The sequence below is a fragment of the Hymenobacter ruber genome (genome assembly GCF_054783255.1).
In genome coordinates, this window is record NZ_BAAGQX010000003.1 from 288,358 (window position 1) to 346,028 (window position 57,671).

At 63.2% G+C, this 57,671-nt stretch carries 42 protein-coding genes and 1 tRNA gene (2 of these 43 only partly in view); 26 read left to right on the plus strand and 17 right to left on the minus strand.

Features of this window, described 5'->3' with window-relative positions; genetic code table 11:
* Positions 1-1,925, plus strand: the 3' portion of a protein-coding gene (locus ACYVM5_RS08255) for a protein O-mannosyl-transferase family (protein ID WP_460617654.1). Its footprint begins 1,087 nt before the window's first position; 1,925 of the gene's 3,012 nt are visible here — the last part of the coding sequence; the start codon falls outside the window, past its left edge; its stop codon occupies positions 1,923-1,925.
* Between the two features lie 80 nt (positions 1,926-2,005).
* Here ACYVM5_RS08255 and ACYVM5_RS08260 read toward each other — a convergent pair whose 3' ends face one another.
* Complete coding sequence (locus ACYVM5_RS08260) at positions 2,006-2,467, minus strand: nucleotidyltransferase (protein WP_460617655.1); 462 nt, start codon at positions 2,465-2,467, stop codon at positions 2,006-2,008.
* Between the two features lie 2 nt (positions 2,468-2,469).
* A complete protein-coding gene (locus tag ACYVM5_RS08265; RefSeq protein WP_460617656.1) occupies positions 2,470-2,676 on the minus strand; it encodes a hypothetical protein in 207 nt (68 codons plus the stop codon).
* 356 nt (positions 2,677-3,032) lie between these two features.
* Between ACYVM5_RS08265 and ACYVM5_RS08270 the strand changes: the two genes are divergently transcribed.
* A complete protein-coding gene (locus ACYVM5_RS08270) occupies positions 3,033-4,304 on the plus strand; it encodes a GWxTD domain-containing protein (RefSeq protein ID WP_460617657.1) in 1,272 nt (423 codons plus the stop codon).
* Positions 4,241-5,299: a TrmH family RNA methyltransferase gene (gene rlmB / locus ACYVM5_RS08275; RefSeq protein ID WP_460617658.1), complete on the plus strand. Its 1,059-nt coding sequence runs from the start codon at positions 4,241-4,243 to the stop codon at positions 5,297-5,299. The genes ACYVM5_RS08270 and rlmB overlap by 64 nt, the downstream gene beginning before the upstream one ends.
* Before the next feature lie 172 nt (positions 5,300-5,471).
* On the opposite strand, the gene ACYVM5_RS08280 is transcribed toward rlmB, so the two are convergent.
* Both ACYVM5_RS08280 and ACYVM5_RS08285 read right to left on the minus strand, forming a co-directional pair.
* Complete coding sequence (locus ACYVM5_RS08280; protein WP_460617659.1) at positions 5,472-6,554, minus strand: mannose-1-phosphate guanylyltransferase; 1,083 nt, start codon at positions 6,552-6,554, stop codon at positions 5,472-5,474.
* A 90-nt stretch (positions 6,555-6,644) separates the two neighbouring features.
* Positions 6,645-7,661, minus strand: coding sequence for a KpsF/GutQ family sugar-phosphate isomerase (locus ACYVM5_RS08285; RefSeq protein WP_460617660.1), 1,017 nt, complete (start codon positions 7,659-7,661; stop codon positions 6,645-6,647).
* A gap of 350 nt (positions 7,662-8,011) precedes the next feature.
* Between ACYVM5_RS08285 and recQ the strand changes: the two genes are divergently transcribed.
* Both recQ and ACYVM5_RS08295 read left to right on the plus strand, forming a co-directional pair.
* Positions 8,012-10,216, plus strand: coding sequence for a RecQ family ATP-dependent DNA helicase (recQ, locus tag ACYVM5_RS08290; protein WP_460617661.1), 2,205 nt, complete (start codon positions 8,012-8,014; stop codon positions 10,214-10,216).
* A 163-nt stretch (positions 10,217-10,379) separates the two neighbouring features.
* Complete coding sequence (locus tag ACYVM5_RS08295; protein ID WP_460617662.1) at positions 10,380-10,880, plus strand: EamA family transporter; 501 nt, start codon at positions 10,380-10,382, stop codon at positions 10,878-10,880.
* A gap of 6 nt (positions 10,881-10,886) precedes the next feature.
* Here the strand turns inward: ACYVM5_RS08295 and ACYVM5_RS08300 are convergent, their stop codons facing one another.
* Positions 10,887-11,309, minus strand: a complete 423-nt coding sequence (locus tag ACYVM5_RS08300) for a BrxA/BrxB family bacilliredoxin (protein WP_198069252.1) — start codon at positions 11,307-11,309, stop codon at positions 10,887-10,889.
* Between the two features lie 226 nt (positions 11,310-11,535).
* Here ACYVM5_RS08300 and ACYVM5_RS08305 point away from each other — a divergent pair, with 226 nt between their 5' ends.
* Complete coding sequence (locus ACYVM5_RS08305; RefSeq protein ID WP_460617663.1) at positions 11,536-15,522, plus strand: PKD domain-containing protein; 3,987 nt, start codon at positions 11,536-11,538, stop codon at positions 15,520-15,522.
* Between the two features lie 93 nt (positions 15,523-15,615).
* Here ACYVM5_RS08305 and ACYVM5_RS08310 read toward each other — a convergent pair whose 3' ends face one another.
* Positions 15,616-17,265: a M28 family peptidase gene (locus tag ACYVM5_RS08310; RefSeq protein WP_460617664.1), complete on the minus strand. Its 1,650-nt coding sequence runs from the start codon at positions 17,263-17,265 to the stop codon at positions 15,616-15,618.
* A 460-nt stretch (positions 17,266-17,725) separates the two neighbouring features.
* Between ACYVM5_RS08310 and ACYVM5_RS08315 the strand changes: the two genes are divergently transcribed.
* The 4 genes from ACYVM5_RS08315 (at position 17,726) to ACYVM5_RS08330 (ending at position 21,562) form a co-directional block, all read left to right on the plus strand.
* Positions 17,726-18,082, plus strand: a complete 357-nt coding sequence (locus tag ACYVM5_RS08315) for an ASCH/PUA domain-containing protein (RefSeq protein WP_460617665.1) — start codon at positions 17,726-17,728, stop codon at positions 18,080-18,082.
* A 167-nt stretch (positions 18,083-18,249) separates the two neighbouring features.
* Positions 18,250-19,353, plus strand: a complete 1,104-nt coding sequence (locus ACYVM5_RS08320; RefSeq protein ID WP_460617666.1) for an ABC transporter ATP-binding protein — start codon at positions 18,250-18,252, stop codon at positions 19,351-19,353.
* On the plus strand, positions 19,341-20,912 hold the full coding sequence (locus ACYVM5_RS08325; protein WP_460617667.1) for an ABC transporter permease/substrate-binding protein: 1,572 nt from the start codon (positions 19,341-19,343) through the stop codon (positions 20,910-20,912). The genes ACYVM5_RS08320 and ACYVM5_RS08325 overlap by 13 nt, the downstream gene beginning before the upstream one ends.
* A 140-nt stretch (positions 20,913-21,052) precedes the next feature.
* Positions 21,053-21,562 carry a GNAT family N-acetyltransferase gene (locus ACYVM5_RS08330; protein WP_460617668.1) on the plus strand — a complete coding sequence of 170 codons (510 nt, stop codon included), beginning with the start codon at positions 21,053-21,055 and terminating at the stop codon, positions 21,560-21,562.
* A 70-nt stretch (positions 21,563-21,632) separates the two neighbouring features.
* On the opposite strand, the gene ACYVM5_RS08335 is transcribed toward ACYVM5_RS08330, so the two are convergent.
* The gene (locus ACYVM5_RS08335) at positions 21,633-22,691 is read right to left on the minus strand and encodes a 2Fe-2S iron-sulfur cluster-binding protein (protein WP_460617669.1); all 1,059 of its coding nucleotides are present in this window, start codon (positions 22,689-22,691) and stop codon (positions 21,633-21,635) included.
* Between the two features lie 30 nt (positions 22,692-22,721).
* Positions 22,722-25,286: a M1 family aminopeptidase gene (locus ACYVM5_RS08340; RefSeq protein ID WP_460617670.1), complete on the minus strand. Its 2,565-nt coding sequence runs from the start codon at positions 25,284-25,286 to the stop codon at positions 22,722-22,724.
* Between the two features lie 217 nt (positions 25,287-25,503).
* Here ACYVM5_RS08340 and ACYVM5_RS08345 point away from each other — a divergent pair, with 217 nt between their 5' ends.
* The 5 genes from ACYVM5_RS08345 (at position 25,504) to ACYVM5_RS08365 (ending at position 33,707) form a co-directional block, all read left to right on the plus strand.
* A complete protein-coding gene (locus ACYVM5_RS08345) occupies positions 25,504-27,093 on the plus strand; it encodes a glycerol-3-phosphate dehydrogenase/oxidase (RefSeq protein WP_460617671.1) in 1,590 nt (529 codons plus the stop codon).
* Positions 27,094-27,300: 207 nt separating this feature from the next.
* Positions 27,301-28,827, plus strand: coding sequence for an NCS1 family nucleobase:cation symporter-1 (locus ACYVM5_RS08350; RefSeq protein WP_460617672.1), 1,527 nt, complete (start codon positions 27,301-27,303; stop codon positions 28,825-28,827).
* A 192-nt stretch (positions 28,828-29,019) separates the two neighbouring features.
* Positions 29,020-31,551 (plus strand): excinuclease ABC subunit UvrA, encoded by a 2,532-nt coding sequence (uvrA, locus tag ACYVM5_RS08355; protein WP_460617673.1) that lies wholly within the window; start codon positions 29,020-29,022, stop codon positions 31,549-31,551.
* Positions 31,552-31,698: 147 nt separating this feature from the next.
* Positions 31,699-32,511 carry an alpha/beta fold hydrolase gene (locus tag ACYVM5_RS08360; RefSeq protein WP_460617674.1) on the plus strand — a complete coding sequence of 271 codons (813 nt, stop codon included), beginning with the start codon at positions 31,699-31,701 and terminating at the stop codon, positions 32,509-32,511.
* Positions 32,508-33,707 (plus strand): PAS domain-containing sensor histidine kinase, encoded by a 1,200-nt coding sequence (locus ACYVM5_RS08365; RefSeq protein WP_460617675.1) that lies wholly within the window; start codon positions 32,508-32,510, stop codon positions 33,705-33,707. Before ACYVM5_RS08360 ends, ACYVM5_RS08365 begins: the two co-directional genes overlap by 4 nt.
* 128 nt (positions 33,708-33,835) lie before the next feature.
* Here ACYVM5_RS08365 and ACYVM5_RS08370 read toward each other — a convergent pair.
* Both ACYVM5_RS08370 and ACYVM5_RS08375 read right to left on the minus strand, forming a co-directional pair.
* Positions 33,836-33,908 (minus strand) — tRNA-Met (locus ACYVM5_RS08370).
* A 148-nt stretch (positions 33,909-34,056) separates the two neighbouring features.
* Positions 34,057-35,157 (minus strand): acyltransferase family protein, encoded by a 1,101-nt coding sequence (locus ACYVM5_RS08375; RefSeq protein ID WP_460617676.1) that lies wholly within the window; start codon positions 35,155-35,157, stop codon positions 34,057-34,059.
* Positions 35,158-35,277: 120 nt separating this feature from the next.
* Here ACYVM5_RS08375 and ACYVM5_RS08380 point away from each other — a divergent pair, with 120 nt between their 5' ends.
* The 7 genes from ACYVM5_RS08380 to ACYVM5_RS08410 all read left to right on the plus strand — a co-directional run bounded on the left by ACYVM5_RS08380 (position 35,278) and on the right by ACYVM5_RS08410 (position 45,293).
* Positions 35,278-36,534, plus strand: coding sequence for a TCR/Tet family MFS transporter (locus tag ACYVM5_RS08380; protein WP_460617677.1), 1,257 nt, complete (start codon positions 35,278-35,280; stop codon positions 36,532-36,534).
* 63 nt (positions 36,535-36,597) lie between these two features.
* A complete protein-coding gene (locus ACYVM5_RS08385; protein ID WP_460617678.1) occupies positions 36,598-37,026 on the plus strand; it encodes a hypothetical protein in 429 nt (142 codons plus the stop codon).
* A 154-nt stretch (positions 37,027-37,180) separates the two neighbouring features.
* A complete protein-coding gene (locus ACYVM5_RS08390; protein ID WP_460617679.1) occupies positions 37,181-37,561 on the plus strand; it encodes a BlaI/MecI/CopY family transcriptional regulator in 381 nt (126 codons plus the stop codon).
* A gap of 2 nt (positions 37,562-37,563) precedes the next feature.
* Positions 37,564-39,162 carry a M56 family metallopeptidase gene (locus ACYVM5_RS08395; protein WP_460617680.1) on the plus strand — a complete coding sequence of 533 codons (1,599 nt, stop codon included), beginning with the start codon at positions 37,564-37,566 and terminating at the stop codon, positions 39,160-39,162.
* Positions 39,163-39,338: 176 nt separating this feature from the next.
* Entirely contained in the window at positions 39,339-41,435 is a 2,097-nt protein-coding gene (locus ACYVM5_RS08400) for a M13 family metallopeptidase (RefSeq protein ID WP_460617681.1), read from the plus strand.
* 142 nt (positions 41,436-41,577) lie between these two features.
* The gene (locus ACYVM5_RS08405) at positions 41,578-43,341 is read left to right on the plus strand and encodes a T9SS type A sorting domain-containing protein (RefSeq protein WP_460617682.1); all 1,764 of its coding nucleotides are present in this window, start codon (positions 41,578-41,580) and stop codon (positions 43,339-43,341) included.
* Positions 43,342-43,529: 188 nt separating this feature from the next.
* Complete coding sequence (locus ACYVM5_RS08410) at positions 43,530-45,293, plus strand: T9SS type A sorting domain-containing protein (protein WP_460617683.1); 1,764 nt, start codon at positions 43,530-43,532, stop codon at positions 45,291-45,293.
* A 174-nt stretch (positions 45,294-45,467) separates the two neighbouring features.
* Here the strand turns inward: ACYVM5_RS08410 and ACYVM5_RS08415 are convergent, their stop codons facing one another.
* From ACYVM5_RS08415 to ACYVM5_RS08430, 4 genes are all read right to left on the minus strand, one after another.
* Complete coding sequence (locus ACYVM5_RS08415; RefSeq protein ID WP_460617684.1) at positions 45,468-46,538, minus strand: chorismate mutase; 1,071 nt, start codon at positions 46,536-46,538, stop codon at positions 45,468-45,470.
* A gap of 213 nt (positions 46,539-46,751) precedes the next feature.
* Positions 46,752-47,597, minus strand: coding sequence for a prephenate dehydrogenase (locus ACYVM5_RS08420; RefSeq protein WP_460617685.1), 846 nt, complete (start codon positions 47,595-47,597; stop codon positions 46,752-46,754).
* Positions 47,594-48,772: a pyridoxal phosphate-dependent aminotransferase gene (locus ACYVM5_RS08425; protein WP_460617686.1), complete on the minus strand. Its 1,179-nt coding sequence runs from the start codon at positions 48,770-48,772 to the stop codon at positions 47,594-47,596. The genes ACYVM5_RS08420 and ACYVM5_RS08425 overlap by 4 nt, the downstream gene beginning before the upstream one ends.
* 133 nt (positions 48,773-48,905) lie before the next feature.
* Positions 48,906-49,817, minus strand: coding sequence for a prephenate dehydratase (locus ACYVM5_RS08430; protein WP_460617687.1), 912 nt, complete (start codon positions 49,815-49,817; stop codon positions 48,906-48,908).
* Between the two features lie 571 nt (positions 49,818-50,388).
* On the opposite strand from ACYVM5_RS08430, the gene ACYVM5_RS08435 reads away from it, so the two are divergent.
* Positions 50,389-51,480: an NADH:flavin oxidoreductase/NADH oxidase gene (locus ACYVM5_RS08435; RefSeq protein WP_460617688.1), complete on the plus strand. Its 1,092-nt coding sequence runs from the start codon at positions 50,389-50,391 to the stop codon at positions 51,478-51,480.
* A 61-nt stretch (positions 51,481-51,541) separates the two neighbouring features.
* Here ACYVM5_RS08435 and ACYVM5_RS08440 read toward each other — a convergent pair whose 3' ends face one another.
* A complete protein-coding gene (locus tag ACYVM5_RS08440) occupies positions 51,542-52,090 on the minus strand; it encodes a DinB family protein (RefSeq protein ID WP_460617689.1) in 549 nt (182 codons plus the stop codon).
* Positions 52,091-52,138: 48 nt separating this feature from the next.
* Here ACYVM5_RS08440 and lysA point away from each other — a divergent pair, with 48 nt between their 5' ends.
* Positions 52,139-53,383, plus strand: a complete 1,245-nt coding sequence (gene lysA / locus ACYVM5_RS08445) for a diaminopimelate decarboxylase family protein (protein WP_460617690.1) — start codon at positions 52,139-52,141, stop codon at positions 53,381-53,383.
* Positions 53,384-53,517: 134 nt separating this feature from the next.
* Positions 53,518-54,225 (plus strand): DUF1345 domain-containing protein, encoded by a 708-nt coding sequence (locus tag ACYVM5_RS08450; protein ID WP_460617691.1) that lies wholly within the window; start codon positions 53,518-53,520, stop codon positions 54,223-54,225.
* Between the two features lie 21 nt (positions 54,226-54,246).
* Here ACYVM5_RS08450 and ACYVM5_RS08455 read toward each other — a convergent pair whose 3' ends face one another.
* Both ACYVM5_RS08455 and ACYVM5_RS08460 read right to left on the minus strand, forming a co-directional pair.
* Positions 54,247-54,666: a hypothetical protein gene (locus tag ACYVM5_RS08455; protein ID WP_460617692.1), complete on the minus strand. Its 420-nt coding sequence runs from the start codon at positions 54,664-54,666 to the stop codon at positions 54,247-54,249.
* A 136-nt stretch (positions 54,667-54,802) separates the two neighbouring features.
* The gene (locus ACYVM5_RS08460; RefSeq protein WP_460617693.1) at positions 54,803-56,146 is read right to left on the minus strand and encodes a Gfo/Idh/MocA family protein; all 1,344 of its coding nucleotides are present in this window, start codon (positions 56,144-56,146) and stop codon (positions 54,803-54,805) included.
* A 190-nt stretch (positions 56,147-56,336) separates the two neighbouring features.
* Here ACYVM5_RS08460 and ACYVM5_RS08465 point away from each other — a divergent pair, with 190 nt between their 5' ends.
* Positions 56,337-57,671 carry the 5' portion of an ExeM/NucH family extracellular endonuclease gene (locus ACYVM5_RS08465; RefSeq protein WP_460617694.1) on the plus strand. 756 nt of this gene lie beyond the right edge of the window, so only the first 1,335 of its 2,091 coding nucleotides appear in the window; the start codon lies at positions 56,337-56,339; its stop codon lies beyond the right edge, outside the window.

Genomic DNA, 57,671 nt, shown 5'->3' on the forward strand with positions numbered 1-57,671 from the left:
CCCAGCCGGTGGACTACGCCGAAGGTGCCCCCCGCTACGCCCGCGACCTCAAGACCAACACCTACAAGGAGATTCTGCCGCGCCAGCAGGAGCCCGTGTACCGCGACGAAGATAAGATGCTGCTGCCCCGCATCTACAGCTACGAGCCCGACCAGATTGCCAACTACAAGAAGTGGGTCGACATTCAGGACGGCGTGAAGCCCACCATGGGCCAGAACCTGGGCTTCCTGTTCCGCTATCAGATGGGCCATATGTTCTGGCGCTACTTCATGTGGAACTTCGTGGGCCGCGAGTCCGACGTGCAGCAGGCGGGCGTGGTGACGCCGTTCAGCGCCAGCGCCAAGTCGCTGCCGCCCCGCATCGGCGAGAGCCCGGCGCACAACAACTTCCTGGCTTTGCCGCTCATCCTCGGCCTCATCGGCCTGTGGTTCCAGAGCCGGCGCGACAGCAAGGATGCCTGGGTGACCGGCCTGCTGTTTCTGATGACGGGCCTGGCCATCGTGATTTACCTCAACCAGCCGCCGCGCGAGCCGCGTGAGCGCGACTACACCTTCACCGGGGCCACGTTTGCCTTTGCCATCTGGATAGGACTGGGCGTGCTGGGGCTGGCCGAACTATTCGGCAAAGTGGTGAAGGCCGATGGGCTGCGGGCCGGCCTGGCCTTAGCCGTGGGCCTGTTGATTCCGGGCATTATGGCGGCCCAAGGTTGGGACGACCACGACCGCAGCAACCGCTACAACTCGGTGGATTCGGCCAAAAACCTGCTGAATAGCTGCGCCCCGAACGCCATCCTGTTCACCAACGGCGACAACGACACCTTCCCGCTCTGGTACGCCCAGGAGGTGGAGGGCTTCCGCACCGACGTGCGCGTGGCCGTGCTCAGCTACCTCAACACCGACTGGTACATCGCCCAGATGAAGCGCCGCTCCTACCTCTCGCAGGGCTTCCCCATCTCGATGCCCGCCGCGGCCTACGCCCAAGGCACCAACGACATGCTGCCCTTCGCCGCCAACCCGGCCGTGCCCAGCGTGAACCTCAAGGAATTCATTGAGTTGGTGAAAGGCAACAACCCGCTGCTGCAAGTGCAGTACCAGGAAAACGGCCCGAGCATGATGAGCTTCCCCACACCTAACTTCTTCCTACCCATTGATACCATGGCCGTGAAAAAGCTCGGCATCATCCCCAAAGACCGGGAGGGCCAGCTCGTGAGCAAGATGGAATGGAGCATGGGCAAGCGCGCCATCGAGAAGAAAAACCTGGTGATTCTAGACATGATTGCCACCAACAACTGGCAGCGGCCCATCTACTTCAGCAGCACCGTGGCCCCGAGCGACTACATGAACCTGCAGCCCTACTTCCAGCTCGAAGGCATGGCCTACCGCCTGCTACCGCTGAAAGACCCGAACTACGACCCCCGCTCCGGCGATGAAGGCTTCGTGGAGAAAGACCTCACCTACCAGCGCCTGCTGAAGGATTTCAGCTACCGCGGCCTGCAAAACCCGAAGATTTTCTACGACGAGAACAACCTGCGCTTCCCGGCCAACTACCGCGACAAGTTCGCCCGCCTGGCCAACGCCTACCTGGCGTCCAACAACGTGGCCAAGGCCAAGGAAGTGGCCGACAAAGCCATGGAATTGATGCCCGACAATACGATTCCCTACGACTACTACTCGCCCCAGCTGGTGCCCGCCTTGGTGGCAGGCGGCGAAAAAGCCAAAGCCGACCAGATTCTTGACACCATGACCCAACGCTCGGAGCAAATGCTGGCCTACTACGCCACCAAGCCCGACGGCAGCCTGTTTGAGGACGACCAGCGCGGCTACCTCCTGGGCCTGCAAAGCGTGTACCGCGCCGCCGAACTGGCGGGAGACAAGCCCCGCAGCGAAAAGGCCCTGGGCCTGATGAACCAGTACTACCCGCGCTAGGGAGTGACTGAGTAAATCGGTGACTGAGCAATTTTTTGGTCACGGAAAAGGCCGGTCCGCAGTGTGCGGACCGGCCTTTTTTAATGGCGGCTCTGTAGGTTATCCAGGTCGTTTTGGTCGCGGGGGCGGCCGGCAGCTCGTTTGGCTTGCAATAGATGCTGGTAGTGAATCAGCCGCACGGTGAGGCCTTCGACTTCAGTATCGGTGGCTTGGGCGTAGGCATCGGCGAAGTCCAGGCCCTTTAGTGAGGTGATGATGTCGATGGCAACCGGCGAGCGCCCGAAGGTGAACACGTCGAAATCGGGCCGGTTCAGGAAGTTTTCGGCGGTCATATCAAACGTGGGCATCCCAAAGTCAAGAAAAGCCCGCGCCAGCAGCGCGTAGTTGTCTGCCGTTTTTTCGACCCAGATATCCAAGTCGCCGGTGGTGCGGCTGTAGCCGTGCAGAATGACGGAATACCCGCCCACCAGCACGTACCGGACAGCATTGCGCCGCAGGGCCGCCAGAAAATCCCGAAAGTCCTCGTTGAAAATGTTGCCCATACCTAGCGCTCTGCGTGGGCGCGGTATGAAAACGCCGTTCGGTCCAGCCGTGGCGGGTTATTCACATCGAAATTGAAGGCCACGCTGTTGAGGTACATGGCTACGCGCAGACGCTCGGCCAGGTTGGCGGGCTCCTGCGCTCGGTGGTAGGCTTCGGTTTCGGCGTGGGTACCTGCGTGAAATGCGGTGCGGTCGAGGCGGAAAGACATGGAAAGGAGATGTTATGGTGCAGCAAGTCTTATTACTCTCAAATTTACACAAATGAGAACCGCTCAGGATGTTCTCGCTTGAACACCGGCCTGTTTCAACAATTTCTCAACTGCCATGGGAACAAGGTGACGGAAGCAGGTGCGGTCCGCCGGAGCACTTGTCTCCTTGTGCCAAGTGCTCCGGCGGACCGCCTTTGCCTTTGGCAGGAAGTGACAAGGGCTCCGGCGGGCCGCACTTACGTCCAACCCGATGAGTTGGGAGCAAGCGAGGCCCGCCGCAGCATTCGCTACCCAATACCTCATTTCGGGCAGGTTCTTCGTTGGCCTTCCCGTCCGTTTTCCCGTAGCTTTAGAGTATGCTGGTTCGCTTGCTTTTGTTGGTTGTATTTGTGCTCATGGCCTTCGCGCCCCTGGCCCCGCGCCCCGACTACGCCGGCCTCTATCGCGACGCCCCGCACCTGGACGTGGACACCCGCCGCGAGGGCGACAGCCTGCGCCTCTACCTGCGCCTGCCCGCCCCCGCCCGCCTGGGGCCGGGCCACCCGCTGCGCCTGGCCGCCTGGCCCAGCTACGAAGCCAAGCTGCCGCTGTGGCAGGACAGCATCGCGCGCCGCCAGCAGCACCCGCGCCCCGAGGCCGACGGCAGCCTGCGCCTCAGCTTCTGCATCGCCGCCGCCCGCGTGCCCGCCGGGGCCATCCTGCAGCTCACCACCGCCCCCGCCGATACCAAAGACGACTACCAGGACCCCGCCACAACTGCCTGGCTGCGCCTGACCGAAGCCGTGCTGGCGCGGCCCTTCGTGCTCACCGACTCGGCCGGGCAGCCCCTGGCCCGCCGCTATGTGCGGGCCGGCGAAACCTTCGGCGTGGACAGCTACGGCCTGATGCAGCCCGTGCGCTGGAAGCGCTACGCCGTGACGCCCACCCCTGCCCTGCCGCCCATGACCAGCTCCGCCGCCATGCCCGCCGGCCCGCGCCTGCTGCCCGTCCTCGACTCGGCCGAGGCCCGGCCCGGCGGACTGCTGCGCTTCCGCGAGCCCGGCCTGTATGCGCTGAAGGTGGGCGGCGCTGGCGGGATGCCCACGCGCACATTGGCCGTGCTGGTGGGGGCGAATAATTACCCCGCCCTCACCACCGCTTCGGAGCTGATTGAGCCGCTGCGCTACCTCACCACCAGCCAGGAGCGCCAGCGCCTGACTGATGCACCCGACCCCAAGCGGGCGGTAGATAAATTCTGGCTCGACATTGCCAAAGGCAACCAGCGCCAGGGCAAGGAACTGATTCGGCAATTCTACGGCCGCGTCACGGCGGCCAACCGCCTGTTTGCTGCTCACAAGGCCGGCTGGCTCACCGATAGGGGCCTGCTGTACGTGGTGCTGGGGCCGCCGCCGAGCGTGCGGCGGCTGTTCAACGGCGAGGAGCGGTGGTTTTATTCCGATGGCGGGCTGGGCGGCGGGCCCATCACCTACACCTTCCGGCCCCGGCCGAGTACCTTTGCCCCTGATTACTACGAATTGGTGCGCCGGCCCGAGTACGAACTGCTCTGGTATGCCGCCGTTGAAAAATGGAGAACCCCACTGACCGCCCTGACCGGCCCGAACGTCCCCAGCGACCTGCCCGCCCGGTAGCCGGCCGCCGCTTCTACGATGGCGCCAACCGCCCCGTCACCCCGAAACAGTTCCGCCCCGACCGTGGCGGCGCTGAGTTCGACGACCGCCCCGCCCGCCCCCGTGGCCGCGGCGGCTCCGACAACCAGGACGATGCGCCCGAAGGCCGCACGGGCCGCTCCGAGCGCGGCGAGTCGCGCCCGCCCTTCCGCAACCGCGAAGGCGGCTCCAACCGGCCGCGCTACGAAAACCGCCCGGCCCAGTCCTCCAGCATCGACATGCTGTTTGGCCTGCGCCCCATCTTGGAAGCGCTGAGCGCCGGCCGCACGCTGGAAAAGATTTTCCTGCTGCGCGGCACCAAAAACAGCCTTGTCACGGACATCTCCACCGCCGCCCGCGAGGCCGGCATCCAGGTGCAGATGGTGCCCGTGGAGAAGCTCGACAACCTGACCCGCAAAAACCACCAGGGCGCGGTAGCCTTCGTGTCGCCCATCGACTACGCGCCGCTGGATAACATCGTATCGGGCCTGTTTGAGGAAGGCAAAGTGCCCTTCCTGCTGCTACTCGACCGCATTACCGATGTGCGCAACTTCGGCGCCATTGCCCGCACGGCCGAATGTCTGGGCGTGCAGGCCATCGTGGTGCCCAGCCGCGGCGCGGCGCAAATCAACGGCGACGCGCTGAAAACCAGCGCCGGCGCGCTCAACATCCTGCCGGTGTGCCGCGAGGTGAGCCTGCACGAAACCATCCGTTTTCTCCAGCAGTCTGGCATCACGGTAGTGGCCTGTACTGAGAAAGCCGAAGAGGCCGTGGGTTCTGCCGAAGTCGATTTCAGCGGCCCCGTTGCCGTGCTCATGGGCTCGGAAGAAGACGGCATCTCGCCCGACCTGCTGAACCTAGCCGACGTGAAGCTGAAAGTACCCATGACCGGCCAGATTCAGAGCCTGAATGTGGGCGTGGCCGCCGGCATCATGCTGTTTGAAGTGGCTCGCCAGCGGGTGGCGCAGGCAGAGTAGGAACTGTCATCCTGAGCGCAGCGAAGGACCTTATCACGTCATCACTTATTTGTTCAAACGTGATAAGGTCCTTCGCTGCGCTCAGGATGACAAACTAAACATAAAGCCCCGGTACTGCACAGTACCGGGGCTTTATGATAAAAGACTATGGCTGATTCTGATAGGGCACGCCCTAATTATACCCGCCGCCCTTCTTGGCCTTCACATCGGCCACGAAATCCTTCACGCGCTGTTCCTCGCTGCGCTTGCAGATGAGCAGCACGTTGTCGTACTCAGCCACGATATAGTCCTCCAAACCCTGCACTACCACGAGACGGTCGGCGGGGGTTTTGATGACGCAGCCGGTGGTGTCGTAGAGCAGCACGTCGCCGCTTATCATGTTGTTGTTTTCGTCGTGGTGGCCGATGCGGTGCAGCGAATCCCAGGTGCCCACGTCGCTCCAGCCGAAGTCGGCGGGCAGGACGTACACGTTGTCCGCCTTTTCCATCACGCCGTAGTCGATGCTGATGTTGCGGCAGCGCGAGTAGGCCCGGCTGATGAATTCTTCCTCCTCGGGCGTGCCCAGTTGGTCGGCACCTTCGTCAAACACTTCGGCGATGTCGCTCAGATAGTGGTGGAAGGCATTGATGATAACCTCGGCGCGCCATACAAACAGGCCGGAATTCCAGAGAAAGTCGCCGCTGTCCACAAACATGCGGGCCAGCTCCAGATTGGGTTTTTCGGTGAAGGTTTTCACCTTGTGCAGCTGGCCGCCGGGCAGGCTCTGCTCGTCCATGTACTGGATGTAGCCGTAGCCGGTATCGGGCCGCGAGGGCTGGATGCCGAGGGTGATGAGCACGTCGCTGGCCCGGGCAGCGGCCACGGCGATACCAATGAGGCGGCGGAACTCGTCTTCGCGCAGCACGGCGTGGTCGGCGGGCGTCACAATGATGGTGGCTTTCGGGTCGCGCTGCGCAATGCGGTAGCTGGCGTAGGCAATGCAAGGTGCGGTGTTGCGGCCAATGGGCTCGCCCAGAATCTGGTCCATCGGCAGGTGGGGCAGGTGTTCCTGCACCAGGTCCACGTAGTCGCGGTTGGTCACTACAAACACGTTTTCGGGCGGGCAGATGCCTTTGAAACGGTCCACGGTGAGCTGGAGCATGGAGCGGCCCGTGCCCAGCACGTCATGAAACTGCTTGGGGTGGTTGGTGCGGCTGAACGGCCAGAACCGGCTGCCAATACCGCCAGCCATGACGACGATGTAAGTGGAATTCATTGGGCAAATGTAAAGGAGAACGCAGTACGGAGTGCGGCTTGATGGCTGCTATTTAGTCAATAAATATTATATATTAAATAAATAATATAATCAAACCAGTCCCTCGCGCAATAAGTCGTGCAGGTGGATGAACCCGGCGAACTGCCCATCCTCCGTTACCACCAGCTGCGTGATGTTGCGGCTCTGCATCCGGGCCAGCGCTTCGGCGGCAAAGTCTTCCACATCAATCGTAGCGGGCCGGGGCGTAAGGATGTCGCGGGCCTTGAGCTTTTCCAGGTCCGAGAAGCTGCCCAGCATGCGGCGCAGGTCGCCATCGGTAATAATGCCGGCCAGTTGGCCCGTGGCGTCGAGTACGGCGGTGGCTCCGAGGCGCTTGCCGGATATTTCCAGGAGCACGTCCTTTAGCGGCGCGTCTTCCTGCACCTGGGGGCGCTGGTTCTGGCGGCTGAGGTCGCCCACTTTCAGGTAGAGGCGCTTGCCGAGGGTGCCGCCGGGGTGCAGGCGGGCAAAGTCGGCGGCGGTGAACTGGCGGCTTTCGAGCAGGCACACGGCCAGCGCATCGCCCAGGGCCAGCGCGGCGGTGGTGCTGGTGGTGGGGGCCAGGTTGTTGGGGCAGGCCTCCTTGGTCACGGGGGCGTGCAGCACATAGGTGGCCTGCTGGGCCAGGTAGGAGTCGGCGTTGCTCACGAGCGCGGCCAACGGCACGCCCTTGCGGCGCAGCAGCGGCACCAGCACCTTAATCTCGGGCGTGTCGCCGCTTTTGCTGATGGCAATCACAAAGTCTTCGGGCTGAATCATGCCCAGGTCGCCGTGGATGGCATCGGCGGCGTGCATGAACAGGGCCGGTGTGCCGGTGCTGTTGAGCGTGGCCACAATTTTGCCCGCGATGTGGGCGCTTTTGCCAATGCCGGTGACCACCACCCGGCCTTTCAGTTGCAGAATGGCTTGCACGCAGGCTACGAAATCAGGCGTAGCGGCCAGGGCATCGGCCACGGCGCGCACGGCGTCGGCTTCTTCGTGCAGCACCTGGCGGGCAATGGCGAGCACATCGGCGGAGGCCGGAACAACGCCGGGCGCGGCATTCTCAGAATGAAGAGTAACAGGCATGGATAAGACACGAAATGTTATTGCAAAATTGGGGGAAAGAAGCTTAGCCCGCTTCTATCGGCCAAAACCAGCTTGCTTGGGTTAATGGATAATTTACTTCGGACCGGCTACTCAATTACATCAAATTGAGGCGCCCGCTACTTTAGAAACAGCTGCTTTTCATAGATGGACCGGCTCGGAAGCGCGAAGTTTCCAAATAGCTTCTTCCCGTTGCGGAAGCGGCAGCAATATGAATAAATTGTTTTCCACAATTCATGAAAAACACCATTTTTCATGCTAAAAATTGAGGCTATTGCTTATCTTCGTTATGAACCGCGAGCCGGTGCGCATTTCATTAATGCTTTCGTCCTATGTCATCAGTTGCCCTCCAAGAAGCCCCGGTCCTTACGGCCGATTTGAAACATACACTTAAAGAAGTATTCGGCTACGGCCAGTTTCGGGGCACGCAAGAGGCTGTTATTCAAAACGTACTTGCCGGGCACAACACGTTTGTGATTATGCCCACCGGCGCGGGCAAAAGCCTGTGCTACCAGCTGCCGGCTCTGGTGGTGCCGGGTACCGCCATCGTCATTTCGCCCCTCATCGCCCTGATGAAAAACCAGGTCGACCAGCTCGGGGCCTTCGGCGTTAATGCGCAGGTGTACAATTCGACCCTGACCAAAACCGAGATGAAACGGGTGCAAAAAGACGTGATGAGCGGCGAAGTTCGCCTGCTCTACGTGGCCCCCGAAAGCCTGACCAAAGACGACACCATCGACTTCCTGCTGAAGTCGACCATTAGCTTCGTGGCGATTGACGAGGCCCACTGTATTTCGGAGTGGGGCCACGATTTCCGCCCCGAATACCGCAAGATTCGTGGCATCATCGACAACCTAGGCGGCAACGTGCCGATTATCGCCCTCACGGCCACGGCCACGCCCAAAGTGCAGCTGGACATCCAGAAAAATCTGCACATGGACGATGCCAGCGTGTTCAAAACCAGCTTCAACCGCACCAACCTTTACTACGAGGTGCGCGCCAAGCACAACACCAAAAAGCAGCTGATTCAGTACGTGAAGCAGCACAAGGGCAAAGCGGGCATCATTTATTGCCTGAGCCGCAAGAAAGTGGAGGAAATTGCCGAGCTGCTGCGCGTGAACGATGTGCGCGCCCGCCCCTACCACGCCGGCCTCGACCAGCAGGTACGCATTGATAATCAGGATGCTTTCCTGAACGAGGAGTGCGACGTGATTGTGGCCACCATCGCCTTCGGCATGGGCATCGATAAGCCCGACGTGCGCTTCGTGATTCACTACGATGCGCCCAAATCCATTGAGGGCTACTACCAGGAAACCGGCCGTGGCGGGCGCGACGGCCTGGAGGGCAACTGCCTGATGTTTTACAGTTACGACGACATTCTCAAGCTGGAGAAGTTCAGCAAGGACAAGCCGGTGACGGAGCGCGACAACGCCCACCAGCTGCTGGCCGAGATGACCAACTACGCCGAAAGCGCCGTGTGCCGCCGCCGCCAGCTGCTACACTATTTCGGCGAGCAGCTGGACACCGATTGCGGCTTCTGCGACAACTGCCGCCACCCCAAGGAGCGGTTTGAGGGCGAAGCGGCCGTGGGCCTGGCCCTGCGCGCCACGGTGCAAACGGAAGCCCGGTTTAACCTCAACCATATTGGTCAGGTATTGCTGGGCCTCAACAACCCGCATATTGAAAGCTACGCGCACAATGCGCTGCCCATTTACGGCCAGGGCAAGGAATTGGGCGATGCGCAGTTCTGGCATTCGGTGCTGCGCCAGTGCCTGCTGAACGGCTTTTTGGAGAAGGACATCGACAGCCTGGGCCTGGTTCGCATCACCGATAAGGGCATGGATTTTATCGAAAACCCGCGCTCCATCACGCTCACGAAGGACCATAATTTCGATGAGGAACAGAAGGCCGACGAGGAAAAGGAGGAAGTGCAGCACGCCGCCGGCCACGACGAGGCCCTGTTCACCCAGCTAAAGGAGCTGCGCAAGCAGGTAGCCAAGCAGAAAAACCTGCCGCCCTACGTCCTCTTCCAGGACCCGAGTCTGAAGGAGATGGCCACCACCTATCCTACTTCGCTGCACGACCTCACGCACGTATCGGGCGTGGGCCAGGGCAAGGCCCAGAAATTTGGCGCGCCGTTCGTGGCCGCCATCAAGAAGTACGTGGAAGACAACGACATCGAAACCGCCGAGGACGTGGTGGTGAAGTCAGCCGTGAACCGCTCGAAAATCAAAATCTACATCATCCAGCAAATCGACAAGAAGATGATGCTGGAGGACATCGCCTCGTCCAAAGGCATCACGATGGCCGAACTGATGGAGGAAATCGAGCACATCTGCTACTCCGGCACCCGCCTCAACATCGACTATTACCTGGAGGAAATGGTGGAAGAAGAAGTGCAGGACGAGATTTACGATTATTTCATGGCGGCCAGCACCGACAATATTGCCGTGGCGATGAAAAAGCTGGGCGACGACTTTACGGAAGAGGAGCTGCGCCTGGTGCGCGTGAAATTCCTGAGCGAGGTAGCCAACTAATAATTCCTGCTTCAATAACAAGCCCAAAAGCCGCTCCGCCCAGAGCGGCTTTTTCGTTTTCCGAAACGTTTTCCGGTTTCTGCATCACGAACCCTGTTGGATTCGTCGCGTATTGACATGGGTGCTTAGCGCGTAGCTCGGCAGACGCTTTTGGAATCTTAACATGTGGATTATCTTCGCATTACTGGCCGCGTTGGCTTCGGCCTCGGTGGTCACGCTGTCGAAATCCGCGATTAAGGACGTGCCGCCCAGCTTGGTGTTTGCCATTGAGGCCGTACTAATACTTCTGGTGGCCTGGGGCACCGTGCTGGTGCAGGACTTGCTGCCCCACATCGGCAAGATTGAGCGTAAAACCTGGCTGGTGCTAGTGGTGGCGGGCGTGCTCACGGCCACGTCGTCGCTGCTCGTATTTCGGGCGCTCTCAATTGGCGATGCCTCGCGGGTGTCGCCGCTCACCAATATCACACTGGTGTTTTCGGTGACGCTGGCGGCCGTTTTCCTTAAAGAAAAGCTGACGTGGCAGGTGATTGCCGGCGCGGGCCTGATGGCCAGCGGCGCGCTGCTTATTGCCTTCGCCAAACCCGCCGAGAAGCCCGGCAACACTAAAAAGAATGGTCGCCCCGCAAGCGGAGCGACCATCTACGAATCCAAGCCGGTGGCTTAGCTCAGGTTAGCAATACTCTTCGAACGCGCCCTGCAGGTTGTTCACGATGCGCATGGCGTCGGAGCCTTCGATGTGGTAGCGCTCAATCATGTGCACCAGCTCGCCGTCCTTGAACAGGGCGATGCAGGGGGACGAGGGAGGGTACGGGAGCAGGTGCTCGCGCATTTTGGCCACGGCGTCGGTTTCCATGCCGGCGAACACCGTTACCAGTTTGCCGGGCTTTTTGTCGGCACTGGCGAGGGCCATTTTTAGGGCCGGACGAGCTTTGGCGGCGGCGCAGCCGCACACCGAGTTCACAGCCACCAGCACGGTGCCTTCATTTGAGGCGAGGGCGGATTCAACCTCCTCAGGGGTCATGAGCTGCTCGAAACCAACTTCGGTGAGGTCCTGGCGGATGGGGGCCACCATGTATTCGGGATAAACTGCCATTGTCGTAGGTATTATTTAAAAAGCGGCGCGGCCGCGGGCGGGTACAAAAGTACGGCATGGGCCGGACTGTCCCACATAAGTTCGCAGTGGCCCAAAAGGTTCGAGCGGCGAACCCATTACGCGGCAGCCCATTTTAATCCGGCGAAAGGCGGCATCTTTACAGATATTCAGCCTACCTTGTTGCGTCACAAATCTTTCCAAACTTCTTACTATTTAATTCCATTATATGAGATTTTCTCTACCCGCTTATCGGCTGGGACTGAACGTGCTGCTGGGCCTGACGGCCTGGGCCAGCCTGGGCCAGCCGGCATCGGCCCAGGTGCAGCCGCGCCCCACCGCCGAGGTGTTGCGCGCCCAGCACAAAACCGTGGCCACGCCCATCATCAAAGCTCCCGCCAAAGCCAGCCCGCGCCTCGATGCCGAGCTGCAGCGCCTGCTGGTGCAGGCCAGCGGCACCGGCCAAACGGAAGCCCTCACGGCCAGCCAATTGCGGGCCAGCCACCCGCACCTGCGCTTTGGCCAGCAAGCGGGCCAGCCCACGGTGCTGGTCCACATCACGGCCAAAGACGTGGCGGCGCTGCTGCCCAGCCTCCAGAGCCGGGGCTTTGAGGTGACGGCCTCTTATCCGAAGCTGCATTTTGTGGAAGGCATGCTGCCCGTCAGCCAGTTGGCCAACGCCGATGCACTGGTTAGCAATGGCTTGCTGGGCATCACGGCTTCCTTCGAGCCCGAAACCGATGGCGGCCTGGTGACGAGCCAGGCCGACTACGTGCTGGAAGCGGCCCGCGCCCGCGCCACTCGCCCCCGCCAGATAACGGGGGCCGGCGTGACCATTGGCGTACTCAGTGATTCATTCAACTACCTGGGCGGGGCAGCCACCGACGTGGCCTCGGGCGACCTGCCCGCCGCCGGCGTGCGCGTGCTGGTCGAGAGCGGCAACACCGACGAAGGCCGCGGCATGTGCCAGCTCATTTATGACCTTGCGCCCGGAGCGGCGCAGGTGTTCAGCACGGCCAATGGGGGCGAGGGCACCTTTGCCCAGCACATCCGCGACCTGGCCAGTACGGCCGGTGGCGCCTGCAAGGTGATTGTGGACGACGTGCGCTACTTCACCGAGCCTTACTTTCAGGATGGGGTTATTGCGCAGGCTGTTACCGACGTGGTGAGCAACTCGAATGTGACATATTTCGCGTCGGCCGGCAACTATGCCGACAAGAGCTACGAAACCACCGCCCCGCAGTTTGTGGCCAACGCCAACGGCGTGCGCTGCCTCAACTTCGACGTATCGGGCGCTACTACCGACCTCACGCAGCGCATCACCATCCCCAGCGGGGGCACTTTCTACCCGGTGCTGCAATGGTCCGACCCGTTTTACACCACCAGCGGTGTGCGGACGGACCTCGACATGTTCATTTTGGGGGTAAGAAGCACCGGCGCGGTGGACACTGTGTTCCGGAGCAATGCGCGCAACGTGCTCACGCAAGTGCCCATGGAGCCCATTTTCTTTACTAACTCCGCCGCTACCGGCACCACCACTTTCGACCTAGTGATAGTGTGGAAAGGCGGCATCCAGCCGGCCCGCCTGAAGTATGTGAACCGCGGCAGCGCCAGCCCTTCGGAGTGGCTCACCGGCAGCCACACTTCCTACGGCCATTCCTCGGCCGCCGAGGCGTTTGCCGTGGCCGCCGTGCCCTACTACAACCAGCGCGTGCCCGAAAGCTTCACCTCGAAAGCCGGGCCGATTACCTACCTATTCTCGCCCACGGGCGTGGCGCTGAGCACCGCCATGGTGCGTCAGAAGCCCAACATCGCAGCCGTGGATGGCACGAACACCACTTTTTTTGGCAGTGACTATGAGAACGACGGCTTCCCGAACTTCTTCGGCACCTCGGCCGCGGCCCCACATGCGGCGGCGGTAGCGGTGCTGCTGCGCTCAGCGGAGCCGGCCCTCACGCCCACCCAAGTGTATAGCCGCCTGGTGGGCAGCGCCCGCCTCCTTGGCACCACGGCCACCGACGCGCTGACCGGCCCCGGCCTGATTGATGCCTTTACGGCGCTGTATGGCCCCGTGGTGGCCGCCACGCCGCCCGTGGCCGAAGACCTCGAGAAAGGGGCCCTGCCGGTGAGCTGGAACGTGAACGGCTACGGCGCGGCCCGCCCGCAGGTGCTGACGCTGGCTCCGGCGTCGGGTGTGCAGAGCCTGGTGATGGATGCGCAGCCGGGCATCACCTCGGTGTTTTCGCTGAATGAGGCCACCCTGTTTTTGCAGGGCGCCACGGCCAGCAACCTGCAGCTGACCTTCCGCGAGCGTAAGTTCTCGGCCGAAACCGATGAGCTGATGCCCGCGCAGTTTACGGGCCGCAGCAACACCGACGGCGTGGCCCTGAGCGTGGACGGCGGCACCAGCTGGTACCGCATCTTCGACCTGACCGGCACCAACGCCACCACTACCTTCCAAACCAAAACGGTGGACCTGACGGCCTTCGCCACGGCCAATAGCCTCACGCTGGGCAACGACATCCGCATCAAGTTTCAGCAGTATGGCCGTGGCGGTGCTACGGCCACCGCCGGGGCCGGCCGCGCCTTCGATGATATTGTGGTGGGCAGCCGCACGCCCGCGCCCACGCCGCTTTATACCTACAGCCAGCCCACCACCGGCTGCCCCGGCCTGCAGGTGCAATACACTGATTCTTCGCTGTTTCGCCCCACTTCCTGGGCCTGGACGTTCGCGGGCGGCACGCCGGCTACCTCCACCCTGCGCAACCCCAATGTGACATACAACACGCCCGGCCGCCACAGCGTGACGCTGAGCGTGAGCAACGCCGCCGGCACCGTGGCCCGCACCGATACCGGCGTGGTGGTGATAACGGGCCGCGCCCCGGTGGCTACCATCACCAACACCAGCCTCGTTATCTGTCCCGGCGAAATTGTGACGTTTGGCAGCACGGCACTGTATTGCCCCACCACCTACGCCTGGACCATTCCCGGCGGCTCGCCATCGACCTCAACCACGGCTACCCCGCGCGGCGTGAGCTTCGCCACGGCCGGCAACTACACCGTCACCCTCACCGTGAGCAATGCCTACGGCAGCAGCACCAGCTCGGTGGTGGTGGAAGTAGGCGGCAAAGCCCCGACGCCCACCATCACGAGCACCAACCCCAGCATTTGCCACGGCGGCGCAGTCACGTTTGGCAGCACCACACTGAACTGCCCGAGCACGTATGCCTGGAGCTTTCCGGGCGGCTCACCGGCTTCGTCGACCAGCGCCAACCCCGGCGCGGTTACCTACGCCACAGCCGGCAACTACACCGCTACGCTGATTGTGACTAACCCCTACGGCAGCACCACCACCACGCTTATTGTGGATGTGGACGGCCAGGCAGCCACGCCATTTACCGAGAATTTCAACGCTGCAGCCACCCTGCCGCGCGGCTGGACACTGGTTACGCCCACCCCGGCTTACCCCTGGGCAGTGGTCAGCAACATCATCGGGAGCACGGGCACGGCCACGCGTGCGTTGGTGGTGCCGTTTGCCTCCGACCCCAACCGGGGCGAGCGCATTGCGGTGTACTCGCCCGCTCTCAACCTGACCCGCACCGGGGCCGCCGCGCCCACCCTGCGGTTTGATGTGGCCTACCGCGCCTTCTCCAGCACGGCCGGCGGGACAGTCACGGACAACGACTCGCTGAGCGTGCAGGTAGCCGATGCCTGCACCGGCCTCGTGCTGGGCCGCCCCTACGCCAAAAGCGCCCTCACCAACCTGCCCACCGGCACCAGCCTGCCCACCTTCACGCCCACCGCCGCCAGCGAATGGCGCCGCGAAACCGTGGACCTGACGGCCTACAGCGGCCACAGCGTAGTTCTGCGCTTTATCGGCCGCAACCAGTACGGCAACAACCTGTACCTCGACAATGTGCAGGTGAACGACGGCGTACTGTCCATGACCTCGGCAGCCAACGCCGTGGGCTTCGAAGCCTGGCCCAACCCCACGCCCAGCGGCACGGCGCTCAACCTGCGCCTGCCCGCCTTCACCGGCCGGGTGAGCCTGCGGCTGATTGACGCCCTGGGCCGCGTGGTGTGGCAGGAATCGGTGCAGCAAACCGGCGCACCACTGGAGCGCATCCTGCGCACCGGCCTGGCCCCCGGCCTCTACGACCTGCTGTACACGCCGGCCGGTGGCACGCCCGCTGCCCGCCACCTCGTGCTGGAATAGCGGCAGCTGATTTTCAAACAAAAAAGGCCGGGCGATAGTCGCCCGGCCTTTTTTAGTTCGTTTTTCTGCGTGTAAACGGGACTGATTCAGCCCTTACCGGCGGCCGTAGCGCTGGCCGAAAAAGTCGCCTTTGTTCCAGGTTGGGCGGGCGGGGTCCTGCGCTACCTGGTAACCGATGAGGAAGCACAGCTGCACGTATTTGCGGCCGGCCTCGAAGTCGAAGCGGCCGTTGATGTCATCCTGCGGCTTGTGGTAGGTCACGGCGCGCCATTTCTGCACGTCTTCGCTGAGGTTGTTGCGGCCGTCGGCGGTTTTGTTGCCGTATTTGATGTGCAGGGCCGGAATACCGGCCGTCACGAAGCTGTACTGGTCGCTGCGAATAAAGCGGTTCTGCTCGGGCTCGGGGTCGTTTTCGAGGTCGATGGCCATGTAGGCGCAGGCCTTTTTCACGGGTTCAATCAGGGTGGAGTGCGGGGCCCCCAGCGCCACCACGCTCAGCAGCGGGGCAATGAGGGTGGGCATGTCCATGTTGATATCGGCCACGATTTTGGCCTTGGGCACGGTGGGATTGGCCGCGAAGGCCGACGAGCCCAGCAGGCCCAGCTCCTCGCCGGTCATGAAGGCGAAGAGCATGGTGCGCTTCGGCTTTTCCTTCAATTTGGAGTAGACTTTGGCGATTTCAAGCACACACGAAACGCCCGAGGCATTGTCGTGCGCGCCGTTGTTGATGGAGTCGCCCTTCACTGGCGCGGTCACGCCGAGGTGGTCGAGGTGGGCCGAATGCACCACGTACTCGTCGCGCAGCTTCGCATCGGAGCCCACGAACTTGCCCACCACGTTGTAGCTCTCAATATCCTGGTACCGAGATTGCGCGCTGGCGCTAATCGTTGCTTTCAGCCCCGCCGAGGCCGGCTTGCCGCTCCGAATGGCCGCAAACGCCTGCGTGGTATCCAGCCCTGCCGTTTGCAGCAGGCGCTGGAGCGTGGCGGCATTCACCGCCCCGTAGAACTGCTGCCGGCTGCCTACCGCGAAGGTGCGCGACACGGCCACCTTCCCATCGGCCCCAAGCACGCTGTAAGTACCGGCCTTGAGGTCGGGCAGGGTGCCGGCGTGGGCCGAGGCGAGGATAAAGCCCACCGCGCCGTGGTTGATGGCCGCCTTCAGCAGCCCGGCCAAATCCTGGCTGGCCGAGGCCACGGTGGAGGCAAACGTGCGGGGCGCGCCGCGCACAATCATCACCACCTTGCCCTTCACGTCGAGGCCGGCGTAGTCGTCGTAGCCCAGCTCCGGCGCGCTGATACCAAAGCCGGCGAAGGCCAGCGGCGCATCCTGCACGCTGGTGGCAGGCAGCTCGGGGCTGGGATACACGATATAGTCCTGGCCGGCGGTGAGGGGCAGCGTTGCCCCCTGCGCATCGCGGGCCGCGAAGGTGGCCCCGGGCTGCAGGAAGGCGCGGCGCAGGCGCACTTTCTGGATGAATGTCCCCCCCTCGCCGGCGGGCTGCACGCCCAGGATTTTCAGCTGCTGCGTTACGTAGTCGACGGCCATCTGGTAGCCGGGGGTGCCGGCTTTGCGGCCCAGCAGGCGGTCATCGGCCAGGTAGGCGATGTGGGCTTTGATGTCGGCCGGCTTTACTTGTTCGAGGGCGGCGGCCACGGGCTTGGGCACGGTGAGCGGGGCCTGCGCGTGGGCAGCGGTGCTCAGCAGCAAAGCGGCCAGGAAGGGCGAAATGGAGAGTCTCATGATGCAAAGAAACGTAGGGTGCGGGGCTTGCCCCCGCCCGTCGTCGAACAGATTGGCCGGGCATCGTTCGACGACGGGCGGGGGCAAGCCCCGCACCCTACAGCACGCTAGCACCGGGCGCAGCAGTTGGGAGATAAAAAATATAACCTGCGCGTAACGTCAGGCGACCGGCGGAAACCGGCGAAGAAGCCGGGCATTCCACAATCGTTTTTGCCGGGCCTAATCCCCCAAAACGGTCCCGGCCGGACCGACCAAACGGGCCAGCGCATTGAAATAATCAGGACGAACTATACTGATTAGCTTCGCGTTATTAGCCCTTGTCCCTATTTTATTAACTATCTTGAGGATATAAGCCCGTCATTCGGCGGGTGAGCCCCGGCCGCGTGGCAGCGCCTTTTGAGGCTACCCACGCCCGCCCGGTTGGCCAGTTGGCCGGCTCCTTTGCTAAACAACTATCGCCATGACTACTTCCCTGACTTCTTATTCCGATGCTATTGCCCCCCAGTTTCAAATCACGGACCCCACGCACCGGCAAACCCACGACCTGAAGACCTGGCCCGCCTGCTTCGCGGCCGTGAAAGCCGGCAACAAACCCTTCGACGTGCGCCGCAACGAAGAAAACTTCCAGGTGGGCGACCTGCTCCTGCTCCGCGAGTTCGACCCCGATAGTGAGCAGTACACCGGCCGCACCATCACGCGCTGGGTGAGCCACGTGTTGGAAGGCGGCCTGTTTGGGGTGCAGCCCGGCTGGTGCGTGCTGGGCTTTAGCGAGCTGGCCCCCATCCCGACGGGCATGACCGATATCCGGCTTTGGTAACCGAATGGGGAGTTAGGGGTTAAGTCGTCTGTCATCCTGAGCGGAGCGAAGGACCTTATCGTGTTTGCGCCGGTTGATTTCACTGCAAACTGCTCACCGGTGATAAGGTCCTTCGCTCCGCTCAGGATGACAGACGATTAAAAACTCATTCCTCTTGACTCCCCCATATGCCTATTATCCGCGCCGCTGGTTTGCGCAAGTCGTTTGGTGCGCACACTGTGGTGCGGGACGTGTCGTTTGAGGTGGCGGCCGGCGAGACGCTGGTGCTGCTGGGCCCCAGCGGCTGCGGCAAAACCACGCTTCTCAAACTCCTCAACCGGTTGATTGAGCCGGACGGCGGCACCGTGGAAATCAACGGCGAAAACGTGCTGACCCAGCGCCCCGAGGCGTTGCGGCGCGGCATGGGCTATGTTATTCAGCAGGTGGGGCTGCTGCCGCACTACACCGTGGCCGAGAACATCGCGGTGGTGCCGCGCCTGCTGGGGCACGCCCCGGCGGCCATCGCGGCGCGCACCGAGGCGCTGCTCACGCGGCTGCGGCTGCCGCCCGGGCGCTACGCCGGGCAGCTGCCGCACCAGCTCTCGGGCGGGCAGCAGCAGCGGGTGGGGCTGGCCCGCGCCCTGGCCGCCGACCCGCCCATCGTGCTGCTCGATGAGCCGTTCGGGGCCCTCGACCCGGTGACGCGGGCCGGCATCCGGCGCGAGTTTCGGGAGCTGGAAGAACTGAAAACCAAGACCGTGGTGCTCGTGACGCACGATGTGACGGAAGCCTTCGAGCTGGCCGACCGGATAATGCTGCTCGATGCCGGCCGAATTCAGCAGCTGGGCACGCCGCGCGAGCTGCTGTTTCGGCCCGCCAATGCCTTTGTACGGGATTTTTTCGCGGCCGAGCGGCTGGCGTTGCAGCTGCGCACGCTGACGCTGGGCGATATTTTGCCGGATGCGCAGGCGCTGCCCTACCTAATTGACCATCAAAGGCTCGATTTCGAGCCCAAAAGAGTCGATATCGAGCTAACGAAGGTCGATATCGGCCCTTCGACCCGCGCAATCGAGCCAAAAAGAGTCGATATCGAAGGTCTGCCCCTCGAAATCGAGCTAAAAAGGGTCGCAATCGGGGGTCCGACCCTCGATTTAACTGCTACGACCACCGTGCACGATGCCTTGGAAGCCCTTACCAGTGGCACAACGGTCACTGCCCCGTTCACGGTAGCGGAATTGATGGCGGCCTTCGGCGAAGCGCTGCAACGGGAGGAGGACGCATGGAAACGCTAACTGCCCTGTTCACTTTCTGGCGCGAGCAGGCGGGCAAGCTGGGCGAGCAAACGGTGCAGCACATCGGCCTCACGGCGGGCTCGCTGCTACTGGGGGTGCTGCTGGGCGTGCCGCTGGGGCTATTTTTGTCGCGCCGGCCGCGCTGGGCCCCGGCGGTGCTGGGCCTGGCCGGCGTGCTCCAGACGGTGCCAAGCATCGCCCTGCTGGGCTTCCTGATTCCGTTGCTGGGCATAGGGCCGAAGCCGGCCATTTTCGCGCTGTTTCTGTATTCGCTGCTGCCCATTATTCGCAATACGTTCGAGGGGATTCGGGGGGTGCCGCCGGCGGTGGTGGAGGCCGCCCGGGGCCTGGGCCTGACCGATGGGCAGGTGCTGCGGCAGGTGGAATTGCCGCTGGCGCTGCCGGTGCTCATGGCCGGTATTCGCACGGCCACGGTGATAAACGTGGGCGTGGCCACGCTGGCGGCCTACGTGGCGGCGGGCGGGCTGGGCGAGTTCATCTTCGGCGGCATCGCCCTGAATAATCCGGTGATGATACTGGCCGGGGCGCTGCCCGCCGCCGGGCTGGCGCTGGCATTTGATGCGCTGCTGGGCGGCGTGCAAAAGCTGAGCACCCAGCGCTTGGGCCGGGCGGGCGCGGCCCTGCTGGTGGCGCTGCCACTGCTGGGCGGGCTGTATTTGCTGCCCCAGGCCACGGGCCGGCTGCGGGCCGGGTTCAGCCCCGAGTTTGTGGGGCGGGCCGATGGGCTGCCGGGACTTACCCAGGCCTACGGCCTCACGCACCTGCCCAGCGTGGTGCTGGCCCCCGCGCTGGTGTACGAGGCCGCCCGCCACGCCGACGTGGACGTGATTGACGGCTACAGCACCGACGGCCGCATCCGGGCCTACGGCCTGCGCGTGCTGCGCGACGACCGCCGCGTGTTTCCGCCTTACTACGCCGTGCCCGTGGTGCGGCCGGCGCTGCTGCGCACCCACCCGGAATTGGGGGCCGTACTGGCGAAGCTGGATGGGCAGATTTCGGACTCGGTGATGACCGATTTGAACTACCGGGCCGACTACCTGCACCAGGACCCCAAGGCCATTGCCGAGGCCTTTTTGCGGCGGCGCGGGCTGTGGCGGGCGGCGCGGGCGGCCGTGGCGGGCGCGCCGGTGGTGCGGCTGGGCTCAAAGATTTTCGCCGAACAATACATCCTGGCCGAGCTGTACGCAGCCCTCATCCGGGGCAATACCGACCTGGCGGTGGAAACCAAAACCGGCCTGGGCGGCACTACTATTTGCTTTGAAGCCTTGGAGAGCGGGGCCATTGATATGTACCCGGAGTACACCGGCACGGGGCTGCTGGTGTTGCTGCAGCCGCGGCCGGCAGTGGTCGATTCGCTGGGGGGCCGCCCGGCGGCGGTGCTGAGCTACGTGCGGGCCGAGTTCCGGCGGCGCTTCGGGCTGGAGTGGCTGGCCCCGCTGGGCTTCAACAACACCTATGCGCTGCTGATGCGCGGGCGGCAGGCGCAGCGGTTGGGCATTGTGAGCGTGTCGGATTTGGGCGGGTACCTGCGGGAGTAGTCTGGCCTTGGAATGGCTGTCATCCTGAGCGCAGCGAAGGACCTTATCACGATTGGGCTGGTTGAGTTACTGCCAATCGTTCTTCGGTGATAAGGTCCTTCGCTGCGCTCAGGATGACAGGCGGCCATTAATTTTGCCCCATGATTCTTGCCACCGCTACGCCTGCCGACGCTCCCCGCCTTACCCAGTTTGTGAATGCCGCCTACCGGGGCGACACCGCTCGCCAGGGCTGGACCACCGAAGCCGACCTGCTCGACGGCCAGCGCATCGACGAAGAAGGAATGCGGGAGATGCTGGCCCGGCCCGGCGCGGCCATTCTGCTCTGCCAGAACGAAAGCGGGGAGTTGCTGGGCAGCTTTCACGCGCAGGCCAAAGGCAACTTGCTCTACCTCTCCATGCTGGCCGTGAATCCCACCGGCCAGGCCCAGGGCGTGGGCAAGTTCCTGCTGAACGCGGCCGAGGACTACGGCCGCCAGCATGGCTGTACCACCAGCAAAATGACGGTTATTTCCGTCCGCACCGAGCTGATTGCCTACTACGAGCGGCGCGGCTACCACCTCACCGGGGCCACCGAGCCCTTCCCCACGGACCCGCGCTTTGGCATTCCGAAGCAGCCGCTGGTGCTGCTCGTACTGGAAAAGGCGCTGTAGAGACGCATACTTGCGTCTCGTCGTTGAACGACTCGTTAATGCGCAGACGATGAAACGCAAGTATGCGTCTCTACCCTGCTTTTTGGTCGAAATCGAGCTGCACGTCGCCGCCCACGGGGTAGCCCGTGCAGGTGAGCACCAGCCCGCGGGCCAGCTCGCGGTCGGTGAGGACTTCGTTGTTGCTCATCCAGACGCGGCCCTGGGTGCAGCGCACGGCGCAATTGCCGCACTGCCCCACCTCGCAACTGTAGGGCAGGCGCAGGCCGTGCCGCCGGGCCTCTTGCAGAATGGTGACGGGAAATTGCACCCACAGCCGGTGCTGCTGGCCGCGTAGCAGCAGCGTCACCTCGTGCGGGGCGGTATCGGGCGGCACGGTGTGGGCGGGGGCCACGGCGCTGGTAAAAAATAGCTCGCGCCGCATGAGGCTGAGCGGCAGGCCGGCTTCGTGCAGGCCGTAGGTGGCCATGCGCATAAAATTGATGGGCCCGCAGAGGTAGGCCAGCGTACGCGCCGGGAAGCCGGGCACGAGCTGCGTCACGAGGGCCTGGAGCAGCTCCTTGTGCAGGTGGGCGCGGTAGAGGATGGGGTCGTTGCTGAAAAACAGTTCCAGCTGCAACCGCGTCGGGAAGGCCTGGGCCAGCGCCCGCAGTTCGTCCAGAAACAGGGCATCGGCGGCCGTGCGGTTGCTGTAGAGCAGCAGCACAGCCAGGTGCGGGTGCTCCGCCAGCACCGCTTTCAGCAGCGAAAACAGGGGTGTGATGCCGCTGCCGGCCGCCACCAGCACGAGCTGCTGGTAGGCGCTTACATCGGGCGGCAAGGTGAAAAAGCCCCCCACGCCGCTGGTGCGCAGCACATCGCCCACCCGCACCTCATCGACCAGCCAGCGGGAAAACAGGCCGTTATCGACGCGGCGGATGGTGATGGCAGGCCACGCATCCAGCACCGGAGCCGAGCTGAACGAGTACGAGCGCCGGACTTCGGCCCCGTACACCTCGCGCACCAGCGTCAGGTATTGGCCGGGCTGGTACGGGAGGGTTTCGCCGGGCAGCGGCTGCAGTACCAGCGTGCGGGCCGTGGGGCCGTGCTGCCGGATTTCGACAATCGTGAGCTGCTGATAGGCGTTCGACATGGCTTCGCACGAAGTAGAAAGACAGCGGATTTAGAACGGCTTATTGGGGACCGATTGCACCAGTTTTTCGGCCCGAAACAGGTCGTCACTCGCCTGCAGGAGTTTGGCGCGCAGCTGCGGGTTGTAGTCGGGGTGGGCGGCCAGGAAGCTGCGCACGGTGGCGGCGGCCGTGGCCGTCTGGTAGCTGCCAAGCGTGGCCTGCAGCCAGGAGTACGGAAAGAAAATATCGCCGGTGAGCTGGATTTCCTGCAATAAATCGAGGCTGGCGGGCAGGTATTTCTCCGACGTGGCCTGGCGCAGCGGGTGGTGCAGGTAGCCCAGCGCGGCCGTGACCCAGGCTTCTTTGGCGCGGCCGGCTTTGTCTTTCAGGCTGGCAAAGAAGGCATCGCGGGTAGCCCCGTCCGGCGACAGCGCGGGCATGAGAAACTGGAGGCGCTGGCGGCGTTCGGCGTTGGTGATGCGGGCGAGCTGGGCGGGCAGAATGGGCGCGGGGGCTGCGTAGTCGCGCACGGCCAGCGCCAGGGCCAGGGCAGTGTAGTCGTCTTCCGTCAGCTTGACCTTGGCGGGGGCTTTTTGGGTTTGCCAGATTTGATAGAGGCGAGTTTGGGCCGGCTTGGTGAGGGCGATGGACTGGTAGGTTTTGAAAAGCTGCTTCTGGGAGTTGGGCGAAGGGTTTTTCTGCAAGGCCGCCCACAGGTCTTTCTCCAGCCCCGGCCCCACGGCCAGCCGCTGGGCGGGCGTGAGAAACTGCCAGAAGATGGCGCTGGCCTGCCCCGTGAGCAGCTTCAGGTTCAGTTCCTCGGGTTCCAGGATAAGAGCCTGGCGGTAGGCCGTGAGCAGTTTCAGCGGCGTGATTTCCGGCCCGATGAGCATATTCTCGTACAGGTTGACGTAGCTGGCGGCGCGGGCCACGGGGCTGGCCAGCGTGGTTACCCCACCAGTCAATCTTTTGGCCACCGGAAACACACCGTACCCTAAACCAGTGGAATTGAAAACGATGCGCGCAGGGAGAAAAGGTAGCCGTACCACCTCTTCTGCGCCCTCCATTTTCACGGTTATCTGCTCTTGCCTTCCATCGGCCGACTCCACCAGCACGGCAAATTCCTGGGGCCACAGGCGGTCAGACCCGTCCTCGGCATGTTGTGTAACCCAGAGCGAATATTTCCGGTCGTGGTACCCTCCGTAGCGGTAGGTGAAGACGGGGCGGCCGGGCTGGTTCACCCACACCTGGTTCCAGGCCTGAAGGTCGGCGGGGGTGCGGGCGTCGAGGATGTTGATGAGGTCGGGCCAGGTGGCGTTGCCGTGGGCATAGGTTTTGAGGTACTCGCGCAGGCCGTCGCGGAAGGCTTCGGGGCCCATCAGGCGCTCCAGCTGGCGCATCATGATGGGCGCTTTGTGGTAGATGATGTTGCCGTAGAGCGAGCCCGCGTCCTGCAAGTTGGCCAGCGGCTGGCGGATGGGATTGGCCCCGGCCGTGCGGTCGATGCCGTAGGCGGCGGGGTAGTGGTCGAGGACGAATTTGAGGTCGTAGTTCGAGTTTTTGACGGCGACCTGCGTGATTTTATCGGCCATGAAATTGGCAAATACCTCCTTCATCCACACATCGTTGAACCACTGCATGGTCACCAAATCACCGAACCACATGTGTGCCGTTTCGTGCGACACGAGGTTGGAGCGCGCCAGGACTTGGTCCTGGGTCGCGCCCTCGTCCAGAAACAGCGTCGAAGCCTTGTAGTCAATGGCTCCTACGTGCTCCATCCCGCCGTACTGGAAATCGGGAATTGCCACGAAATCAAACTTCTGAAACGGATAAGGCAGGCCGGTGTACTGCTCCATAAACGCCAGCGCATCGGCGTGCAGCTGGAAGATTGGGTCGAGGCTGAGGCGCAGCTTGGCGGGGTCGGTTTCGCGGTGCAGGAAGCTCATGGGCCGGCCGTTCAGCGTGCGGTTGAGGCGCGAGAATTTCCCGGCGGCGAAGGAAAACAGGTAAGTGCTGATGCTATCGGAAGTGGCGAAATTATAGGTTTTAAATCCTGGCATTCTACCATCGAGCGAGGCCTCAGTTGAGTCGACCAGCGGTGCATTGGCCACGGCCTGCCACTGCCTTGGCACCGTGAGGGCCAGCGTAAAGGTGGCCTTCAAATCGGGCTGGTCGAACACGGGCAGCACGGTACGGGCGCGGTCGGGCACCAGCAGCGTGTAGAGGAAATTCTGGTTGCGGTTGAGCGAAAGCTCACCGGCCCGCAGGTCAATTTTCACGACGTTGTGGCCCAGTTTCAGCCCGGCGGCGGGCAGCACGAGGTGCTCGTCGTGATGGTCGATGGCCAGCTGTTGGCCGTTGAGGGTGAGACGGTGCAGGTACTCGGTGGGCGCTTTGAAGTCGAGCTGCACCGGATGGCGGTTGTCCTTCAAATTAAACGAAACCTGCTCAACAACTTCAATCGGCTCATCTTTTTGCGCCGGGATGGTGAAGCTGAGATTGTACGCTACGCTGCTGCTGGTGGCCCGGCGCGCCTGGGCCAGCACCTCAGACACTCCAGACGTGATGGGCGGGGCGGGCTCGACGGACGGCGTGGGCCGGAGGGTGGTCGTCACGGGGGTATCGAAAACGGGCGCCCGATGGCAGGCAGCGGCACACAAGGCCAGCAGAACCGCCCCGGCTCTGCCATATTTACGAAAGCGAAATGTCATTGGAATAGGCCAGTGCTGAGAGCTTCAAAAGTAACCGCCGCGTTGTGAGTACCGCCCTGCCGCCGTGCGCAGTATTCACCGGTGAGCTTCTCTGACATTACCCCTGTATAATCCGCCAGTAATGCCTGCCCCATTCCATCGCAACGCCCTGCTTCATCAGCTGGCCGCCACCCCAGCCTGGGACCTCATTGTCATCGGCGGGGGTGCCACGGGGCTGGGCGTGGCGCTGGATGGCCTCAGCCGGGGCTACCAAACGCTGCTGCTGGAGCAGGCCGATTTTGCCAAGGGCACCAGCAGCCGCAGCACCAAGCTGGTGCACGGCGGCGTGCGCTACCTCGCGCAGGGCGACATCGGCCTGGTGCGCGAGGCCCTGCACGAGCGCGGCCTGCTGCTGCGCAACGCCCCGCACCTGTGCCACAATCAGGCGTTTATAATCCCTAATTACACCTGGTGGGGCGGCCCGTTCTACACCTTCGGCCTGAAGCTGTACGACCTACTGGCCGGCCGCCTCAGTCTGGGCGCCTCCACCCACCTCAGCCGGGCCGAAACCCTGCGCCAGCTGCCTGGCCTGCGCCCGGCCGGCCTGCGGGGCGGCGTGCTCTACCACGACGGCCAGTTTGATGACGCCCGCCTGGCCGTGAACCTGGCCCAGACCTGTATCGAAGGCGGCGGCACGGCGCTCAACTATTTCCCGGTGCGCGGCCTGTTGAAAGATACCAGCGGCCGCGTGGCCGGCGTGCGCGCCACCGACCAGGAAACCGGCCGCGAATACGAGCTCCGGGCCAAAACCGTGGTGAATGCCACCGGCATTTTCGTGGATAAAATCCGGCAGCTTGACGAGCCGCAAGCCGCGCCGCTGGTGCAGCCCAGCCAGGGCGTGCATCTGGTACTGGACCAGTCGTTTCTGCCCGGCGCGGCGGCCCTGATGATTCCGCACACCGACGACGGCCGGGTATTATTTGCCGTGCCGTGGCTGGGCCGCCTCGTGCTGGGCACCACCGATACGCCCGTGCCCACCGCCAGCCTGGAGCCTCGCGCCCAGGAAACCGAAATCGACTTCCTGCTGCGTACTGCCGCCCAGTACCTCACCCGCGCCCCCACCCGCGCCGACGTGCTCAGCGTCTTCGTGGGACTGCGGCCGCTGGCGGCGGCCATGGCGGGCTCAAACCAAACGAAGGAGATTTCGCGCCGTCACAAAATCGTGGCTTCGGCCAGCGGCCTCATCACCATCACCGGCGGCAAGTGGACCACCTACCGCCGCATGGGCCAGGATACCCTCGACCAGGCCATAAAGCTGGGCCGGTTGCCGGCCGCCGCCAGCCAAACGGAGCATCTGGCCATTCACGGCGCCGGCGCACTGACCGAAAAAACCGCCTCCCCGGCGCATTTAGCCGCTTACGGCAGCGACCAGCCGGCTCTGTTGCAGCTCATCGCTGACAATCCGGCGCTGGGTGCGAAGCTGGATGCGCAATTTGATTTTCTGCACGCCGAAGTGGTGTGGGCCGCCCGCCACGAGTTGGCCCGCACCGTGGAGGACGTGCTGGCCCGGCGCGTGCGCCTGCTGTTTCTGGACGCGGCGGCGGCTCTACGCGCTGCCCCCACCGTGGCCGCTCTGCTGGCCCGGGAGTTGGGCCACGATGCCGCTTGGCAGGCCCGGCAGGTGGCCTTGTTTGCTGAGCTAGCGCGAGGCTACCGGTTAGCGGCTGTTTGAATTATTAGAACGGTCAATGTAATGTAGAGACGCGACCCTTCGCATCTCCGGAACTGTGCCAATTGGAATTGTTCAACGACGAGACGCGAAGGGTCGCGTCTTTACACCGTATCAGCTCATCCCGCCCCTTGGCGAATCAGAATGGACTCAGCGAGTTAAACCAGTGTGTTTTTCCTACATTAGCCCGGCCTTTTTACGGATAATCGCATGAGCACTTCTACGGAAACTTCCACCACGCCCGCCCCCGGGCTTACCAGCCTCGATTTGGCTCCGGTGCCTTTTGCCGAGCGCACCTGGGGCACGGGCCACTACGCCGCGCTCTGGATTAGCATGAGCCTGTGCATCCCGACTTATATGCTGGCCAGCTCGCTCATTGAGGGCGGCATGAACTGGTGGCAGGCGCTGCTCACCATTTTCCTCGGCAATACCATTGTGCTGGCCCCCATGCTGCTCAATGGCCGGGCCGGGGCGCGCTACGGCATCCCGTTTCCGGTGCTGGCCCGCGCCAGCTTCGGGGTGCGCGGGGCCAACGTGCCGGCGCTGCTGCGGGCCATCATCGCCTGCGGCTGGTTTGGCATTCAAACCTGGATTGGCGGCTACGCGCTGTATCAGATGGCTGTGCTGTGGGTGCCTTCGCTGGGCACGCTGCCGGCCATTTTCCCGGCCAGCTGGGCGCTGGCAACGGGACCGGCGTTGGTGTTTCTGCTGTTTTGGGCGTTGAATATGTACGTGGTGTACCTCGGGGTCGAGAGCATTCGCAAGCTATTGGTCTTCAAGGCATTTTTCCTGCCGCTGGCGGCGCTGGCGCTGCTGTGGTGGGCCATATCGGCCGGGCACGGGCTGGGGCCGATTCTGGCGCAGCCCAGCAAATTCACGTCCAGCGCGGCATTCTGGGCCTTTTTCTTTCCTTCGCTCACGGGCATGGTGGGCTTCTGGGCCACGTTGTCGCTCAATATTCCGGACTTCACGCGCTATGCCGTGAGCCAGCGGGCGCAGCAGCTGGGGCAGGCGCTGGCGCTGCCTGCGTCGATGACCCTTTTCTCGTTCGTGGGCGTGGTCGTGACGTCGGCCACGTTCATCATCTACGGCAAAACCATCTGGGACCCGGTGGTGCTAGCCGGCCGCTTCGACAGCAAGCTGCTGGTGAGCTTCGCCATGATTGCCGTGGCGCTGAGCACGCTGGCCACCAACATCGCGGCCAACATCGTGAGCCCGGCCAACGACTTCGCCAACTTCGCGCCCGAGCGCATCAGCTTTAAGACCGGCGGCTATATCACGGGCGTGCTCGGCGTGCTGATATTTCCCTGGAAGCTGATTGCCGACCCGTCGGGCTACATTTTCACCTGGCTGGTGGGCTACTCGGGGCTGTTGGGCCCCATCGGCGGCATCATGATTGTGGACTACTACCTCATTCGCCGCCAGCAGCTCAATGTGCCCGATTTGTACCAGTTCCACGGCCGCTACGCCTACCGGGGTGGCTTCAACCCGGCCGCCATCATCGCCCTCATTATCGGCGTATTGCCCAACGTGCCGGGCTTCCTCACGGCCATCGGCGTGCTCGACAAAGGCACGGTGTGGCCGGCGCTGGTGGCGGTGTATAACTATGCCTGGTTTGTGGGTTTTGCGGTGTCGGGGCTGGTTTATTTGCTGCTGATGCGTGGGCAAACGGCCACTCAGCCAGCGGCGGCGTCTTCGGTAGCATCAGCGACTACTATGCCTTCGCTGGCTCAGTAATTTCTGCATTTTCGTAGGGAAGCAACAATGCAGCGTTGAGGAGCCGGCTTGCTATAGCTACTACACTGGCAAACTACTCTGTTCCAGCAGCAGAATAGAAACACGGTTCAGCATCCACTAAAGCTGATGGTGGACTTTGTACTACCGCCGTCCGAATCCCCGTATGACGACTGGTACAATCCGCTTCTGAAAATGAACAAATCCGCTTCTACCTCCAATTCCGGCTTCGTGCGCGTGCGTGGCGCCCGCGAGCACAACCTTAAAAACATCGACGTGGACATTCCGCGCGATGCGCTGGTGGTGTTCACCGGCGTGTCGGGCTCGGGCAAAAGTAGCCTGGCGTTTGGCACGCTCTACGCCGAGGCCCAGCGGCGTTACCTGGAATCGGTGTCGCCCTACGCGCGCCGACTGTTTCACCAGATGGCGGTGCCGGAGGTGACGGCCATTGATGGGCTGCCGCCGGCGGTGGCGCTGCAACAGCAGCGCGGCGCGCCGAGCACCCGCTCGTCGGTGGGCTCGGTCACCACGCTTTCCAACCTGCTGCGGATGCTGTACTCGCGGGCCGGCGACTACCCGGCCGGGCAGGGCATCATCTACGCCGAAGCATTTTCGCCCAACACCGCCGAGGGTGCCTGCCCCACCTGCCACGGCTTGGGCCGCGTGTACGAAGTGACCGAGCAAAGCATGGTGCCCGACCCCACGCTCACCATCCGGGAGCGGGCCATTGCGGCCTGGCCGCAGGCCTGGGGCGGCCAGAACCAGCGCGACATTCTGGTGAGCATGGGCTTCGACGTGGACACGCCCTGGCAGGATTTGCCGCAGAAAGACCGAGACTGGATTCTCTTCACCGAGGAGCAGCCGGTGCTACCCGTGTACCCCGGCTACTCGCCCGAGCAGACGCAGCGCGCCATCAAGCGCCGCGAGCCACCGAACTACATGGGCACCTTCACGGGCGTGAAGAAGTACGTGCTGCACACCTTCGCCACCACCCAAAGCGCGCTGATGAAGAAGCGCGTGGCCCAGTACATGCTGGGTTCCGACTGCCCCACCTGCCACGGCAAGCGCCTGCGCGTGGAGTCACTGAGCGTGAAGTTTGCCGGGCTGGACATTGCCGAAATGTCGCGCCTGCCCCTAAAGCGGCTGGCGACGCTGCTGCAACCCTTCGCCGAAGGCAAAGCGGGGAAGCAGAAGCACGACCAGGAACATCCGGAGCAGGCCATCGTGGCCCGGCGCATTGCCGAGGATTTGGCGGCCCGCCTCACCGTGCTGCTCGATTTGGGGCTGGGGTATTTGTCGCTGGAGCGCGGCACGCCCACGCTCTCACCCGGCGAACTGCAACGGCTACGGCTGGCTACGCAACTCTATTCCAACCTGTTCGGCGTGGTGTATGTGCTGGATGAGCCCAGTGCCGGCCTGCACCCGGCCGATACCGAGGCGCTGCTCGATGCCCTGGCGGGCCTGAAAAGCGCCGGCAATTCCTTATTCGTAGTAGAGCACGATTTGGACGTGATTCGCCAAGCCGACTGGTTGGTGGACGTGGGCCCGGCCGCTGGCGAAAAGGGCGGCGAAATCCTCTACAGCGGCCCGCCCGAGGGCTTGCGCCTCGTGCTGGAATCGCAGACGCGCCAGTTTCTTTTCGATGCGCCCGCTCTGCCCGAAACGCCGCCCCGCACGCCCACCGGCTGGCTGAAACTGGCCGGCGTGACGCGCAATAACCTCGAAAACCTGGCCGTAGAGTTTCCACTGGGCGTATTCACCACGGTTACCGGCGTGTCGGGCTCGGGCAAATCCAGCCTTGTGAGCCAGGTTTTGGTCGAATTGGTGGCCGAATGCCTGGGCCAGGCCATCGAGGCCGAAGAAGAGGAAACCGACCCGCTGGCCGCGCCCGCACCAGCTACGCTCGGCGGCCACATCACGGCCGGCTTGGACAAAATCAAGCGCCTGGTGCGCGTCGACCAGAAGCCCATCGGCCGCACGCCGCGCTCCAACATGGCCACCTACACCGGCCTATTCGACCACGTGCGCAAGCTCTTCGCCGCCACGCCCGAGGCCCGCAAGCGCCGCTACGATGCCGGCCGCTTCTCCTTCAACGTGGCCAAAGGCCGCTGCGAAAACTGCTCCGGCGAAGGCTTTGTGATGGTGGAATTGCTTTTCCTGCCCAGCGTGTACGCGCCCTGCCCGGTGTGCCACGGCGCCCGCTACAACGCCAAAACCCTCGAAGTGCAGTACCGTGGCCGCAACATCGCCGAAGTGCTGGGCCTGACCGTGGACGACGCCTGGGAATTTTTCGCCGACGAGCCCGCCATCTTCCGCGCCCTCACGGTGCTGCGCGAAGTGGGCCTGGGCTACCTGCGCCTCGGCCAGCCCGCCACCGAGCTCAGTGGCGGCGAGGCCCAGCGCATTAAGCTCGCCACCGAGCTGCAGCGCATCGGCCGCGGCAATACGCTCTACGTGCTCGACGAGCCCACTACCGGCCTGCACCCGTCGGATATTGAAAAACTGATGATGCAGCTCGAAGGCCTGGTGGCTGCCGGCAACACGGTTATCGTGGTGGAGCACGACATGCGCGTAGTGGCTGGTTCCGACTGGGTTATCGACATCGGCCCCGGCGCGGGCGAAGACGGTGGCCAGGTGGTAGCCGCCGGCCCACCGGCCGAAGTTGCGCAGGCCAAAGGCAGCCGCACCGCGCCGTACCTGGTGCGCTATCTGCAGGAGGCGTCGTAGCCCGGCTTGTACCGGTCTGGCCGCACCACTCAACGCCCTAAACCACCACCGACTGTTCATGGGAAGGCGTACTTTTAACACTACGATATTGGCTCGTGCCTGCACATGCCCCTGCTGCAGTTTAGTTAACCTGTTGGATTGTCCGCTATGAATGTCCTTGAACGCAACAACGTTACCCTTTCCGGGAGCGGAGAACAGGCCATGGTGTTTGTGCACGGGTTTGGCTGCGACCAGCACATGTGGCGGCTGGTAGCGCCCGCGTTTGAAGCGCATTACCAGGTGGTGCTGCTCGACCTGGTGGGCGCCGGACAGTCGGACCTAACGGCTTATGACCCCATCAAGTACAACTCGCTCGACGCCCACGCCAGCGACGTGCTTGCCGTGCTGCACGAGTTGAATTTGTACGACGTTGTGTTTGTGGGCCACTCGGTTAGCGCCATGATTGGGGTGCTGGCCGCCATTCGCGAGCCGCAGCGCTTCGCCCGGCTGGTGCTGGTGGGCCCCTCGCCCTGCTACATCAACGAAGGCAGCTACACGGGGGGCTTCGAGCCGGCAGATATCGAAGAGTTGCTTGAGGCCATGGACACCAATTACCTGGGCTGGTCGGGTACTATGGGCCCGCTGATAATGGACAACCCCACCGTGCCCGAACTGGCGGCCGAGCTCACCAACAGCTTCTGCCGCACCGACCCTACTATTGCCCGGCACTTTGCCCGCGTCACTTTCCTGGGCGACAATCGGGCCGATTTGCCTCGTGTGCACACGCCCAGCCTCATTCTGCAAAGTGCGCACGATGTAATTGCGCCCCTGCCCGTGGGTACCTACCTGCATTCCCAACTACCAGACAGCACCCTGGTCGTGCTGGATACTTTCGGCCACTGCCCGCACCTGAGCGCCCCGCAGGCTACCATTGCCGCCATCAAAGAGTATCTGGACTCGGTGCCCGCGCTATTGCCATGAACACCAGCGCCGATGAAAACGAGGAACTACCGGAACTGGACCTGCGCCTCACGCAGGAAAGTGCCGACGAGCTGTACGAGCACGCGCCCTGCGGCTATTGCTCCTGCCTGCCCGACGGCACACTCGTAAAAATCAACCAAACGCTGCTGGGGTGGTTGGGCTACGAACGTACCGAGCTGGTGGCCCGACAAGGACTACAACAGTTGCTCACCGTGGGCGGGCGCCTGCACTTTGAAATGCATTGTACGCCGCTGTTGCTGCTGCAGGGCCAGGTGCGCGAAATGAGCTATTTGCTACGCCGCAAAGACGGCAGCACCCAGCCCGTGCTCCTGAACGCCACCCTAGACCGCGACACCAACGGCGCCCCCTTGGTCATGCGCGTTGCCCTGTTCGATATCACCGACCGCCGGCGATACGAACTGGAGCTGCTGCGGGCCAAAAACCTCGCCGATGAGCAACGGCAGCAACTAGCCAAAGCCAACGAAGAATTGCGGGCCAAAAACGAACAGCTAACCCGCACCAACCAGGACCTCGACAATTTCGTGTACACCGCCTCGCACGACCTCAAAGAGCCGCTCAACAACATGACGGGCCTTTTTGCCGAGCTTCAGCGCACCGCCACCTTCCACGACCCCGAAGCGGCCGAAGTCGTCGCGCTGTTTGAGCAAGCCCTGCAGCAAGTACTGGCCACCATTGAAGGGCTCGCCAAAGTGGTGCAGCTGGAGCGGCAAGCCCTGCCGGTCCCCACAGATTCGGTTGAGCTCGCGCCCTTACTCAACGAAGTGGTGCGCAGCCTGCAAGCCCAGCACGCCGGCCTCGAACAAGCGTTCCAGATTGATGTGCAGCCAGCCCCCACGGTGCACATGTCAGGCCCGAGCGTGCGCAGCATTCTCTACAACCTGCTGAGCAACGCGGTGCGCTACGCCGCTCCCGGCCGGCCCCTACGCGTGCAGGTCTCTTCTGCGCTGGTCAATGGCGCCCCCGTGCTCACCGTCACCGACAATGGCCGCGGCATCGATATGGCCCGCCACGGCCAGGAGCTGTTTCAGCTATTCCGCCGCTTCCACCCCGAAGTACCCGGTACTGGACTAGGATTATATCTCGTGAAACGGTTGGTGCATCAGGCCGGGGGGCGTATCGAGGCGCAAAGCATTGTAAACCAAGGCGCAGTGTTCCAGATACACTGGCCCCGCTAGGTGCATCTGTTGGGTATGCCTGCGGCCTCAAGAAGGCAAAGTAACCAGATTGCACAGCGTATGTGCTTTCGCTTTGAAGTGTACCAAAAAAGAAAAGGCCGTTTTCACTAGGAAAACGGCCTTTTAGGTAGCGGGGACTGGACTCGAACCAGTGACCTTTGGGTTATGAGCCCAACGAGCTACCAACTGCTCCACCCCGCACTGTTTGGTTCTGCAAAGGTAGGAAAACTTTCTTGTAAAACAAGCCCCGCGTAATCATCTGGCCCTTTTAACGCATATTTTTTCTACCATCAGCAGCGGCGCGCCGGCATTGCAGAACATAACGCACAGGTTATCGGCACTTTGCCGACTAGGCTATTTCAGCAGCTGCTATGGCCGGCTTTTGGTACTGAAAGCGGTTTTTGAAACGGTCGAGCGGTTCTTCCACGAAATGCCAGGAGGCGGCGGCCATTGCGGCCAGCACCGGGCCCAGCACCAATAGCGTGGGCAGCGGCCCCATCCAGAAGGCCCGGCCCGCCACATCGGGCACGAAATGATACACCAGCCGCTGCCAGAACACGAACAGGGGTAGGTGGTAGAGGTAGAAGCCATAGCTGCGCCGGCCCATCCACTGCGCCACGGGCTGCAGCAGGCCGAACCGACGGACCGCGTCTGGGCTGCCCAGCAGCCAGTTGATGGTAAGGAAGGCCGCTCCGGCAATGCACGTTCCGAAGCTGCCGTGCCAGGCCAGTGCCCACGGGCCGCCATCGAACACCCGCACGCCCACCGCCCAGGCGCCCCAAGCCAGCAGTACCAGCCAGCCGCTGCGCCACCGCGCCAGCCAAGCCTGGCGTTGGCCCAGCCGCAGCAGCGTGCCCAGTGCAAACAGGTCGAGGCTGGAGGGCAGCAGCAGGTGCATCATGCCCGAGCCCACTTGCGCCAGCCAGAACAGCCGGAACGCCCAGGCCACGGCTGCCAGGGCCAGCAGCGGCCATACCCGCCGGCCCACCAGCCCCAGCACCAGCGGCCAGAGCAGGTAGAACTGCTCATCCACGGCTTGGGTCCAGTAGTGGCCGCAGCCGTCGCCCCAGCCGCGCAGCTTGTAGAACAGCAGGTTGGCGCCCGGCAGCAGAAACCAGCCCAGGTGCTGCTGCACGGTTTCGAGGGGCAGCAGGTAGCAGCCGGCCAGGGCCAGGTAGTAGGGCGGAATGATGCGCAGCACCCGCCGAATGAAAAACGTGCGCAGCTGCGGGCCCCAGCCGCCGGGTGCGCCCACGTAGGCCCCGTACTTCCAGATGATGCCCGATACGAGGTAACCGCTGAGCACGAAAAACAGCGCCCGGCCCATTTCGCCAAACGGAAACGGCGGGTGCACCCAGTGCTGCAGCACCACTACGCCCACGGCCACGGCGCGCAGGCCGTTGAGCTCGGGGCGAAAAGCAAGGGGCGTGGACGGCGGTGCAGTAGACATTCTCGAATAAAAGGCCCGCGAAATTACGCGGCGGCGAGCCTGCCCCTATCGGGTAATCGGCTTTGTGCGGACCTTTGCCCTCCCACCCGGCCGCCCGGCGGCTTATTCGCCCGCTTGCTTATGTCTGAGAAACGCTCCCCTGCTCTTGGCTTCATTTTCGTCACCATCCTGATTGATGTTATCGGGCTGGGCATCATCATTCCGGTGGTGCCCAAGCTTATTGAGCAACTCACGGGCGAGGGCCTGAGCCGGGCCGCCATCTATTCGGGCTGGCTCACGTTTGCCTACGCCAGCGCGCAGTTTTGCTTTGCGCCGGTGATGGGCGGCCTCAGCGACAAGCTGGGGCGGCGGCCGGTACTGCTCACTTCGTTGCTGGGCCTGGGGCTCGACTACGTGTTTGTAAGTTTCGCCCCCACGCTGGCTTGGCTGTTTGTGGGCCGCATAATTGCGGGGATGGCGGGCGCCAGCTTCACCACGGCCACGGCCTACATTGCCGACATCAGCACGCCCGAAAAACGGGCTCAGAACTTTGGGCTGGTGGGTGCGGCCTTTGGCATTGGCTTTATTGTGGGCCCGGCAATGGGCGGACTGCTGGCCCATTTTGGCCCTCGCGTGCCATTTATGGTGGCGGCCGGACTGAGCCTATGCAACGTGCTCTACGGCTATTTTGTGCTGCCCGAGTCGCTGGCGCCCGACAAACGCCGGCCATTTGAGTGGCGTCGGGCCAACCCCGTGGCCTCGCTGTTGCGCCTGGGCAAGTACCCGGCCGTGTCGGGGCTGGTGGCGGCGCTGGTGCTGCTGTATCTGGCAGGCTCGGCCACACAGTCGGTCTGGACTTTTTACACCATGCTCAAGTTTGGCTGGACCGAGAAATTGGTGGGCATTTCGCTGGCCGTCATTGGCTTATTCACGGGGCTGGTGCAGGGCGGACTGGTGCGGGTGGCCATTCCGAAGCTGGGCGCGGCCCGTGCCATCGTCATCGGGCTGCTGTGCTACACGGTGGGCTTCGTGCTGTTTGCCTTCGCGCCCAACGGCTGGCTGATGCTGGCCTTCCTGGCCCCCTACTGCCTGGGCGGCATCTCGGGGCCGGCGCTGCAAAGCACCATTTCGGGCCAGGTGCCGGCCACCGAGCAGGGCGAATTGCAGGGCGCACTCACCAGCCTCATCAGCGTGACGGGCGTATTGGGCCCATTGATGATGAGCTACTTGTTCGGGGAGTTCACGCACAAAGGTGCCCCGATATACTTTCCCGGCGCGCCTTTCATTCTGGGGGCGGTGTTGGCGCTGGGCAGCGTGGCGCTGGCCGTGCGCTCGCTGCGCAAGCACCCGCCCGTGGCTCTCAGCACGGCTCCGGCCGAGGCGGTGCCGGCGCACTAGCGGCGCAGCAGCCCGGCGGCAACGGCTGCCCGGCCTTTACTTTGCCGCTCAATTTCTTTGCGTATGACGTCTGAAACCCCGCAGTCTTTGCTTCAGCTAGCCCACCGGCCCGATTTGGACATCCTCATGGGCCGTTGGGCGTACCAGCCCGCGCCGCAGGAGCTCCCGGCGGTGTACCAGCACGTGGAGGCGGTGGCGTTGGAGGAAAACTGCCGGTTCTGGCTCCAGGATATTCGCCGCCGCACCCTCAACGACCCGTACACCACCCAGTGGCTGCTCAACGATTTCTTTCCGCGCATGGCCCGGCGGCTGGGCGGGCGGTTATTCATTGCCTACCTGGTAGGGCCGGCCTTGCACGAATCCATTGTGCAGCAACCCGGCTACGTTTCGGCCGAGGCGTATGACGACAAGCCCTTCGCCATCTCGTTTTTTGGCGATGAGGGCGCAGCCATCCGGTGGCTGCAAATCCAGCAAACCGACAAGGTGCACTGAGACTTGGGTGGCCGCTGCCGTTTTTTTACTTTCTTAAAAGGCTGTTTCTTCATCGGAAACGGCCTTTTTTGTTTTTGAGCAAAATTATTTCACACCAGGCGACACCATAATTACGAAACTTTCGTAGATTTACGACACAATCGTATTACTCCTTATGTCCACCTCGCTCGAACGCCTTACCCAACCCGAAGAGGACGCCCTGCGCGTACTCTGGCCGCTGCCCGCCGGCGGCTTTGTCAAGGACGTGCTCGACGGCCTGCCCGCCCCGCCGCCGCCCTACACCACGCTGGCCAGCACCCTGCGCAACCTGGAGCGCAAGGGCTACGTGCGCAGTGAAAAGCTGGGCAACTCCTACCGCTTCGTGCCGCTGGTGACGGCCGACGACTACCAGCGCCGCTCGCTGGGCACGCTGGTAAAACAGCATTTCCAGAACTCCTACAAGGACCTGGTGTCGTTTTTCGCGCAGGAAAACAAGGTAAGCGCCGCCGATTTGCAGGAGATTATCAAGCTCATCGAAAGCAAGAAGGAGGACTAGCCATGCTGCCGATTCTCCTCTATCTGCTGAAGGCTAATGTGGCGCTGCTGCTGTTTGCGGCGGCGTATTTCGGGCTGCTGCGCCGGCTCACGTTTTTCACGCTGAACCGGGCTTATCTGGTGTTTGCGCTGCTGTTTGCAGCCATCTATCCGGCTCTGCCGCTGCCGGCGCTGCTGCCGGCCGAGGCCACTCCCACCGTAGTCTTTGCGATGGTCGAAGCTACGGGGGCCACCCCTGGTACCGCCCCGGCGGTGCCCGTGGCCCCAGCGGTAGATTGGGCCGCCGTGGGAGTGGCCTTGTACGCAGCGGGCGTGGCCGCGCTGCTGGCCCGGCTGCTGGTGCAACTGCTGGCACTGGTGCGGCTGCGGCGGCGGGCGCGGCCGGCAGTAGTGCAGGGCCTGCCGGTGCGGGTTTTGGATGAGTCAATTAGCCCGTTTTCCTTCTGGCAAACCATTTACCTGAACCCGGCGCAGCACCCCGCGCCCGAACTGGCCGCCGTGCTGCGCCACGAGCAGGTGCACGTGCGCCAGTGGCACACCCTGGACGTGCTGCTGGCCCACCTGGCCCTGGCGGCAGCCTGGTGCAACCCGGCGGCGTGGCTGCTGCGCCGCGCCCTGCTCGACAACCTCGAATACCTGGCCGACGAGGCCGTGCTCGAAACCGGCCTCGTCGACCGCCGGGCCTACCAATACAGCCTGCTGCGCCTCAGCCACGCGGTGGTGGCACCTTCCCTTGTTACCTCTTTCACATTTCCAACCCTCAAAAACCGTGTTATCATGATGAACTCCCCTGCTTCTGCATTGGCCCAGACCGGGCGCTACCTGCTGGCCCTGCCACTGGCGTTGGGCCTGGCCCTGGGCGTGGGCGCGGCGCTGTCGCCCGCTGCTGCGGCGCCCTCAACCTTGGCCGCGCCCGGCCCGGCCGTGTACTACCTCGATGGCAAGCTGAGCGATAAGGCGACGGTGGATGCTCTCGACCCCAAAAGCATTGCATTCATGAACGTGTTGGATGAAAAGCAGGCCCGGCAGGTGTTTGGGACGGCTAGCGGGTCAGTGGCCATCATCGTCACTACTGCGAACCAGAACTCGGACGCGGTGCTGGCGCTGAATAAAAAAATAGATAAAGTGGCTCCGCTGGTGCCGGCCACGCCTGAGCAAAAGGCTGCCATCGCCGCCGCCCAGGAATATTTGCTCAAGACCTATCCCAATGCCAAGGTGCATTTCATTGGCCCCGGCCGCAAAACCGACCCTGCCGCGCCGCGCTACCGGGCCGAGTTTGAAGACGGCGGCCAAACCAAGCAGCAATATTTTGACGCGAAAGGTCAGCCCGTAGGGACCGCCACCACCGGCAAACCGGTAGGCGTAGTGCCTACGGCGGCCCCAGCGCAGGCGGCCCAGCCTGTCCCCTACCTGGCTGCGCCCGCGTTGGCTTACATCACCAAAAATTACCCCGATGCGCGCCTGCTGGCCATGACGGAGGTGCCGGCCGCCGCTGGTAATCCGTCGACCTACAAGGCTGAATTGGCCGTGGGCCGCCGGCCGGTGAGCCTGCTGTTTGATGAGCGGGGCGGGTTTATCTCGGAGGTTACTTCGGCGCGGTAGGGCTGATTGGCTTAATAGCACTGTATTAAACTGCATAAACAGAACGGTCATGCTTCGGCTGCGCTCAGCATGACCGTTCTGTTTTGTGGGTGAAACTCCATTTGCCCGTGCAATCATTGGGCAGCGGCCTAGGTCTTTGGCGCTACTTTGCGTTTGAAAACCTTGCTCGCCCACCCATGAAACAAAACCCTACTTATCTCGGCCTGGCCACGGCCCTGCTGGCCCTGGCCGGCTGCACCAGCACCAAGCCCGCTGCCGTGACCACGGCTCCCACTACACCGGTCGCAGCAGCAACCCCGGCCCCCAAAGGCGTGGGCCTCGACATGGCCGACATTGACCGCACCGTTGACCCCTGCGACGACTTCTTTCAGTTTTCGGGCGGCAACTGGCTGCGGAATAACCCCGTGCCGAGCTACGCCAGCAGCTGGGGCCCGCGCAACCTGCTGGGCAACCGCACCCAGGATTTGCTGCGCAAGATTCTGGAAGACGCGGCGGCCAACCGCAGCGCGGCACCGGGCTCGAACGCCCAGAAAGTGGGCGACTTCTACGCCAGCGCCATGGACACGGTGGCCATCGACCGGGCCGGCCTCGCGCCGCTGAAACCGGAACTGGACCGCGTGGCCGCCGTGCGCGACGCGGCCGGGCTGCGTGCCGAAATTGTGCGCCTGCAGGAGCTGGGGGCCGGGCCGTTTTTCCGGGCCGGGGTGGATGTGGACGAGAAGGAAACCACGAAGTACGCCGTGCAGATGAACCAGGGTGGCCTCACGCTGCCCAACCGCGACTTCTACTTCAAAACCGATGCCCGCACCGAGAAGGTGAAGGCCGCCTACCGCGCCTACATGCAGCAGGTATTTGAGCTGCTGGGCGCGGCCCCTACGGTGGCCAAGCTCGACGCGGCCATCGTGGAGCGCATCGAAACGCGCCTGGCGAAAGCCTCGCGCACGCCAGCGGAGCTGCGCGACCCACAGGCCAACTACAACAAGCTGACCGTGGCCGCCGCCCAGCAGCGCTACCCCGTGCTCGACCCCAAGGCACTGCTGGCGGGCATGCAGCTCGGCAAGGCCCAGGAAATCATCATCGGCCAGCCGGCTTTCTTTGATGAGGTGAACGCGGTGCTGAAAACCGAAAGCCTGCCCGACCTCAAAACCTACCTGCGCTGGCACCTGGTGCGCTCGGTGGCGAGTGCGCTGCCCACGCCCTATGCCGAGGCATCGTTTAAATACAGCCAAGCACTGAGTGGGGCCAAGCAGCAGGCCCCGCGCTGGAAACGCATTCAGGCCGCTACGGATGCCTACCTGGGCGAGGCCTTTGGGCAGCTGTACGTGGACCAGGCGTTCAGCCCCGAGGCCAAGGCGCGGGCCCTGGAAATGGTGGCCAACATCAAGGCCAGCATGGCCGAGCATATCAAGACCAATACCTGGATGAGCGCGCCCACCAAGACCGAAGCGCTGAAAAAGCTGAACGCGCTGCGCGTGAAAATCGGCTACCCCGACGTGTGGAAGGACTATTCGGCCCTGCCCATCTCCCGCGATTCGTACCTGAAGAACCTGCTGGCGGCCCGCCTGTGGGAGAGCCGGCGCGAGGCGGCCCACTTCGGCCAGCCCATCGACCGCAACGAGTGGGGCATGACGCCGCCCACCATCAACGCCTACTACAACCCGCCGATGAACGAAATCGTGTTTCCGGCCGGCTACCTCCAGCCCCCGTTCTTCGACCCCAAGGCCGATGACGCCATCAACTACGGGGCCATTGGCGGGGTGATGGGCCACGAAATGACCCACGGCTTCGACGACCAGGGCCGGCAGTACGACTCGGAAGGCAACCTGCGCGACTGGTGGACGCCGGCCGACGCGGCCGAGTTTACGAAGCGCGCCGCCGTGGTGGGCAAGCAGTACAGCGCCTTCTCGCCCCTGGATTCGGTGCACGTGAACGGCCAGCTCACAATGGGCGAAAACCTGGCCGATTTCGCCGGCCTCACCGTGGTGTACGGGGCCCTGGAGAAGCAATTGCAGCAGCGATACGGCAATGGCCCGCGCCCCAACTACGACGGCTTCACGCCCGAGCAGCGCTACTTCCTGAGCTGGGCCCAGCTGCGCCGCACCAACATCCGCCCCGAGGCCCTGCGCCAGCAAATTGCCACCGACCCGCACTCGCCCGGCCAGTACCGCACCATCGGGCCCATCATGAACATGCCGCAGTTTCAGCAGGCTTTCGGCTGCCCCGAGGGCAGCAAGATGACCCGTAGCTCGGCCGATAGGGCAGTGATTTGGTAGTAGCGTGGACTCTGCAAGTCCGCGCCGCCACGCCGCCTGATTATCATCTAAAAAGAAGCCCCGGTGTCGGCGCATCGGGGCTTCTTTGTGCGGCTATCTTTACCCCGGCCTTCTACCAATGGGCGGCCGTTCTTTCCTTTTCATGAAACACCTTTCCTCTTGGCTGCGCGGCCTTCCGGCGGCACTCTTGATACTCCTGTGGCTGGCCGGGCCGGCGGCGCGGGCCCAGGCCCCGGCGTGGCAGGCGGCCATGGCCGTCAATCAGACATTCAATACCGGTTCCAAGACCCAGGCCATGGCGACGGATGCCAGCGGCAATGTCTTCATAACCGGTAGCTTTTCGGGCACGACCAGCTTTGGCAGCATTGATTTGATGAGCACCGGGGGCACGGATATTTTTGTCGCCAAATGGAGCCCCATCACCCATGACTTTGTGTGGGCCCAACGGGCGGGCGGGGCCGGCGATGATTACCCCCAGGCCCTGGCCCTGAGCGGAACCAGCCTGTACCTCACGGGCCAGTTCCGGAGCACCACTGCGGGCTTTGGAAGCATCAGCCTGCAAAACGCCGGCCTAGCCAACACCGACGACCTGTTTGTGACCAAGCTCACCGATGCCGGGGCTTTTGTGTGGGCTCAGCGGGCGGGCGGGGTGAGCAGCGACGCCGTGGTGGCTTTGAGCGTGGCGCCGCCCAACGTGTACATCACCGGTGGCTTTGCTAGCCCGGCGGCCGGGTTTGGAGGGATTACGCTGCTCAATATGGGCGCATCGGGGACTTATGATGCCTTCGTGGCCAAGCTCGTGGATAGAGGAAACAGCTCGGACTTCGAATGGGCCCAGCGGGCCGGTGGGGCGGATACCGATGTGGCCACGGCCGTGGCCATGGTGGGCACCAGCCTGTACGTAGCGGGCGAGTTTCGCAGCCCCACGGCCAGCTTCGGGGCCATTACCTTAACCAATGCCAACGCATCGCAACCATTCAGCGACGATGTGTTCGTGACCAGGCTGACGGACGGCGGCTCAGGCAGCCATTTCGACTGGGCCCAACGGGCGGGGGGCATTGGCTACGACGACGCGTATGCGCTGACGGCGGTGGGCCCGGCCCTCTACCTGACCGGCAACTTTGGCTATTCGGCTACGGCCAGCGCAACGCCCACGGCCACTTTTGGCACCACCAGCCTCACCTCGGCCGGGCTTTCCGATGTGTTCGTAACCAAGCTCACCGATACCGGCAGTAGCGGCCTGTTCAACTGGGCCCAACGGGCGGGCAGCACGCTGGCCGATACGCCGAAGGGGATTGTGGCCGCCGGCACCAGCCTGTACGTGGTGGGCAGCTTTGGCGGGCCAACCGCCGATTTTGGCAGCACCCTCCTCACCAATGCCAACCCGACGGGCTCCAATGACGTGTTTGTAACCAAGCTGACCGATGCGGGCACCAGCGCCCCTTTTGCCTGGGCCACCCTGGCTGGCGGTGAATACACTGACGATGGCAACGCCATTGCCCTGGCCGGCAACCGGCTCTACGTGGCCGGCAACCTCGCCTCCCCGGCCACGTTCGGCAACATCCTTATCAATGGTCCGGCCAATTTGCCGCGCGCCTTCCTCGCCTCCCTCACCGACCCCACCCTCACGGCCACCACGGCTCCTCAAAGCCCCTTAAGCTTCACCCTGGCCCCTAACCCCGCCCGCACCGCCGCCGCCCTCACCCTGCCCGCCCTGCCCGGCACCGCCACGGCCACCGTAGTGCTGCGCGATGCCCTGGGCCGTACCCTACGCACCCAAACCCTGCCCCTGCCCGCCGCCGGCCTGCGCCACCCGCTCGACCTGACCGGCCTGGCCCCCGGCCTCTATGCCGTGCAGGTGCTGGCCGGCAGCACCGCCGGCACCCAGCGCCTAGTGGTGGAATAAACCGGGCATTTGCTGCGCATCGGGCTTGAATCTCACTTAAATCGTCGGAACTTTGCTTCCTGATTTGGCAGCTATTAGCCTTATTACAGCTCTTGTTATTGAAAAGCCCCGGTGCCTGGCATTGGGGCTTTTTTGCGGCCCAACTTTACCCGATGTGCTACGTATTGTCGTGCATATCTCTTATTAAAATGAAATACGTTATCAATTTTTTATTAGGCAGCCGGTTGGCGGGCGTACTGCTGCTGGCCGGGTTGCTGGCCGGTCCCACGGCTCAGGCCCAAACCCCTGCCCCCCTCTGGCAGTCGGCCCTGGTAGTGGGCGGCGGCAGCTCCAACCTATCCATTAAAAGCACGACTTCCAACCTCAGCGGCGACCTGTACGTGGCGGGGTCTTTCTCCGGCATTGTCACCATTGGCAGTACCACGCTCATCAGCACCGGCGGCACCGATGGCTTCGTGGCCAAGTGGAGCCCGGCCACCAGCGCCTTTGTGTGGGCTTACCGCTTCGGCGGCTCCGACCTCGACCAGGTAACGGCCGTGGCCCTGAGCGGCACCCGCGTGTACGTGGCCGGCACCTTCATCAGCCCCACCGCCGCCTTCGGCAATACCAACCTGACCAACTACGGCAGCGCCAGCTCCATCACCACCGATGCCTTCGTAGCGCGCCTCACCGATACCGGCTCCTCGGCTACTGTCGACTGGGCGCAGCAGTTCGGCGGCACCAGTCAGGACGCGGCCAACGCCCTGGCCGTGGCCGGCACCAGCGTATTCGTGGGCGGGCAGTTTGCCAGCGCCACCGCGCAGTTTGGCAGCACCACGCTCTCCAGCTCTAATGCCGGCGTGGGCTACGACGGTTTTGTGGCAAAGCTGACCGATGGCCCCACCAGCGCCAGCGTGACCTGGGTGCAGGCCATCACGGGCTCCGGCAGCAAGTATGTTAATGCCCTTGCCCTGAACGGAGCCAGCTTGTACGCCACCGGCTCCATCGGGGGCCAGAACGCCACTTTCGGCACCACCACCGTCCCCAACGGCGGGGCCTCCAATGCCTTTTTGGCCAAGCTCAATGATGCCGGCAGCAGCAGCACCTGGCAGTGGGCCCTGCGGGCCAACGGCTCGGGCAGCGACCAAAGCAATGCCCTGGTCGTGAACGGCCCCGTCATCTACATCGCCGGCACCCTGTCGAGCACGGCCCTGGTGATGGGCAGCCACACCATCACCAACGCCGGCCCCAACGGCACCACCGATGCCTTCGTGGCCGCCGTGCAGGACGCCGGCAGCACCGCCGTCTGGAGCTGGGCCCGACAAGCCGGTGGCACCGACGATGACAAAGGCACCGGCCTGGCCCTCTACGGCACCAGCGGCGTGTATCTGGCGGGCAGCTTTGCCAGCAGCACGGTCACCATCGGTGGCACCACGCTGGCCGCCGGCAGCGGCGGCGCGCTGGTGGCCCGCCTCAGCGATGACGGCCCTTCCGCTACGGTAGACTGGTCGCAGCGCGGCGGCAGCCCCACCAACACCACCGCCTCGTGCATCACCATGAGCGGCACGCGCATGTACCTGACCGGCAATTTCCAGAACACGGCCACCTTCGGCAGCCAGACGCTCAGCAGCTCCTCGGCCGGCCAGTCCACTAACTTCCTGGCCCACCTCGTCGACCCTGCTGCCCTCACCACTACGGCCACCACTTCGGCCCTGAGCAGTTCGGATTTCGCGCTCTACCCCAATCCCGCCCACGGCACTTCCACGCTTACGTTGCCCGCCCTGCCCGGCACCACCACGGCTACCCTCACCCTGCGCGATGCAATGGGCCGGGCCCTCCGCACCTTTACCGTGACCCTGCCCACCGCCGGCCTGCGCCAGGAAATGAGCCTTGCCGGACTACCCGCCGGCATCTACGCCGTGCAGGTACAAGCTGGCCGGAACACGGCCGCCCGCCGGCTGGTAGTGGAGTAAGCAACGCAATGTCGTTGCGAGGAGGCACGACATTTCGCGAGTCAAGCGGCGGCAATCCATCCTATCGAAACCAAACCTTTCCTTTTACCAGAAAGCCCCGGCACTGCATAGTACCGGGGCTTCTCACATTGTACAGGACGGATTGCTTCGGCTTCGCCTCGCAATGACAAATTCCTACCCTTCCATCACCTTGTTCTGGCGATTAATAGACTCCAGGTGCACGGCGGCCAGGTATTGCTCCACAAACTCGCTGGTGAGGCCCACCGATGCACCCTGGCGCTGAGCGCGTTCCAGCACCTCATTCCAACGGCTGGTCTGGAGGATGGTGATGTCGTTTTCCTTCTTGTAGAGGCCGATTTTCTCGGCCACGGCCATGCGGCGGCCCAGCAGCTGCATAATCTCGGCATCGAGCTGGTTGATTTGCTCGCGCAGGCCCGCGAGAGCGGTGAGGAACTCGCGCTGGTCGGTGGTTTCGTGCCGCCACACCAGGTCCTGAATCAGGTCCCGCAGCACTTCCGGCGTGATTTGCTGCTTGGCGTCGCTCCAGGCGTGGTCGGGGTCGATGTGGCTTTCCAGCATGTTGCCGTCGAAGCCCAGGTTGAGGGCCTGCTGGGCCACGGCAAACAGCGTGTCGCGCCGGCCGCAGATGTGGCTGGGGTCGCAGAGCAAGGGCATCTCGGGCATCCGGCGCTTCATTTCGATGGGCAGGTGCCACATCGGCGCATTGCGAAAATCGGTGTTGCCGTAGCTCGAAAAGCCCCGGTGAATGAGGCCCACGTGCGCGAGGCCGGCCTTTTGCAGGCGCTCCACGGCCCCCACCCACAGCTCCAGCTCGGGGTGAATGGGGTTTTTCACCAGCACCGGCACGTCCACGCCGCGCAGCACATTGGCAATTTCCTGCACCGAAAACGGGTTGCCCGTAGTGCGCGCCCCCACCCACAGAATGTCCACGCCGAAGGCCAGGCAGTCTTCCACGTGCTTGGCCGTGGCCACTTCCACGGCAACGGGCAGGCCGGTCAGCTCGCTGGCTTTCTTGAGCCAGGGCAGCCCTTTGGTGCCGATGCCCTCGAAGCCGCCGGGCTTGGTTCGGGGCTTCCAGATGCCGGCACGCAGGGCCTGCACCTTGCCGGTGGCAGCCAGTCGCTGGCAGGTTTCGAGTACCTGCTCCTCCGTCTCGGCCGAGCACGGCCCGGCGATGAGGTAGGGCTTGTCGTCGGGCTGGCGATTGAATAAGGCGGATTTCATGGTTGGATTCATGGGTATTTAATTTTTGGGTTATGGAAAAACTCCCCTCCTCAGATGAGGAGGGGACGCGGCCGCGAAGCGGACGCTGGGGTGGTTGAACCCGTTGAACGACTTGCGCAAGAGCGGGTCTACGGGTATCGTTCAACGCCACAACCACCCCCGTCCGAGCCTTCGGCTCGAACATCCCCTCCTTGGCAAGGAGGGGAGTTACCCTCACGGCAGAATCTTCCGGATGTGGTTGGCCTGCCGAATCTGCTCGGCCAGCCCGTCGTAGTCCTCGCGGGCCAGCAGCTCGCGCAGGTGTTGTAATTGGTGCAAATGCTCATCGAGCACATCGAGCACGTTGAGCCGGTTTTGTCGAAAAATGGGCACCCACGTAGCCGGCGCACTCTTGGCCAGCCGCACCGTCGACTCAAACCCGCCGCTGGCCAAATCGAAGATGCGCTGCTCCTCCTTCTCCTTTTCCAGCACCGTGAGCGCCAGCGCAAAGGAGGTAATGTGCGAGATGTGCGACACGTAAGCCGTGTGCACGTCGTGGTCGGCCCCATCCAGGTATAGCAGCCGCATGGGCAGCGCCTGAAACAGCTTCTCGACCAGTTGCACAGCATCGGCATCGCTGTGTTCCACGTCGCAAAGCACTACCGTTTTCCCCTCAAACAAGCCCGAAACCGCCGCCTCCGGTCCCGAATGCTCGGTGCCGGCCATGGGGTGCGCGGCCACGAAACGGCCCCGGCGCGGGTGTCCGGCCACCGCCGCCAGCAACCCCTGCTTGGTTGAGCCCACGTCGATAACCACCTGCTGCGGCGTGAGGATATCCAGCACCGGCGGCAGCACGGCCACCATGGCATCCACGGGCACGGCTACCACCACGAGGTCGGCGCGGCGCACGGCGGCCGTCAGGTCAGTTTCGATTTCATCGACCAGGCCCAACTCCAAAGCGCGGCGGGCGTGGGCCGCGTTATTCTCGACGCCGATGAGGTGCTGCGCCAGGCCGTGCTGCCGCAGGCTAAGCGCCAGTGAGCCGCCGATGAGGCCCAGACCGATTACAGTAACATTCATGATTTGACAAATTGAAAAGCAACCTGAATGCGCTCTAATGCCTCGCGCAGCAGCGCTTCCGGCTGGCACAGGCTGGCCCGGATGTAGCCGTTGCCGTTGCTCCCGAAAATGCCGCCCGGCGTGAGGAACACCCGCGCCTCGGCCAGCACGGCATCGCTCAGGGCGTAGCCATCGGCGAAACCGGCCGGCACCGCCGCCCAGATGAACAGACCTGTCTGACCCGGCGCGGGCGCGCAACCCAACGCGTGCAGCAGCTCGACCACCAGCTCGCGGCGGGCGCGGTAGGTGGCATTTAGCTCCTGAAACCAGTCATCGCCCAGCGCCAGGGCGGCCACTGCCGCCTGCTGCACCGGCAGAAACATCCCCGAATCCACGTTGCTCTTGAAGCGGAGGACATCGGCAATGACATCGGCGCGGCCGGCCAGCAGGCCCACGCGCCAGCCCGCCATGTTGTGGCTCTTGCTGAGCGAGTTCAGCTCGATGGCCACTTCGCGGGCCCCGGGCACGGCCAGCAGGCTCACAGGTGGCGTTTCGTTGAGGATGAAGCCGTAGGGATTATCGTGCACCAGCAGAATGTCGTGGGCTTTGGCAAAAGCCACGAGGCGCGTTAGAAACGGCAAATCGACGGCCGTGCCGGTGGGCATGTGCGGGTAATTCACCAGCATGAGCTTCACGCGGGAGAGGTCGGATTGGGCCAGCGCATCAAGGTCGGGTAGCCAGCCGGCGGCTTCGGTCAGGTCGTACTCGCGCACATCGGCCCCGCAGATTTCGGCCACGGCGCGGTACGTTGGGTAGCCGGGATTGGGGATGAGCACGGCGTCGCCGGCTTCCAGAAAGGTCATCCCAATGTGCATCAAACCCTCTTTTGAGCCCAGTAGCGGCAGGATTTCCGTGGCCGGGTCCAGCGCCACGCCGTAGTGGCGCTGGTAGAAACCGGCCATCGCGCCGCGCAGGGCCGGCGTGCCTTGGTAGCTCTGGTAGCCGTGCGCGCCGGGCTGGGCCGCCGAAGCGGCCAGCGCCGCAATCACGCTGGGGTGCGGCGGTAAATCGGGACTACCAATGCCCAGGCTGATAATATTGGCCCCGGCCGCATTGAGCGCAGCCAACTCACGCAGCTTGCGCGAGAAGTAGTATTCGCCGGTATGGGCCAGGCGGCTGGCAATGGATACGTTCATGGTTACTTGTTGAAACGAGGTGGGGCAACATCCCCTCCTTACCAAGGAGGGGATGTTTTCGCGCCAGCGAAAACGGGGGTGGTTGTAGGCATTGGGCAATAGCGCTGAATTCGTGCGGGCCCCGTTCAACGCCCTAACCACCCCAGCCAACGCTTCGCGTTGGCGTCCCCTCCTTGGTAAGGAGGGGAGTTTGTTCGCCCATCGCCTCGGCCATGCTGCCGCGCCGGTAGGCTCCCAGCACCCGCAGCTCTTCTGTCACAGGCTCCAAATCCTGCAGCAGCGCTTCCAGCTGGCGCATTTCGTCAAACTCCACATCGGCATGGAAGCCGTAATGCCAGGGTTGCCCAGGCCGGGGACACGATTGCAGCTTGCTTAGATTCAGCCCGTGCGCGGCCACGCGGGTGAGCACGGCGGCGAGGCTGCCCGGCGCGTGCGGCGCACAGAAATAAAGTGAGGCCTTATCGGCTTGCGGGTTAGTGGCGGCCGTTTCGGCACGCTCCAACACCAGGAAGCGGGTGTAGTTGTGCGGGTCGTCGTGGATGGCGGGAGCCAGGATTTGCAGGCCGAACTGCCCGGCGGCCTGGGCGCCGGCCACCACGGCCACGCCGGGGGTGCGCTGCTCAGCCAGGAGTTGGGCGCTGTGGCCGGTGTCGTCGGTTTCCACCAGCTTCCAGTGCGGGTGGCGGTCGAGGAACTCGCCGCACTGGCGCAGGGCCATGGGATGCGAGTGCACGGCCTGCACCTGGGCCAGCGTGGTGCCGGGCAGCGCCAGCAGGTGCTGATGAATGGGCAGGTACACCTCGCCGGTCACGCGCACGGCGTGGCGCTCCAGCAGCAGGTAGTTGGGCAGGATGCTGCCGGCCAGCGAGTTTTCCATAGCCATCAGGCCGGCTTCGGCGGTGCCATTCACCACTTGCGCCACCACCGCACCGAAAGTGGCGCAGGGCAGCAACGCCGGCTGCGCCCCGAAATACCGGCGGGCCGCAACTTCGTGGAAACTTCCCTGGAAACCCTGAATGGAAACGTGTTTTGGTGCTTGGTGCATGGTAATTAGTGCCTGACTGACTTCTGTATTTGTTGCGTTTTTATTCCTCCTTTTTCCCCGAGTAGGCAATAAAAAAGGGCCTCGCTTGTGCGATGGCCCTGGGTTGTTGCGTGTCGTGTGGTGGTTAACACGGGCAACAGCGGGCCGTCTTCTTCGAATAGAAGAAGTAGCTGGCGTAATAAAAAAAGACGTTGTGCAGGGTGGTCATTGAAAAACCGGACATTAAAAAAGCGCCTCCCGAAGAACGAGCGGCGCTGGAGAAGTTTGCGGGAGTTAGCTACAAACGGCGGCTCGTTCTACGCGGTGGCGTAGAAGGTATAATAGCCGAAAAAGTAGCTCGTCTGGAACATGGTTAAGTGCGTTTGCAGCTGCAAGGTAGGAATGGATTGGGGAAAAGCAAATTTCAAGTACCTGTCATCCTGAGCGCAGCGAAGGACCTTATCACGTTTAATTGCTCGTTCAGCGGCGATAAGTTCCTTCGCTGCGCTCAGGATGACAGATAACTTTCATCATAACCCAAACGCCCCAAAATGGGTTTATCCTGCTTCGCATATTCCTCAGCATCCTGTTTATGATTAAGCTTTTTGAACCCCTCGCCCTGCGCAGCGTCATCCTCAAAAACCGCATCGTGGTATCGCCCATGTGCCAGTACAGCGCCGAAGACGGCTTTGCCAATGACTGGCACCTCGTGCACCTGGGCAGCCGGGCCGTGGGCGGGGCCAGCCTCATTATTCAGGAAGCCACGGCCGTGTCGCCCGAGGGCCGCATCAGCCCCGAAGACCTCGGCATCTGGAAGGATGAGCACGTGCCCATGCTTCGGCGCATCAACGATTTCATCACGGCCCAGGGCAGCGCCCCCGGCGTGCAGCTGGCCCACGCCGGCCGCAAAGCCAGCACCTTCCGGCCGTGGTCGGGTGAGGGCGTGGTGGCGGAGAATGAAGGTGGCTGGCCGGTGGTTGGCCCCACTGATGTGCCATTCAACGACAACTACCCGGTGCCAGTGGCCCTCGATGCGGCCGGCATTCAGAAAGTAGTGGCCGATTTCCGGGCCGCCGCTCAGCGGGCGCTGGCGGCGGGATTCAGGGTGATTGAGCTGCACGCGGCGCACGGCTATTTGCTGCACGAGTTTCTGTCGCCGCTGAGCAACCAGCGCACCGACGAATACGGCGGCACCTTCGAAAACCGCATCCGGCTGCTGCTGGAAGTAGTGGCCGCCACCCGCGAGGTGTGGCCCGAAAACCTGCCCCTCATCGTGCGCCTTTCCGTGACGGACTGGACCGAAGGCGGCTGGAACGCCGACGAATCGACGCAGCTGGCGGCCATGCTCAAGGTGCGCGGCGTGGACCTGATTGACTGCTCCACGGGCGGCAACGTGCCCAAAGCGCCCATCCCCGTGGGCCCCGGCTATCAGGTGCAGTTTGCCGAGCGCATCAAGGAAGAAACCGGGATTCTGACCGGCGCGGTGGGCCTCATCACCACCCCGGCCGAGGCCGAAGCCATCGTAGCCAGTGGTCAGGCCGACATCGTGCTGCTGGCGCGGGAGTTTCTGCGCGAGCCGTATTTCCCGCTCTTCGCGGCCCAGGATTTGGGCGTGGAGGTGCCGTGGCCGGCGCAGTACGAGCGCGCCAAGCCGCGGGTGGCTTCGGCGGCTGGCCCACGATAATGTAGCGCGGACTTTGCAGTCCGCGTCCTCACGCCGTTTGGGTTTGCGCTGGGGGCGCGGACTACAAAGTCCGCGCTACAACCCATTTTGCCGTCACCAGCAGCTGGCCCAGGTGGCGCGTGGTGTGCTCAGCAGCATGCACCAGCAAACCGATGACCGTGGACGGCAACTGCGCCCGGCCCACGCCGCGCACTTCTGGCAGCGTGGAGTCGTCGGTGGCCCGAAGCTGCTTCAATGCCCTATCAACTTGGTCATCGAAGCGCTGTACCAGCTTCTGCAAAGTATCTACCTCAATTGTCAGCGGTGGATTCTCAGCGGCCAGAGCCGCCAACTGGCTTTCCGTAAGTGCCTCGGCGCGGGCGTAGGTGAAAATGCGGTCGAGCACGCCGGCGAGATGCTGGAGGTGGAAGCCCACCGAAGCCACGCCGCCGGGCCGCTCGTTGAGCAGCGCGGGCGGGAAATTCTGCATCGCGGCATTCAGTTCTTCCCGGGCTTGTAGCAGGGCGTGCGCGATGGGCTGAAGCAGCGGCGGCACGTCGGGCAGCGGGCCGCGCAGCCAGACTTCGCGGGTTTCGGGCGGTGAGGAGGCGGGGAACGTTGAGCTACTCATTGGTTGTACGTTATTCGGAGCGGCTGCTTAAGCCGTACTTTTGTGATTATGTCAGGAATTAACGATGCGCTGCGCGCTGCGGCCGACCAGTTCGGCACCCCTCTTTACGTGTACAATGCGGCCACCATCACGGGGCAGTATAAGAAACTGGTGAAAGCCTTCGCAGGCCACAAAACCCGGTTTTTCTACGCTTGTAAAGCGCTGAGCAACGTAACCATTCTGCGACATATCCACAGCCTGGGCTCGGGCCTTGACTGCGTGAGCATCAACGAAGTACGCCTGGGGCTGCACGTGGGCTTCGCGCCGGACGACATTCTGTTCACGCCCAACAGCGTAACGTTTGAGGAATTGGTGGAAGCCAAGGAGCTGGGCGTAAATCTGAACATCGACAACATCTCGCTGCTGGAGCGGTTCGGGGCCACGTTCGGCGGCTCGTACCCGGTGTGCGTGCGCCTGAACCCGCACATTGAGGCGGGCGGCAACTACAAAATTCAAACCGGCCACATCGACTCCAAGTTTGGCATCAGCATCCACCAGATGCGCCACCTAGAGCGCGTGGTGAAGGGCACCGGCCTGCACGTGCGCGGCCTGCACATGCACACGGGCTCCGAAATCAAGGACGTGGGCGTGTTCCTGCGCTCGCTCGAAATCCTGTTCAACGCCGCCGGCCGTTTCCCCGACCTCGACTTTCTCGACCTCGGCTCGGGCTTTAAAGTGCCCTACAAGCCCGGCGACCCCGAAACCGACGTAGCCACCCTGGGCAAGCAGGTGGCCGAAGCCTTCAAAACCTTCGAGCAGGAATACGGCCGCCCGCTGGAATGCTGGTTTGAGCCCGGCAAATACCTGGTGAGCGAATCCGGCTACCTGCTGGTGAACGTGGCCGTGGTGAAGCAAACCACCGCCACGGTGTTTGCGGGCGTGAATTCGGGCTTCAACCACCTCATCCGGCCCATGTTCTACGACAGCTACCACCACATCAGCAACCTGACCAATCCCAAGGGTTCGGAGCGCCTGTACACCGTGGTGGGCAACATCTGTGAGACGGATACCTTCGCCTGGGACCGGCTGCTGCCCGAAATCCACGAAAACGACCTGCTGGCCTTCCACAACGCCGGGGCCTACGGTTTCGAGATGAGCAGCAGCTTCAACTCGCGTACCCGCCCTGCCGAAGTATTGCTGACCGAGGCCGGCGAGCTGCGCCTCATCCGCAAGCGCCAGACGTTTGAGGACCTGCTGGCCGGGCAGATTGACGTGGCGGCCGAAACGCCGGCCCAGCCGGTGCCCGCCGCCTAACCCGGGCCGCCCCCGCCGGACGGCAAGCCCAATATTCAAGACGCGCTATTTTCACTATCTTGGTGTGGCTTCCCCGCCTGCCGTTGGCGGGCAGGGACGCGACGGTCCGATGGTTCACCAGCGGTTTTTCGGCTATGGCTTCTGCTGTCGTAACGATGCGCGCCGCGTTGCGGCATTCGCGCCGGGGCCTGGTGGCGCGCCTGTTGCAGCTGCTGCTGGCCCTGGGCGTCGCGGTCGTTTCCTACCGGCTGGCCCCCACCGATTTCAAGTTCGCAACCCGGTTTCTCGTGGCCTGGGATGGGTTTGTGCTGAGCACTCTGGCTATCAGCTGGGCAACCATCCTGCAGACGCACTTCGCCGATATGCGGAGCATTGTGAAGTCGTTGCACCCCAGTCGTACCTGGGCGCTGTTGCTGGTGGTCACGTTTTTGTGCTGCACCGTCTGTATTGTGGCGGTGCTGCTGCTGCTGCACGACATCCGGCAACTGCCAATGGAAGAGCGCATCGAGCACATCCTGGTATCGGCGGTGGCAATAGTGGGCACCTGGTGCCTGATGCACACGCTGTTTGCGCTGCACTATGCCCACACCTATTTCAGCCTGCTGCCTGATATCAAGGAGAATGCCTGGCATACCGGGCTGGTATTTGCGGGCGCGCCGCCCGCCTCGTACTGGGATTTCGTCTACTTCGCCTTCGTGGTGGGCATGACCACCCAAACCTCCGACGTCACCGTGACCACGCTGCGCATGCGGCGGCTGGTGCTATTCCACAGCATGTTATCCTTTGCCTTCAACACCACCATTCTGGCCCTGAGCATTAATATCATCTCGGGGCTACTATAAAACCTGTGAAACGCTTGGCTGCTAACGACAATCCAGCAGCCAGGCGGCGGCCGCGTCATCGGCTTCGAAGGTGCGGTAGGTGTGGGGCAGGCTGCGCGAAGCCATGATGAACTGATTGGTAGCCAACCGGGTAAACACGTTGTGAGCCACCACGATGGCCCCGTAGCGGTAGCCGCTTTCGTGCACGGCGCGCGGCAGCCATTCGTTGGTCATCCAGTCCTGCTCGCTAGGGTTAAAAGGGGACATGTCGCGCTGGTCGACCAGCATTTTATCCCAGTTGCGGCGCTTCATGGCTTGCGCAGCGTGCGTGAGCAACGCCCGAAACTGAACGGCCTCGCGAACGCCGGCCCGGTACTCCAACCGGATGAAGCCGGCGGGCTCTTCCCAAATGCGCCCGGCGCTATTTTCAAAATACAGAGAACGACCGGGGATAAGCATCAATTAAACAGCAACAAAGCACAATCGACTGCCCAGCCGGGCGCTGGCCTGGGCGGCAGTCCGCTGGCTTAAACCGCAAACCGAGGCCGATGTTATTGGCCGGGTGGTTTTTCTAACGCTACGGCCGTCGTTTCGGACTTTAGGCTTCGTCCTTGGGAGCCTCGCCCCGGAAAGCGTCTATTTTGGCCACGGCGGGCAGCTTCACCGGCCGGTTTTCGCGGGCCGACTGGTAGATGGCTTCCATGATGCGCTGGTCCTGCAAGCCTTCCTCGCCGGGCGTGTAGGGCGTTTTGTTCTGGCGCACGCACTCGGCCATGTGGTCCATTTCGAGGGCAAACTGGTCTTTCTGCGGGTCGTTGGGCACTTCCTTTACCTGCTTGCCGCCGGGGGCGTGGGTGCGTTCCTGCCGCAGGCCATGGTACGGGAAGGCCGGGTCCATTTCGATGCTGCCGGTTTCGGCATACACCGTGTAGCTTTTGTTGTTGAAAGAGCCGTAGCCCGTCATGCACTGCGAAATCACACCGCTCGGGAAGCGCAGCGTAAAGCTCACGTTTTCTTCGATTTCCTTGAACCGGTCGTCGCCCGGCGTGCTGTAAATCTGGGCCGAAACCTCGGTCGGCTCCTCGCCCAGCAAAAAGCGCGTGGTGTTGAGGCAGTACAGGCCCACATCGGGCAGCGAGCCGCCGCCGGCCAGGGCTTTTTTATGCCGCCACTGCTGGTCGTGGGCCTGGTTTTGGGTGTTCATCATCTGCAGCATTTTGGTGGCGCCGTAGGTTTTGTCGCGCACCAGCTTCTGCACCTGGCGGTTCAGCGGTTCGTACTGAATGCGGTAGGCAATCATGAGTTTTTTGCCGGCTTTTTTGCAGGCCTCAATCATTTCCTCGCACTCTTTCACCGAGTTGGCCATCGGCTTTTCGCAGAGAATGTGCTTGCCGGCTTTCGCGCCGCGAATGGTGAATTCGTGGTGCATGGAATTGGGCAGCACGATATAAATCACCTCCACTTCGGGGTTATCCTTGATTTTGTCGTAGGTCTGGTACGAGTAGCAGCTGCTGGCCTTAATGCCGTACTGCTTCGCCACTTTGGCCATTTTGTCGGCGTCGCCGCTCACCAGAGCCACCGGTTTGGCGTGCTTGCTTTTGCCGAAGGCGGGCAATATCTCATTGAGTGTGAGGTGGCCCAGGCCCACCAGCGCGTAGCCCACGCGGCGGTCGGGCGCGTCGGGGTTGAGGGGTTCGGCACCTTTGGGGTCGGTGGGCGCTTCCAAGGGCGGCAGCTTGATGTCGAGCGGGCCGGTGACGGGCGGCGCAGCGGCTTCGACGGCTTTGTGGGCTTCGGCCGCGGCAATGGGCAGGGCACTGGCTACGCCCACGGCCAGCAGCCCCCGCCCGGCGTGGTTGATGAAGTGGCGGCGCGACTCATCGTAGCCGTTTTCGGCTTCGGCGCTGTAGGCGGTATTGAAAGCAGTGTTTTCCTGGAACATGGTTTTTGGCGGCGAAAGGCAGGGATTTAGTATCAGCAGCACTGCTTACGTGCCGGGGCCTGCCCAGAGTTGCCGCGCGCCGCCGCATGGTTGAGCTTAGTGCCCCCATGCTACGCAATCGATTCCAACCACCGAAACGCTAGTATATTTATAGCCCCGCATTGGGTTTTCTTAATTTTTCGACTTGCTGATGAAGGTTTTTACCCGCTCGTTTTTTCCCATTGCTATTGCTTTAGCCGCCGGCAGCCTGGCCCCGGCCCTGGCGCAGGCCCAAACGGTCACGCCCATTGGCACCATCCAGGGCACCGGGGCGCTGGCCACGGCGGGCACCTACACCATCGAGGGCGTGGTAACGGGTGTGTACGCCGACCTGAGCCCGGCCGGCTTCTACATCCAGAACGACGCGGCCAGCGCCGACGGCAACCCCGCCACTTCCGACGCCCTGTTTGTGGTACAAACCAACCCCACGGTGGCCGTGGGCAACCGCCTGCGCATCAGCGGCACGGTGCAGGAAGGCCCGGCCTCGCCTTCATACAGCCAGGCGGTGCTTACCGCGCCCACCATCACGGTTCTGGCGGCCAGCAGCCCGCAACCGGCTTTCTCCGTTATTAACAACACCACGTTTTTGATGGCCGATGCCGAGCAGTTCGAAGGCATGCGGGTGCAGTTTTCGGCTCCCGTCACGGTGTCGGATGTGGCGGCGCTGAAATCGCGCGGCGAGTTGAATATCTCCCTGCGCGGCCTCGTGTACCAGCCCACGCAATTTGTGGACCCCAACGACAACCCCGCCAGCGGCACCAGCAGCAGCGGCACCACCAACGTGGCTGCCGTGAACGCCTACCAGGCCGATAACGTGAACAAAAGCCTGCTGCTGGATGACGGCCGCGCCACCACCAACCCCACGCCCATCCCCTACCTCGACGCCGCCACCCAAACCGTGCGGGCGGGCAGCACCGTGGCCAGCCTGCGCGGCATCATGGGCTACGGCAACAGCAAATGGCGCATTCAGCCCCTGGCCGGGGCCGACGCGCCAAACGTTGTGACGGTGCGCCCCCCGGTGCCCACCTTCGGGCCGATTGACGTGAAAATTGCCAGCATGAATGTGCTCAACTTCTTCAATGGCAACGGCCTGGGCGCGGGCTTCCCCACCTCACGCGGGGCGCTCACCTTTGATGATTTCCAGCGCCAGCGCAGCAAAATCCTCGTCGCCATCTCCCAGATGAACGCCGACGTGGTGGGCCTGATGGAAGTGGAAAACGACGGCACCGGGGCCAACTCGGCCGTGCAGGACCTGGTGAATGGCCTGAACCAGCTCATGGGCGCGGGCACCTACGCTTTCGTGAACGACGGCGGGGCCAACGCCCAGCCCAACGATACCGACCTAATTCATTGCGCCATCCTCTACAAGCCGGCAGCCGTGACGCTCTCCGGCCCGGCCATGCTGGTTACTGCAACCGGCATTTTTGAGCGGCCGCCGCTGGCTCAGATTTTCATTACCAACCGCGCCACGGCAGCGGCCCGCGAC

Bases quoted from the DNA above. Each gene is read 5' to 3' on its own strand.
- ACYVM5_RS08260 (WP_460617655.1), bottom strand. From the start codon at position 2,467: ATGGGCAACATTTTCAACGAGGACTTTCGGGATTTTCTGGCGGCCCTG.
- ACYVM5_RS08265 (WP_460617656.1), bottom strand. From the start codon at position 2,676: ATGTCTTTCCGCCTCGACCGCACCGCATTTCACGCAGGTACCCACGCC.
- ACYVM5_RS08270 (WP_460617657.1), top strand. From the start codon at position 3,033: ATGCTGGTTCGCTTGCTTTTGTTGGTTGTATTTGTGCTCATGGCCTTC.
- rlmB (WP_460617658.1), top strand. From the start codon at position 4,241: ATGGAGAACCCCACTGACCGCCCTGACCGGCCCGAACGTCCCCAGCGA.
- ACYVM5_RS08280 (WP_460617659.1), bottom strand. From the start codon at position 6,554: ATGAATTCCACTTACATCGTCGTCATGGCTGGCGGTATTGGCAGCCGG.
- ACYVM5_RS08285 (WP_460617660.1), bottom strand. From the start codon at position 7,661: ATGCCTGTTACTCTTCATTCTGAGAATGCCGCGCCCGGCGTTGTTCCG.
- recQ (WP_460617661.1), top strand. From the start codon at position 8,012: ATGTCATCAGTTGCCCTCCAAGAAGCCCCGGTCCTTACGGCCGATTTG.
- ACYVM5_RS08295 (WP_460617662.1), top strand. From the start codon at position 10,380: ATGTGGATTATCTTCGCATTACTGGCCGCGTTGGCTTCGGCCTCGGTG.
- ACYVM5_RS08300 (WP_198069252.1), bottom strand. From the start codon at position 11,309: ATGGCAGTTTATCCCGAATACATGGTGGCCCCCATCCGCCAGGACCTC.
- ACYVM5_RS08305 (WP_460617663.1), top strand. From the start codon at position 11,536: ATGAGATTTTCTCTACCCGCTTATCGGCTGGGACTGAACGTGCTGCTG.
- ACYVM5_RS08310 (WP_460617664.1), bottom strand. From the start codon at position 17,265: ATGAGACTCTCCATTTCGCCCTTCCTGGCCGCTTTGCTGCTGAGCACC.
- ACYVM5_RS08315 (WP_460617665.1), top strand. From the start codon at position 17,726: ATGACTACTTCCCTGACTTCTTATTCCGATGCTATTGCCCCCCAGTTT.
- ACYVM5_RS08320 (WP_460617666.1), top strand. From the start codon at position 18,250: ATGCCTATTATCCGCGCCGCTGGTTTGCGCAAGTCGTTTGGTGCGCAC.
- ACYVM5_RS08325 (WP_460617667.1), top strand. From the start codon at position 19,341: ATGGAAACGCTAACTGCCCTGTTCACTTTCTGGCGCGAGCAGGCGGGC.
- ACYVM5_RS08330 (WP_460617668.1), top strand. From the start codon at position 21,053: ATGATTCTTGCCACCGCTACGCCTGCCGACGCTCCCCGCCTTACCCAG.
- ACYVM5_RS08335 (WP_460617669.1), bottom strand. From the start codon at position 22,691: ATGTCGAACGCCTATCAGCAGCTCACGATTGTCGAAATCCGGCAGCAC.
- ACYVM5_RS08345 (WP_460617671.1), top strand. From the start codon at position 25,504: ATGCCTGCCCCATTCCATCGCAACGCCCTGCTTCATCAGCTGGCCGCC.
- ACYVM5_RS08350 (WP_460617672.1), top strand. From the start codon at position 27,301: ATGAGCACTTCTACGGAAACTTCCACCACGCCCGCCCCCGGGCTTACC.
- uvrA (WP_460617673.1), top strand. From the start codon at position 29,020: ATGAACAAATCCGCTTCTACCTCCAATTCCGGCTTCGTGCGCGTGCGT.
- ACYVM5_RS08360 (WP_460617674.1), top strand. From the start codon at position 31,699: ATGAATGTCCTTGAACGCAACAACGTTACCCTTTCCGGGAGCGGAGAA.
- ACYVM5_RS08365 (WP_460617675.1), top strand. From the start codon at position 32,508: ATGAACACCAGCGCCGATGAAAACGAGGAACTACCGGAACTGGACCTG.
- ACYVM5_RS08375 (WP_460617676.1), bottom strand. From the start codon at position 35,157: ATGTCTACTGCACCGCCGTCCACGCCCCTTGCTTTTCGCCCCGAGCTC.
- ACYVM5_RS08380 (WP_460617677.1), top strand. From the start codon at position 35,278: ATGTCTGAGAAACGCTCCCCTGCTCTTGGCTTCATTTTCGTCACCATC.
- ACYVM5_RS08385 (WP_460617678.1), top strand. From the start codon at position 36,598: ATGACGTCTGAAACCCCGCAGTCTTTGCTTCAGCTAGCCCACCGGCCC.
- ACYVM5_RS08390 (WP_460617679.1), top strand. From the start codon at position 37,181: ATGTCCACCTCGCTCGAACGCCTTACCCAACCCGAAGAGGACGCCCTG.
- ACYVM5_RS08395 (WP_460617680.1), top strand. From the start codon at position 37,564: ATGCTGCCGATTCTCCTCTATCTGCTGAAGGCTAATGTGGCGCTGCTG.
- ACYVM5_RS08400 (WP_460617681.1), top strand. From the start codon at position 39,339: ATGAAACAAAACCCTACTTATCTCGGCCTGGCCACGGCCCTGCTGGCC.
- ACYVM5_RS08405 (WP_460617682.1), top strand. From the start codon at position 41,578: ATGAAACACCTTTCCTCTTGGCTGCGCGGCCTTCCGGCGGCACTCTTG.
- ACYVM5_RS08410 (WP_460617683.1), top strand. From the start codon at position 43,530: ATGAAATACGTTATCAATTTTTTATTAGGCAGCCGGTTGGCGGGCGTA.
- ACYVM5_RS08415 (WP_460617684.1), bottom strand. From the start codon at position 46,538: ATGAAATCCGCCTTATTCAATCGCCAGCCCGACGACAAGCCCTACCTC.
- ACYVM5_RS08420 (WP_460617685.1), bottom strand. From the start codon at position 47,597: ATGAATGTTACTGTAATCGGTCTGGGCCTCATCGGCGGCTCACTGGCG.
- ACYVM5_RS08425 (WP_460617686.1), bottom strand. From the start codon at position 48,772: ATGAACGTATCCATTGCCAGCCGCCTGGCCCATACCGGCGAATACTAC.
- ACYVM5_RS08430 (WP_460617687.1), bottom strand. From the start codon at position 49,817: ATGCACCAAGCACCAAAACACGTTTCCATTCAGGGTTTCCAGGGAAGT.
- ACYVM5_RS08435 (WP_460617688.1), top strand. From the start codon at position 50,389: ATGATTAAGCTTTTTGAACCCCTCGCCCTGCGCAGCGTCATCCTCAAA.
- ACYVM5_RS08440 (WP_460617689.1), bottom strand. From the start codon at position 52,090: ATGAGTAGCTCAACGTTCCCCGCCTCCTCACCGCCCGAAACCCGCGAA.
- lysA (WP_460617690.1), top strand. From the start codon at position 52,139: ATGTCAGGAATTAACGATGCGCTGCGCGCTGCGGCCGACCAGTTCGGC.
- ACYVM5_RS08450 (WP_460617691.1), top strand. From the start codon at position 53,518: ATGGCTTCTGCTGTCGTAACGATGCGCGCCGCGTTGCGGCATTCGCGC.
- ACYVM5_RS08460 (WP_460617693.1), bottom strand. From the start codon at position 56,146: ATGTTCCAGGAAAACACTGCTTTCAATACCGCCTACAGCGCCGAAGCC.